At 66.0% G+C, this 57,245-nt stretch carries 52 protein-coding genes and 2 pseudogenes (1 of these 54 running past the window's edge); 32 read left to right on the top strand and 22 right to left on the bottom strand.

Annotated features, from left to right (window positions below):
* Positions 1-1,927, top strand: partial view of an MMPL family transporter gene (locus ABZ293_RS35530; RefSeq protein WP_355187995.1) — the 3' portion only. 167 nt of this gene lie to the left of the window's left edge; only the last 1,927 of its 2,094 coding nucleotides appear in the window; its start codon lies off the left edge, out of view; the stop codon is at positions 1,925-1,927.
* A 51-nt stretch (positions 1,928-1,978) separates the two neighbouring features.
* Positions 1,979-2,278, top strand: a pseudogene (locus tag ABZ293_RS35525) (YrdB family protein); the annotation flags it as partial.
* A 69-nt stretch (positions 2,279-2,347) separates the two neighbouring features.
* Here the strand turns inward: ABZ293_RS35525 and ABZ293_RS35520 are convergent.
* The 5 genes from ABZ293_RS35520 to ABZ293_RS35500 all read right to left on the bottom strand — a co-directional run bounded on the left by ABZ293_RS35520 (position 2,348) and on the right by ABZ293_RS35500 (position 6,727).
* A complete protein-coding gene (locus tag ABZ293_RS35520; RefSeq protein ID WP_355188022.1) occupies positions 2,348-3,202 on the bottom strand; it encodes a heme ABC transporter ATP-binding protein in 855 nt (284 codons plus the stop codon).
* A 112-nt stretch (positions 3,203-3,314) separates the two neighbouring features.
* Positions 3,315-4,331: an iron ABC transporter permease gene (locus ABZ293_RS35515; RefSeq protein ID WP_355188020.1), complete on the bottom strand. Its 1,017-nt coding sequence runs from the start codon at positions 4,329-4,331 to the stop codon at positions 3,315-3,317.
* Between the two features lie 95 nt (positions 4,332-4,426).
* Positions 4,427-4,612 (bottom strand): hypothetical protein, encoded by a 186-nt coding sequence (locus tag ABZ293_RS35510; protein ID WP_355187993.1) that lies wholly within the window; start codon positions 4,610-4,612, stop codon positions 4,427-4,429.
* A 79-nt stretch (positions 4,613-4,691) separates the two neighbouring features.
* Positions 4,692-5,732 (bottom strand): ABC transporter substrate-binding protein, encoded by a 1,041-nt coding sequence (locus ABZ293_RS35505; RefSeq protein WP_355187991.1) that lies wholly within the window; start codon positions 5,730-5,732, stop codon positions 4,692-4,694.
* A 20-nt stretch (positions 5,733-5,752) separates the two neighbouring features.
* Positions 5,753-6,727 carry an aldo/keto reductase gene (locus ABZ293_RS35500; protein ID WP_355187990.1) on the bottom strand — a complete coding sequence of 325 codons (975 nt, stop codon included), beginning with the start codon at positions 6,725-6,727 and terminating at the stop codon, positions 5,753-5,755.
* Between the two features lie 338 nt (positions 6,728-7,065).
* Here ABZ293_RS35500 and ABZ293_RS35495 point away from each other — a divergent pair, with 338 nt between their 5' ends.
* The 4 genes from ABZ293_RS35495 (at position 7,066) to ABZ293_RS35480 (ending at position 10,239) form a co-directional block, all read left to right on the top strand.
* The gene (locus ABZ293_RS35495; protein WP_354955302.1) at positions 7,066-7,995 is read left to right on the top strand and encodes an undecaprenyl-diphosphate phosphatase; all 930 of its coding nucleotides are present in this window, start codon (positions 7,066-7,068) and stop codon (positions 7,993-7,995) included.
* Between the two features lie 16 nt (positions 7,996-8,011).
* Positions 8,012-8,770 (top strand): histidine phosphatase family protein, encoded by a 759-nt coding sequence (locus ABZ293_RS35490; RefSeq protein WP_354955216.1) that lies wholly within the window; start codon positions 8,012-8,014, stop codon positions 8,768-8,770.
* 83 nt (positions 8,771-8,853) lie between these two features.
* On the top strand, positions 8,854-9,438 hold the full coding sequence (locus tag ABZ293_RS35485; RefSeq protein ID WP_355187989.1) for a DUF3090 domain-containing protein: 585 nt from the start codon (positions 8,854-8,856) through the stop codon (positions 9,436-9,438).
* A 3-nt stretch (positions 9,439-9,441) separates the two neighbouring features.
* Entirely contained in the window at positions 9,442-10,239 is a 798-nt protein-coding gene (locus ABZ293_RS35480; RefSeq protein WP_355187987.1) for an SCO1664 family protein, read from the top strand.
* 476 nt (positions 10,240-10,715) lie between these two features.
* Here ABZ293_RS35480 and ABZ293_RS35475 read toward each other — a convergent pair whose 3' ends face one another.
* The gene (locus ABZ293_RS35475) at positions 10,716-11,588 is read right to left on the bottom strand and encodes an LLM class flavin-dependent oxidoreductase (protein WP_355187985.1); all 873 of its coding nucleotides are present in this window, start codon (positions 11,586-11,588) and stop codon (positions 10,716-10,718) included.
* A 511-nt stretch (positions 11,589-12,099) separates the two neighbouring features.
* Here ABZ293_RS35475 and mshC point away from each other — a divergent pair.
* Together mshC and ABZ293_RS35465 are read left to right on the top strand one after the other, a co-directional pair.
* A complete protein-coding gene (gene mshC, locus ABZ293_RS35470; RefSeq protein ID WP_355187984.1) occupies positions 12,100-13,338 on the top strand; it encodes a cysteine--1-D-myo-inosityl 2-amino-2-deoxy-alpha-D-glucopyranoside ligase in 1,239 nt (412 codons plus the stop codon).
* 397 nt (positions 13,339-13,735) lie between these two features.
* On the top strand, positions 13,736-14,809 hold the full coding sequence (locus ABZ293_RS35465; protein ID WP_355187982.1) for an MBL fold metallo-hydrolase: 1,074 nt from the start codon (positions 13,736-13,738) through the stop codon (positions 14,807-14,809).
* 6 nt (positions 14,810-14,815) lie between these two features.
* Here ABZ293_RS35465 and ABZ293_RS35460 read toward each other — a convergent pair whose 3' ends face one another.
* Positions 14,816-15,478, bottom strand: coding sequence for a TetR/AcrR family transcriptional regulator (locus ABZ293_RS35460; protein ID WP_355187980.1), 663 nt, complete (start codon positions 15,476-15,478; stop codon positions 14,816-14,818).
* 109 nt (positions 15,479-15,587) lie between these two features.
* Between ABZ293_RS35460 and ABZ293_RS35455 the strand changes: the two genes are divergently transcribed.
* Together ABZ293_RS35455 and ABZ293_RS35450 are read left to right on the top strand one after the other, a co-directional pair.
* On the top strand, positions 15,588-17,018 hold the full coding sequence (locus ABZ293_RS35455; protein ID WP_355187978.1) for a cytochrome P450: 1,431 nt from the start codon (positions 15,588-15,590) through the stop codon (positions 17,016-17,018).
* Positions 17,015-17,209, top strand: a complete 195-nt coding sequence (locus ABZ293_RS35450; RefSeq protein WP_355187976.1) for a ferredoxin — start codon at positions 17,015-17,017, stop codon at positions 17,207-17,209. Before ABZ293_RS35455 ends, ABZ293_RS35450 begins: the two co-directional genes overlap by 4 nt.
* A gap of 101 nt (positions 17,210-17,310) precedes the next feature.
* On the opposite strand, the gene fadD11 is transcribed toward ABZ293_RS35450, so the two are convergent.
* Entirely contained in the window at positions 17,311-19,107 is a 1,797-nt protein-coding gene (fadD11, locus tag ABZ293_RS35445; RefSeq protein ID WP_355187974.1) for a fatty acid--CoA ligase FadD11, read from the bottom strand.
* Positions 19,108-19,443: 336 nt separating this feature from the next.
* Between fadD11 and ABZ293_RS35440 the strand changes: the two genes are divergently transcribed.
* Positions 19,444-20,157, top strand: coding sequence for a dienelactone hydrolase family protein (locus ABZ293_RS35440; protein ID WP_355187972.1), 714 nt, complete (start codon positions 19,444-19,446; stop codon positions 20,155-20,157).
* Between the two features lie 13 nt (positions 20,158-20,170).
* Here the strand turns inward: ABZ293_RS35440 and ABZ293_RS35435 are convergent, their stop codons facing one another.
* Genes ABZ293_RS35435 through ABZ293_RS35425 form a run of 3 tightly spaced genes read right to left on the bottom strand, consistent with a single transcriptional unit; the run spans position 20,171 to position 22,347 of the window.
* Complete coding sequence (locus tag ABZ293_RS35435; RefSeq protein WP_355187970.1) at positions 20,171-20,953, bottom strand: crotonase/enoyl-CoA hydratase family protein; 783 nt, start codon at positions 20,951-20,953, stop codon at positions 20,171-20,173.
* A gap of 48 nt (positions 20,954-21,001) precedes the next feature.
* Positions 21,002-21,661 carry an enoyl-CoA hydratase-related protein gene (locus ABZ293_RS35430; protein ID WP_355187968.1) on the bottom strand — a complete coding sequence of 220 codons (660 nt, stop codon included), beginning with the start codon at positions 21,659-21,661 and terminating at the stop codon, positions 21,002-21,004.
* Positions 21,658-22,347, bottom strand: coding sequence for a helix-turn-helix domain-containing protein (locus ABZ293_RS35425; protein ID WP_355187966.1), 690 nt, complete (start codon positions 22,345-22,347; stop codon positions 21,658-21,660). Before ABZ293_RS35425 ends, ABZ293_RS35430 begins: the two co-directional genes overlap by 4 nt.
* A gap of 229 nt (positions 22,348-22,576) precedes the next feature.
* Here ABZ293_RS35425 and ABZ293_RS35420 point away from each other — a divergent pair, with 229 nt between their 5' ends.
* On the top strand, positions 22,577-23,125 hold the full coding sequence (locus ABZ293_RS35420; protein ID WP_354955246.1) for a TetR/AcrR family transcriptional regulator: 549 nt from the start codon (positions 22,577-22,579) through the stop codon (positions 23,123-23,125).
* Between the two features lie 15 nt (positions 23,126-23,140).
* Here the strand turns inward: ABZ293_RS35420 and ABZ293_RS35415 are convergent, their stop codons facing one another.
* The gene (locus tag ABZ293_RS35415) at positions 23,141-25,000 is read right to left on the bottom strand and encodes a Na+/H+ antiporter (RefSeq protein ID WP_355187964.1); all 1,860 of its coding nucleotides are present in this window, start codon (positions 24,998-25,000) and stop codon (positions 23,141-23,143) included.
* A 136-nt stretch (positions 25,001-25,136) separates the two neighbouring features.
* Between ABZ293_RS35415 and ABZ293_RS35410 the strand changes: the two genes are divergently transcribed.
* The 8 genes from ABZ293_RS35410 to ABZ293_RS35375 all read left to right on the top strand — a co-directional run bounded on the left by ABZ293_RS35410 (position 25,137) and on the right by ABZ293_RS35375 (position 32,583).
* Positions 25,137-26,027, top strand: a complete 891-nt coding sequence (locus ABZ293_RS35410; protein ID WP_355187962.1) for an alpha/beta hydrolase — start codon at positions 25,137-25,139, stop codon at positions 26,025-26,027.
* Between the two features lie 15 nt (positions 26,028-26,042).
* Positions 26,043-26,897 carry a TetR/AcrR family transcriptional regulator gene (locus tag ABZ293_RS35405; RefSeq protein ID WP_355187960.1) on the top strand — a complete coding sequence of 285 codons (855 nt, stop codon included), beginning with the start codon at positions 26,043-26,045 and terminating at the stop codon, positions 26,895-26,897.
* Positions 26,898-27,293: 396 nt separating this feature from the next.
* Positions 27,294-27,668 (top strand): CrcB family protein, encoded by a 375-nt coding sequence (locus ABZ293_RS35400; RefSeq protein WP_355187958.1) that lies wholly within the window; start codon positions 27,294-27,296, stop codon positions 27,666-27,668.
* On the top strand, positions 27,665-28,012 hold the full coding sequence (locus tag ABZ293_RS35395; protein ID WP_355187956.1) for a DUF190 domain-containing protein: 348 nt from the start codon (positions 27,665-27,667) through the stop codon (positions 28,010-28,012). The genes ABZ293_RS35400 and ABZ293_RS35395 overlap by 4 nt, the downstream gene beginning before the upstream one ends.
* Positions 28,009-28,383, top strand: a complete 375-nt coding sequence (crcB, locus tag ABZ293_RS35390) for a fluoride efflux transporter CrcB (RefSeq protein ID WP_355187954.1) — start codon at positions 28,009-28,011, stop codon at positions 28,381-28,383. Before ABZ293_RS35395 ends, crcB begins: the two co-directional genes overlap by 4 nt.
* A gap of 287 nt (positions 28,384-28,670) precedes the next feature.
* Complete coding sequence (locus ABZ293_RS35385; RefSeq protein ID WP_355187952.1) at positions 28,671-29,642, top strand: enoyl-CoA hydratase/isomerase family protein; 972 nt, start codon at positions 28,671-28,673, stop codon at positions 29,640-29,642.
* A gap of 42 nt (positions 29,643-29,684) precedes the next feature.
* Positions 29,685-32,000 (top strand): molybdopterin-dependent oxidoreductase, encoded by a 2,316-nt coding sequence (locus ABZ293_RS35380; protein ID WP_355187951.1) that lies wholly within the window; start codon positions 29,685-29,687, stop codon positions 31,998-32,000.
* A 196-nt stretch (positions 32,001-32,196) separates the two neighbouring features.
* Positions 32,197-32,583 carry a hypothetical protein gene (locus ABZ293_RS35375; protein ID WP_355187949.1) on the top strand — a complete coding sequence of 129 codons (387 nt, stop codon included), beginning with the start codon at positions 32,197-32,199 and terminating at the stop codon, positions 32,581-32,583.
* A gap of 177 nt (positions 32,584-32,760) precedes the next feature.
* On the opposite strand, the pseudogene ABZ293_RS35370 reads toward ABZ293_RS35375, so the two are convergent.
* A pseudogene (locus tag ABZ293_RS35370) lies at positions 32,761-33,000 on the bottom strand (glycosyltransferase); the annotation flags it as partial.
* Positions 33,001-33,174: 174 nt separating this feature from the next.
* Here ABZ293_RS35370 and ABZ293_RS35365 point away from each other — a divergent pair.
* The 5 genes from ABZ293_RS35365 (at position 33,175) to ABZ293_RS35345 (ending at position 40,761) form a co-directional block, all read left to right on the top strand.
* Entirely contained in the window at positions 33,175-34,284 is a 1,110-nt protein-coding gene (locus ABZ293_RS35365; protein ID WP_355187947.1) for a hypothetical protein, read from the top strand.
* A 785-nt stretch (positions 34,285-35,069) separates the two neighbouring features.
* A complete protein-coding gene (locus ABZ293_RS35360; protein WP_355187945.1) occupies positions 35,070-36,566 on the top strand; it encodes an NAD(P)/FAD-dependent oxidoreductase in 1,497 nt (498 codons plus the stop codon).
* A gap of 47 nt (positions 36,567-36,613) precedes the next feature.
* Complete coding sequence (locus ABZ293_RS35355; RefSeq protein ID WP_355187943.1) at positions 36,614-37,195, top strand: hypothetical protein; 582 nt, start codon at positions 36,614-36,616, stop codon at positions 37,193-37,195.
* A gap of 116 nt (positions 37,196-37,311) precedes the next feature.
* Positions 37,312-38,724, top strand: a complete 1,413-nt coding sequence (locus tag ABZ293_RS35350) for a cation:proton antiporter (RefSeq protein ID WP_355187942.1) — start codon at positions 37,312-37,314, stop codon at positions 38,722-38,724.
* An 849-nt stretch (positions 38,725-39,573) separates the two neighbouring features.
* On the top strand, positions 39,574-40,761 hold the full coding sequence (locus tag ABZ293_RS35345; RefSeq protein WP_355187940.1) for a cytochrome P450: 1,188 nt from the start codon (positions 39,574-39,576) through the stop codon (positions 40,759-40,761).
* Between the two features lie 519 nt (positions 40,762-41,280).
* Here ABZ293_RS35345 and ABZ293_RS35340 read toward each other — a convergent pair.
* Together ABZ293_RS35340 and ABZ293_RS35335 are read right to left on the bottom strand one after the other, a co-directional pair.
* Positions 41,281-42,900 (bottom strand): alkaline phosphatase family protein, encoded by a 1,620-nt coding sequence (locus ABZ293_RS35340; protein WP_355187939.1) that lies wholly within the window; start codon positions 42,898-42,900, stop codon positions 41,281-41,283.
* Between the two features lie 80 nt (positions 42,901-42,980).
* Entirely contained in the window at positions 42,981-43,232 is a 252-nt protein-coding gene (locus ABZ293_RS35335) for a hypothetical protein (protein ID WP_355187937.1), read from the bottom strand.
* 87 nt (positions 43,233-43,319) lie between these two features.
* Here ABZ293_RS35335 and ABZ293_RS35330 point away from each other — a divergent pair, with 87 nt between their 5' ends.
* The 4 genes from ABZ293_RS35330 to ABZ293_RS35315 all read left to right on the top strand — a co-directional run bounded on the left by ABZ293_RS35330 (position 43,320) and on the right by ABZ293_RS35315 (position 46,199).
* Positions 43,320-43,946: a class I SAM-dependent methyltransferase gene (locus ABZ293_RS35330; RefSeq protein WP_355187935.1), complete on the top strand. Its 627-nt coding sequence runs from the start codon at positions 43,320-43,322 to the stop codon at positions 43,944-43,946.
* Positions 43,947-43,969: 23 nt separating this feature from the next.
* Positions 43,970-44,470 carry a DinB family protein gene (locus ABZ293_RS35325; RefSeq protein WP_355187933.1) on the top strand — a complete coding sequence of 167 codons (501 nt, stop codon included), beginning with the start codon at positions 43,970-43,972 and terminating at the stop codon, positions 44,468-44,470.
* 30 nt (positions 44,471-44,500) lie between these two features.
* On the top strand, positions 44,501-45,526 hold the full coding sequence (locus ABZ293_RS35320; RefSeq protein ID WP_355187931.1) for an alpha/beta hydrolase: 1,026 nt from the start codon (positions 44,501-44,503) through the stop codon (positions 45,524-45,526).
* Between the two features lie 208 nt (positions 45,527-45,734).
* Positions 45,735-46,199, top strand: a complete 465-nt coding sequence (locus ABZ293_RS35315) for an SRPBCC family protein (protein ID WP_355187929.1) — start codon at positions 45,735-45,737, stop codon at positions 46,197-46,199.
* 79 nt (positions 46,200-46,278) lie between these two features.
* Here the strand turns inward: ABZ293_RS35315 and ABZ293_RS35310 are convergent, their stop codons facing one another.
* The 7 genes from ABZ293_RS35310 to ABZ293_RS35280 form a co-directional block, all read right to left on the bottom strand.
* Positions 46,279-46,728, bottom strand: a complete 450-nt coding sequence (locus ABZ293_RS35310; protein WP_355187927.1) for a hypothetical protein — start codon at positions 46,726-46,728, stop codon at positions 46,279-46,281.
* 294 nt (positions 46,729-47,022) lie between these two features.
* Positions 47,023-48,498 (bottom strand): NAD(P)/FAD-dependent oxidoreductase, encoded by a 1,476-nt coding sequence (locus tag ABZ293_RS35305; protein WP_355187925.1) that lies wholly within the window; start codon positions 48,496-48,498, stop codon positions 47,023-47,025.
* 166 nt (positions 48,499-48,664) lie between these two features.
* On the bottom strand, positions 48,665-49,297 hold the full coding sequence (locus ABZ293_RS35300; protein ID WP_354955290.1) for a hypothetical protein: 633 nt from the start codon (positions 49,295-49,297) through the stop codon (positions 48,665-48,667).
* A gap of 122 nt (positions 49,298-49,419) precedes the next feature.
* Positions 49,420-49,551 carry a hypothetical protein gene (locus tag ABZ293_RS35295; protein WP_355187923.1) on the bottom strand — a complete coding sequence of 44 codons (132 nt, stop codon included), beginning with the start codon at positions 49,549-49,551 and terminating at the stop codon, positions 49,420-49,422.
* A gap of 257 nt (positions 49,552-49,808) precedes the next feature.
* Entirely contained in the window at positions 49,809-50,750 is a 942-nt protein-coding gene (locus tag ABZ293_RS35290; protein WP_355187921.1) for a formylglycine-generating enzyme family protein, read from the bottom strand.
* Between the two features lie 12 nt (positions 50,751-50,762).
* Positions 50,763-53,114 (bottom strand): arylsulfatase, encoded by a 2,352-nt coding sequence (locus ABZ293_RS35285; RefSeq protein ID WP_355187919.1) that lies wholly within the window; start codon positions 53,112-53,114, stop codon positions 50,763-50,765.
* 13 nt (positions 53,115-53,127) lie between these two features.
* On the bottom strand, positions 53,128-53,289 hold the full coding sequence (locus tag ABZ293_RS35280) for a hypothetical protein (RefSeq protein WP_355187917.1): 162 nt from the start codon (positions 53,287-53,289) through the stop codon (positions 53,128-53,130).
* Positions 53,290-53,832: 543 nt separating this feature from the next.
* On the opposite strand from ABZ293_RS35280, the gene ABZ293_RS35275 reads away from it, so the two are divergent.
* The 3 genes from ABZ293_RS35275 (at position 53,833) to katG (ending at position 57,189) form a co-directional block, all read left to right on the top strand.
* Positions 53,833-54,348: an endonuclease VII domain-containing protein gene (locus ABZ293_RS35275; RefSeq protein WP_355187915.1), complete on the top strand. Its 516-nt coding sequence runs from the start codon at positions 53,833-53,835 to the stop codon at positions 54,346-54,348.
* Between the two features lie 120 nt (positions 54,349-54,468).
* A complete protein-coding gene (locus tag ABZ293_RS35270) occupies positions 54,469-54,918 on the top strand; it encodes a Fur family transcriptional regulator (protein ID WP_354957851.1) in 450 nt (149 codons plus the stop codon).
* Between the two features lie 39 nt (positions 54,919-54,957).
* The gene (gene katG, locus ABZ293_RS35265) at positions 54,958-57,189 is read left to right on the top strand and encodes a catalase/peroxidase HPI (RefSeq protein WP_355187913.1); all 2,232 of its coding nucleotides are present in this window, start codon (positions 54,958-54,960) and stop codon (positions 57,187-57,189) included.
* Positions 57,190-57,245 lie beyond the last annotated feature (56 nt).

The raw sequence follows: 57,245 nt of genomic DNA, 5'->3' as shown, positions 1-57,245 counted from the left end.
CGCGTCCAAGCTCGCCGACGCCACCTTCGGCCGCGATACCGACAGCGACATCATCCTGCTCTACACCGCGCCCGAGGGGATGACCGTCGACGACCCGACCGTGCGCAATGCGGTGACGACGGCGCTGAAGCAACTGCTCGCCCGCCACCCCGACCGGGTTCTGAAGGTCGACAGTTATTGGGACAGTCCCTTTGCCGCCCAGGCCGCCGACGCCTCGCACACCCATGCCTTCGCCAGCGTCGGACTGCGCGGGGAGGGCACCGCGACAGTCGATAACTACTCCGCGATCAAGGGGGAGCTGGGCGCCGGGCGTGCGGGGGGCGGGCCGGGCGGCACCACGGTGCAGTTGGCCGGGCTGCAGCCGATCGTCGAGGGCATCAATCAGGGCATGCAGGACGATATCCGCCGCGCCGAGATCATCGCGCTGCCGATCGTGGCGATCCTGCTGTATTTCGTCTTCGGCGGGGTGATCGGGGCGCTGCTGCCGGTGCTGATCGGTGGGATGACGGTGCTGGGCACCCAGGGCACCATCCGAGTGCTCACCGATCACATCGCTGTGAACGTCTTCGCCAGTGCGGTGGTCACTTTGGTGAGCCTGGGGTTGGCGATCGACTACGGGCTGTTCACCGTGACCCGGTTCCGGGAGGAGCTGGCGGCCGGGCACAGCGTGGAGGACGCGACGGCACGCACCGTCGCCACCGCCGGGCGCACCGTACTGTTCTCGGCCGCGATCATCGCGATCAGCTTGGCCGCATTGTTCATCTTCCCGAACGGGGTGCTGCGGTCGGTGCCCTATGGCGGCATCAGCTCGGTGCTGCTGGCCGCGGTGCTGTCGGTGACGGCACTGCCAGCGGTATTGAGCATCGTCGGGCGCCGGATCGATCTGTGGGGCTGGCATCGCTTCTCGCGCACCAGGACCGAGGCGCAGATCGACGCCGGATTCTTCTCGCGGCTGGCGCAGCGGGCGATGCGGCGGCCGTGGGCGGTGGTGGTGCCGATCGTGCTCGGACTGCTCGCGTTGATCATCCCGATCCGCAATATCGAATTCGGTGGGATCAGCGAACGGTATCTGTCCCAGGACAATCCGGCGCGGGTCGCCCAGGAACGGTTCGACCAGCTGTTCCCGAGCTTCCGCACCGAACCGATAAAACTCGTCGTGGTGGGTGCGAATCCGCAGCAGCTCAGCGATATTCGCTACGAGGCGAGCCGAGTTCCCGGTCTGACGGGACGTTTCGAACCGGGTGCGCCGACCAAGGACGGGATCAATGTGCTCAACGCCGGTCTCGCCGATAAACGCGACGCGGACACGGTGATCGACACGCTGCGGGCGATTCCGGAACCGGCCGGGGTCGAGATCATGGTGGCCGGAGTGCCCGCGCTCGAGCGCGACAGCATCAATGGGCTGCTGGTGCGGCTGCCGCTGCTGGTCGCGATCCTGGCGGTGGCAGCATTGGGCATGCTGTATCTGGCGTTTCGTTCGATTGTGCTGGCGCTCAAGGCCGTTGTGATGAGCGCATTGAGCCTGGCCTCCACGCTCGGCGTGCTCACCTGGGTGTTCGTCGAGGGACACGGAGCCGGAGTTTTCGACTTCACACCGGGGCCGCTGATGTTCGCGGTGCTGGCACTCATTGTGACGGTGGTGTTCGGGCTGTCCACCGACTACGAGGTATTCCTGCTGTCCCGCATAGCCGAGGCGCGCGCCGACGGTGCGTCGCCGCCAGCGGCCATCCGCTACGGCATCGCCCATACCGGTGCCGTGATCACCTCCGCAGCAGCGATTCTCATCGTGGTGACCGGTGCGTTCGGCTTCTCCGATCTGGTGTTGATGAAGTACATCGCCTACGGCATGATCGCGGCGCTGATCCTGGACGCGTCGGTGGTCCGCATGCTGTTGACACCCGCTGTGTTGAAGCTGATCTGGCGTTGAAGCTGATCTGGCGTTGAGTTCGGGTGCCCCGAGTGGGCGAGAGGATCGAGAATGACCGTGGTCAAGGGCGCGAATCTGGCCCTGATGTTTCTGCTGGAGCTGGGCGTACTCGCCGGAGCGGCGATCTGGGGATTCACCCTGGACGCGAACCCGATCGTGCGCGTTATCGCCGGAATCGGCGCACCCGCGGTGTTCATCGTGGTGTGGGCGCTGTTCGCGGCGGGCGGCGGCAAGAACGCGCGATTCCCTATCACCGGCCGCTGGCGCGTGGCACTGGAGATCGCGTGGTTCGGCGGTGCCGCGGTGCTGATCGGACTCACATTCACGGCGGTGGCCGGGATCGCGTTCTTTGTGGTGTGGGCCGTAAACGGCGCGCTGCGGTTGCTGTGGCGGCAGGCCCGAGATCTCGTTGCCGACGGGTCAGCGGCGAACCGGGAGGACCAGCTGGGCACCCGTTATCGGGTGATCGAGGACCTCGACCGGATGCTGGTAGACGCGGGTGAGCAGTTCGGTGGTGAGGACCTTGCGGGGTGGCCCGTCGGCGGCGATGCGGCCGGATTCCAGGACGGCGACGCGGTCGGCATAGGCGGCCGCGATGCCGAGGTCGTGCAGGACGACGACGACGGCGGCGCCCGCGGCCGCGCGGGCGGTGGCCAGCCTCAGCACCGCTTCCTGGTGGCCGAGGTCGAGGGCGGCAGTGGGTTCGTCCAGTAGCAGGGTTCCGGTGTCCTGGGCGAGCACGCGAGCCAGCGCGACGCGCGCGCGTTCGCCACCGGAGAGCGTCGGAAATGCCCGTGCCGCAAGGTGTTCCACATCGGCGGCGGTCATGGCGGCGGCGATCCGCTCATCATCGAGCTCGCGCCGCTCGGTACGCACCCATGGCGCCCGGCCCATCGCCACCACCTCGCGGACGGTGAACGGAAACCCGACGGTATGGCTCTGCGGCAGCACCGCCCGACGGCGCGCCATATCCAGATGCGACCAGTGCGCCAGCGCCCGCCCGTCGAGTTCGATCGAGCCCTCACTCGGTTCGAGCTCACCGGCGAGCGCCGCCAACAGCGTCGACTTTCCAGCACCGTTCGGACCGACCAGCGCCACGATTTCACCCGCGACCACCTCGAAGTCGACCCCCTCGAGCACCCGCCGCGTATGCGCCCCCGAAGCCCCCCGCCGATCCACACTCACCCCCCGCGCGCGCAACGTCACCGCACCCCGCTCCGGCGCCACCGGCAGCTCATGCGTCCGCACGAATACCGAACTCAACCCCTCCAACACACCACTCACCACTCCACCTCCCCGCTCTCGCACTCGGGCAGGCACCCGCGGCGCTCCGCCCGGCCATCACGTTCGGTGCATCCTGTCGTGCGCCATCGACCAGCTGATCGGGTCATGCCCAACCTCCGGCGCGGGCGCGGGTGCGACGGAGGAGCCAGAAGAAGAACGGGCCGCCGATGAGGGAGGTGAGCATGCCGAGAGGGAGGTCGGCATTGTGGACCAGGGAGCGGGCGGCGACGTCGGCGGCGAGCAGGACGACGGCGCCGACAATGGCGCTCAATGGGATCAGCACGCGGTGGGCGGGTCCGACGAGCATCCGCACCACATGCGGCACGATCAGGCCGACGAACAGCACGATGCCGGTGAACGCCACACCCGCCGTGGCGAGCACGGCCACCACCACAATGACATTGCGCCGCAGCCGTTCCACATCGACACCCAGGTGGCGGGCCGCGGATTCACCGAGGGCGAGCAGGTCGAGGCGGGGCGCGATGAGGACCGCGGCGAAAATTCCGATCGCGGTGAGCGGGGCGACGACGCGCACCGCCTCCCAGGTGGCGCCGTTGAGACTGCCCAACTGCCAGAACACGATCTGGTCCCGGGCAGCGGGGGAGGCGACGAACAGCAGAAACGCGATCAACCCACCTGCGAAGGCATTGATCGCGACACCGGTGAGCACGAGCGTGACCACCTCGGTGCGCCCATTCGAACGCGACAGCAGATATACCAGCAGCGTTGTCAGCAACCCCGCCACGAATGCGGCCGTCGCCACCGACCATGCCGCCACGAACGTGCCGCCCACCACGATCACCGTGCCCGCACCGACCGCGGCCCCCGCCGAAACCCCGATCACACCCGGTTCGGCGAGCGGATTGGCGAACACCCCCTGCAGCAATGCACCCGCTGTCGCCAAGGCCGCCCCGACCAGCATCGCCAGCACCACCCGCGGGAACCGCACCTGCCACAACGTCACCTCACCCGACGGATGCGCGGGCATCGGCCCCCAATTCAGCCCGATCCGATGCAGCACACTGCCCGCCACCTCGGCAGGCGTCGTCGGCACCTGCCCGATCGCCGCCGACGCCAAAGCCAGCAACACCAGCGCGGCCACCGCCACGGCGAACACCATCGTCGTCCGCGACCGCCCGCGCGACTTCGGCGCGACCGGCCGCGGACGGTGCGGCATTGCCGAATCGGCCGCCGTTGTCCCCGTAGCCTTTTCGTTCACACCAGTACCTCGCCGACGCGACCGCTGATCCGAGCTGCCGGTTGAGCGCACGATGCGCGCACAAAATCCATGACACCGCACCGAGTTTCCGGCGCGCCGGGCTCACCGATCGACGAATCCTGCCAGCGTTTCTGCCCGCGCCGCTGCGAGCGTTCCAACGCGGCGATCACACCGGCGGTCATTGCCCGACCTCGCGCACCATCGGTCGCCCGGGTGCGAGCCGATCGCCGCAGTCCCGCACGCGATGTCGTGGCGCGTCGTTCATGCGGGCTTGGTGCCGTACACGGCCGCGCTGAGGGCGGCGATCACTCGGCCGGTATTCGGGCCGAAGCTCAGGACCACCGCGTCGGACATGTCGACGATGCGCTTGTTGCGACCGCCCGGGGTCTGCGCGATGCCGGGCACCTTCTCCAGTCCGTCGACGCCACCGACCGACTTCAGCCCATCCGACATCACCAGCAGCACATCCGGTGCGGCCGCGATCATGCCCTCGCTGGTGATCGCGACAAACGGCTCGGTCAATCCGGCCGCGGTGCCCGCGTCGCGCGCGCCCAGAGCGGTGATGAGGGCGTCCGCGCCGGACCCGGGTCCGGCGAGCATGGTGATGGCGGTGCTGCGCAGATAGAGGAAGGCGATGGTGAGGGGCTTATCGAGTTTGGGCACCGCGGCACTGGCGGCGGCGATTTCGTCGCGGGTGCGCTGGGCCAGGGCCTGCCCGCGATCGGGAATGCCGAGCGCGGCGGCGACCGCCTCGATCTGCGGCACCACCCCGTCCATGGTGCGCTGCGGATCGAAGTAGACGACGGTGACCCCGGCGGCGCGCAACTGCTCACGCACTTGCGCCGCGGCGCTGGTGCTGTCGGTCAGGAAGACCGAAGGACGCAGCGCCAGAATCGATTCCACGTTCAGCGAGCCGCTGCCGCCGGTCACGTTCGGCACATTCGCGACCGCGGGGAACGCGGCCGCAGTACTGCGCCCGACGAGTTTGGCGCCCATACCCAACGCCCAAACCGTTTGGGCGAGCGTGCCGTAGCGGTCGGCGGCAATGATGCGGCTGGCATCGGACACCGTTACCTCGGCCCCGTCGAAGGAGCGAACGGTCACCGGTAGCGTGGGGGTGGGTTCGGGCCCGATCGGGACCGGATCCAGATTCTCCAGTTTCGCGGTGACCGGCCCGCGCCCACCCGCGGTCGTGGCGTCGCTGCCGGTACCACAGGCAGCCGAACCGAGCAGCAGGGCCAGCGCCAGCGCGGCCAGGAGGCAACGAGCCCCGCCGGATCGGACTCGGTCGAGATACCTCATGCAGGCAAGGCTAGCCTCCGTCATTCTGTCCGTGCACTCACGTCGTCGAGTGCCGCCGCGATGGCGCGCGGGAGTTCCAGCGTCTCGGCCGCCAGCACCCCGGTGAGCTGCCCGATATCGCGGGCCCCGACGATCATGCTCGCGATGCCGGGACGATCCCGGATCCAGGCCAGCGCGACGGCCAGCGGTGAGGTAGCCAATCCATCGGCGGCGGTCACCAAGGCATCAACGACCCGGGTGGCGCGATCGTCGAGCCGATGCCGGATCTCGGCGGCGGTCGCCTCATCCGCACCACGCGAATCGGCGGGCACCCCATCGCGATATTTGCCGGTGAGAATTCCCCCGGCCAGCGGCGCGGTGGCGATCAGCCCCACCCCGTGATGCCGGGTGGCCGGCACGAAATCGGTTTCGGTATCACGGGCCAGCAGCGAGTACGGGGTCTGCGCGACCGTGACCGGCGCCACAGCGGCCAGGCTGGCGACCTGCCAGGCATTGAAACCACGCACCCCGGCGTAGCGAACCTTCCCGGAGCGGACCGCGAATTCGAGGGTGGCGGCGACCTCATCGAGCGGAGTCGCCGGATCCCAGGCCGCGACATGCCAGATATCGAGATAGTCGGTGCCCAATTCGAGCAGCGTGCGATCGAGCTGACGCAGCAGCGCGCGGCGCGAGGTGTCCACGGCCGCGCGTACGGGTTCCGGCGTGGGCACGGTCGGTCCCACCGGTGCCGGCGTGGTCCGCGGTGCGACACCCGCGCAGCCGCTGAGCACCAGATCGTCGCGCGAGACCAGATCGCCGAGCAGTTCGGCCAGGATCCGTTGTGCCGCACCGCCCGCGTAGGCGGGGGAGGTGTCGACCAGGGTGCCGCCTGCCTCGGCGAATGCCACCAACTGCCCCGCCGCGTCGTCGGTGTCGGTATGCGTGCCCCAGGTGTGGGTCGCCAGTCCGATCCGGGACACCCGTAGGCCGCTGCGGCCGACCGTCCGCTGTTCCATCACCGTGTCCGCGCATTCGTCACGGCGCCAAGCCTAGAGTGTGGATACGCAACGCGACGCCCACCAGCACAGTGGGTCGCACCGGCGCGCTGTCGAGGCGGCGGCCGCGACAGCGAATTCGGTCCTGGCGGACCCAGTTCGAGCGGGAAATCCGCACCCCATCGGTGCGGACCGGCATGCGGCGGAACAGCCGGGCACGCCGTCGCAACATCGACACTGTACTGTCGCTGCGTGATTGCGGCGATGGTCACAGTGCGGTGCTCGGCCGCCGGACCAATTGCCCAGTAGGAAAAGGTTTTTCGGGCGGAAGTGGAGGCGGATTCGTGGTCGGCGAGTCGATGACCTGGGTACAGGCCTTGGTACTCGGACTGGTGCAGGGGCTCACCGAGTTTCTGCCGATCTCCTCCTCGGCGCATCTGCGCATCGTGTCGGGAGTGTTCTTCGGCGATGACGCGGGCGCCTCGTTCACCGCGGTGACCCAGCTGGGCACCGAGGCCGCGGTGCTGGTGTATTTCGCCAAGGACATCTGGCGGATCATCGTCGCGTGGTTCGCCGGCCTGCGCGACAGGCTGACCAGCCGCAGTCGGCAGGACCTGCCGCTGCACGACCAGCCGACCACGAAACTGCCGGTCATCACCGCCGACTACAAGCGCGTCCTCGACGAACAGGCCCAGCGCGAACTCGATTACCGCATCGGCTGGTATGTGATCATCGCGACCATTCCGATCGGCGTACTGGGCTTCCTGCTCAAGGATCAGATCCGCACCGGCGCGCGTAATCTGTGGCTGATTTCGTTCATGCTGGTCGCCTTCGCGCTGGTCATTGCCGCCGGTGAGTACTACGGACGCAAGATCCGCCCGATCGAGCAGCTGACCACCCGCGACGGGCTGATCATGGGCTTCGCCCAATGTCTTGCGCTGATCCCGGGCGTATCACGATCCGGTGCGACTGCGACGGCGGGTCTGTTCCTCGGACTGGAGCGCGAAGCCGCGGTGCGATTCTCGTTCCTGCTGGCCATTCCCGCGGTGACCGCATCGGGATTGTTCAGCCTGCCCGATGCGTTCGAACCGGCGGGTGAGGGTCTCAATGCCAGCGGCCCGCAGCTGTTGGTCGCGACGATTCTCGCGTTCGCCGTCGGCTATGCCTCGGTCGCGTGGCTGTTGAAGTTCGTCGGCAAACATTCGCTGGACTGGTTCGTCGGCTACCGCATCGTGCTCGGCCTGACCGTGATGGGTCTGCTCGCGAGCGGAGTGGTGTCGGCGACATGATCGTTAGGCTGGTGCTATGACGGTGATCCTGCTGCGGCACGGTGTCTCGACCTCGAACACCGCCCGCACCCTGGCCGGGCGCAGTGCAGGTGTCGATTTGACCGAACTCGGCAACACCCAGGCCAGCGCCGTCGCCGATCGACTCGCCGTGCTGCCGATCGAGCACATCGTGCACTCACCGCTGCTGCGCTGTCAGCGAACGGTCGCGCCGCTGGCGGAAAAGCTGGGTCTGGAACCGGAGTACGACGATCGGCTGATCGAGGTCGACTACGGCGACTGGACCGGCAAGGCGATCGCGGATCTGGTCACCGAACCACTGTGGAAGGTGGTGCAGCGACACGCCTCCGGCGCGGTCTTCCCGAGCGGGGAGGGCTTGGCGCAGGTGCAGGTGCGCGCCGTCGCCGCGGTCCGCGAGCACGATCGCAGATTCGCCGAGAAGGCCGGTCACGATGTGCTCTGGGTGGCGTGCACCCACGGTGACGTGATCAAATCCGTACTCGCCGACGCACTCGGCATCCATCTCGACGGTTTCCAGCGCATCGTGGTCGAGCCCGCCTCGATCAGTATCGTGCGCTACACCCCGACCGCGCCGTATGTAGTGCGGCTCAACGATACGGGCACCGATCTGTCGGGCTTGGCGGCAACCAAACCGCAACGGCCCGCATCGGATTCCCGGACGCCGCCGGACGCCGAACCGGTCGATACCTCGGGCCCGGTTCCCGGTGGCGAGCTGGGTGGTACCCCGAGTGCGGATAATGGGAATGCGGAGCTTTGAAATTCCTTGTAAACGAGTAGGTGGCGTGTTGCGGAGTCCAGCGCCGCGGGTAGTCGATCAGGGTCACGTATCAGGAGGTGCAGATGTCTCGCGCAATCCATGTATTTCGCACCCCCGATCGTTTTGTCGCCGGGACTGTCGGTGAGCCGGGCGATCGCTCGTTCTATTTGCAGGCCGTGCAGGAACCACGGGTGGTCAGCGTGCTGCTGGAGAAGCAGCAGGTAAAGGTGCTCGCCGACCGCATGGGGCTGCTACTGGACGAGGTCGCGCGTCGATTCGGCGCCGAGGTACCGCCGCAGGCCGAGGACATCGCCGACAGCGACCCGCTGGTGACCCCGATCGACGCCGAATTCCGGGTCGGCACCATGGGCCTGGGTTGGGATGCGGACGCGGGTGCGGTGGTCGTGGAACTGCTGGCGATCACCGAGACCGAGGTCGACGAATCGGTGGTGCTCGACGACACCGAGGAAGGTCCGGACGCGGTGCGGGTATTCCTGACCCCGATCCAGGCGCGGGAGTTCGCGTTGCGCTCGACGCGGGTGATCGCGGCGGGGCGGCCGCCGTGTCCGCTGTGCGGGGAGCCGCTGTCGGCGCGTGGGCATATGTGTGTGCGAACCAACGGATACAAGCGCGGGGATATTTTCGGCGCGGCCGAGCTAGAGGAGTAGTCCGTGGCCGAGCCTCGATGGCACACCGCGGAATTGTCGGTGATCGGGCGGGTGACGACCGCGAGCAACGTCACGCTGGTCTGCGATGCGGACAGTTCCGATGGCGTGCCCGTTCGCGTGGTCTACAAGCCGGTGCGCGGTGAGCGGCCGCTGTGGGATTTCCCGGACGGCACCCTCGCCGGGCGTGAGGTCGCCTCGTATCGGGTGTCGGATGCACTCGGCTGGGGTGTCATTCCGGAGACGATCCTGCGCGATGGTCCGTACGGGCCCGGCATGGTGCAGCGGTGGGTGGAGTCGGTGGACAACCACACCGACCAGGGCAACCGGCTCGATCTGGTCGATCTGGTGCCGTTGGGCGCGGTTCCGGACGGATTCTGCGAGGTGCTGCGCGCCCAGGACCCGGCGGGCAACGAGGTCTCGCTGATCCATGCCGACGACCCTCGCCTGCAGCGAATCGCGGTGCTCGACGTGCTGCTCAACAATGCCGACCGCAAGGGCGGGCATGCCCTGGAAGGTGTCGACGGTCAGGTCTACGGCGTCGACCACGGCATCTGCCTGCACAGCGAGCACAAACTGCGCACGGTGCTATGGGGTTGGGCGGGCAAACCCATCTGCGATGGACTGATGGCCGATATCGCCGCCTTCGCCAAGGCCCTGCCCGGCGCGGTCGCCGATGATCTCGCGTCGCATCTCACCGATGCCGAGATCGAAGCACTTGCCGACCGCACGCGCGAACTGCTGGACAACCCGGTAATGCCATTGCCGCGAACGTCGCGACCGATTCCGTGGCCTGCGTTCTGAACTGGGCTCGGGACTACCGCCGTCGACGGCTTTGCGATATGCAGTAGGTGCCACATTTCATCGACTGCATCGGTGCACGAACTGTCCAATGTGACAACGGTTTCTGCATCGACCGAGAAGAGTCCACCCAACTCGGGATAGTTCACCCACCTTGGCAGCAACGAATCCCGACACCCCCACCTTCGTCTCGAAACGCGCATGATCACCTGGTCACCCCCTGGCGGAGGACCGCCGGACCGCGCCTGGCAAGTTCCGGGCGAGCGAGGCGCTGCCGATGCAGTGGATGCCAGCGCCGACGGCCACGAGGTGGTCCTGGATCCGGGACACGCTCGACCAGGCGCCCGGCGATGGTCACCGCGATTCGCGCCCAGCGCTCTGCGCCGGTCGTGGTCGCGGAATTGGGCTGATATCGATCGTGCAGCCGCCTGGCGTGCGAGCCGCAGAACCCACTCGGCAGAGCCGAGGGGCTTGCGGTGTCAGCTCAGCAGTGGGCGGACCTCGGTGCCGACGAAGTGGACGAAGTCGATCAGGTTTGGGTCGTCGTCGGTGGGTTCGAGGACGACGGTGTCGGCGCCCGCATCGGCGTAGTGGCGGATGGCGTTCGCAATGGTTTGTGCATCGCCCGCGACGCCTGCCTCGGCCGGGTGGTCACCGCTGTTGCGTTGCTGGGCGGCGGTCAGGCGCTCGGATGCATCCGGGCCGGTGGCGGTGAGCAGGTTGACGATCAACCGGTGTGTTCCGGTGCGTCCGGCTTTCGAGCGGCCTTCTTCGATGAGCGAGCGGGCGGCGCGGACGCCGTCGGGGGTGGTCCGTGCGGTGAGGATGGTGGCGTCGGCGAGTTCGCCGGACAGCCGCAGTGTCTGCGGGCCGGTCGCGGCGGCGGCGATCGCTGGGGGTGTGGTCGGCGGCCAATCCAGGGCGACATTGTCGAGCTGCACGTAGCGGCCCGCAGTGCTGACCTTCTCGCCGTTCAGCAGGCCGCGTAGCGCGCCCAACTGTTCGCGCAACAGCGTCATCGGCGACTCGACGCGAGCACCGACCTGTCCCATCCAGTCCTGCACCCCGTGCCCGAATCCCGGAACCACCCGCCCCGGATGCAATCGCAGCAGCGCCGCCACTTCCATCGCGGCAAGTGCCACATTCCGCAGCGGCACCGGCATCACCCCGATGCCGACCCGCACCCGTTCGGTTCGCGCCAATACCGTTGCGGCACTGGCGATCCCGCCGCCCCAGAAGCAGTCCTCCCACAGCCACAACTCTTCCAGCCCGCTGTCCTCCGCCGCGGCCGCCACCGCGACCAAACGTTCGGGAGAGATCTGAGGCAACGACACCGCACCGAGAACAGTCATCCGTCCAACCTAGCGTGATCCCCTTCGGCCCCGGCGGGATTCGGCTCCGTCCCTGGCCGCGGAGCCCCATCGAAACTTTTCGCTGGGCCAGCGCTGCTGATGGCAATCCGCGTGGCCGCGGGGACCGAATTCGATAGCCGAAACCTTCGATGTCGACGCACTCGTTCACTTGGCTTGCATAAGTCCCCTGTGCCGGTCGCACCCAGATCGGCGGCGATGGCCACGGCGGCATCTCGAATCCGCTGTCCGGTCCGCCACGTGGATTCCCGATCGACCGCATCATTGAATGCGGTGTCCGACCGTTCGTCTACGGTGTAGCCGCAAGAAAGCCAGCCCGGCCGTATCGGAGTGACCTGCGTCACTCGCAGCAATTCGATCCGCGAGCGCGGAAACATTGACTTCCGATTTTCACTACATCGGGGCAGGTCAGATCCGGGGTGTTCGCCGCCGACGGTACCGCTCGGGGCAGGGCGCGGCGCAATGGCCGCCACCACACCTTTACTCTCGAATCATGCAGTCCTGGTCCGATACCGCCCTACCGACAATTCCCGGAGCAGGGCCTCCGTTGCGGTTGTACGACACCGCCGACCGCCAGGTTCGCCCGGTGACCCCGGGCGCCACGGCCACCATGTACGTCTGCGGGATCACCCCCTACGACGCCACCCATCTCGGGCACGCCGCCACCTACCTGACCTTCGATCTGGTCAACCGGCTCTGGCGTGACGCGGGCCACGATGTGCACTACGTGCAGAACGTGACCGATGTCGACGACCCGCTGTTCGAGCGCGCGGCCCGCGACGGTCTGGACTGGCGTGATCTGGGCACCCGCGAGATCGATCTATTCCGCGAGGATATGTCCGCGTTGCGGATCGTGCCGCCGCGCGACTACATCGGCGCGATCGAATCCGTCGACGAGGTCGTCGAATTCGTAGAGAAGCTGCTGGCCTCGGGTGCGGCGTACACGGTCGACGATGCCGAGTTCCCCGATATCTACTTCCGCGCCGACGCCACCGAACAATTCGGCTACGAATCCGGCTACGACCGGGCGACCATGGATCGCCTGTTCGCCGAGCGCGGCGGCGACCCGGATCGTCCCGGCAAACGCGACACCATCGATGCGCTGCTGTGGCGCGCCGCCCGTCCCGACGAGCCGTCCTGGCCCGCCCCGTTCGGTGCCGGCCGCCCCGGTTGGCATATCGAGTGTGCGGCGATCGCGCTCAACCGCGTCGGCCCGGAATTCGATATCCAGGGCGGCGGCAGCGATCTGATCTACCCGCACCACGAATATTCGGCCGCGCACGCCGAGGCGCTCATCGCGGGCCGCCGCTTCGCCCGCCACTATGTGCACGCCGGTCTGATCGGCCTGGACGGCGAGAAGATGTCGAAGTCCAGGGGCAATCTGGTGCTGGTCTCCAAGCTGCGCCGCGCCGGAGTCGACCCGGCCGCCATCCGCCTCGGCCTGCTGGCCGGTCACTACCGCCAGGACCGGATGTGGACCGACACCGTCCTCGCCGAGGCCACCGGCCGCCTGGACCTGTGGCGCCGCGCCACCGCACTCGCCTCCGGCCCCGCCGCCGTGGACACCATTGCCCGTCTGCGCCAACATCTCGCCGACGACCTCGACACCCCGAAAGCCCTTGCCGCCCTGGACAACTGGGCCACTCAGGCCCTGGACTACGGCGGCCAGGACAGCGCGGCCCCAGCTCTCGTCGCCACCGCTGTGGACGGTCTACTCGGCGTGCGGCTGTAGCTCAGAGCCGGCCCCACCGGGTCACTGCGGCAGACAGCACCGCAAGGGCCTCGACCGCAGTCGATGCGCAGCCATCCGTGCCGCACCGACTGCGGTCCCCAGGTCACCGCCTCGACCGCCACATCACGACAGCAAAACCATAGGCAGCGCCGCCGAAATCCGCGACGGGCAGATGACCCCGGCGCTGCCATGCGCCGCCCAGCTCGGCAACCTGGACCTGCGCTTGGTCACCGAGGTTCAAACCAGCTCGACCGCAGGTGCGGCGGGAAGGCGTGTGTGCCGTGGCGGGTTGATCGAGCGGATTCGGGTGGGATCGCTGGCGGGTGGCGGATGGGTTGTTCAGCGGGGCGATCCGTGGTGTTGTACACGGGTGTGCGGTATTCATCCTCGCGGATTGATGGGTTGGCGGAACCGGATCGGTGGGGTGATCGAGGCGGGGGGTGTGCTTGCGGCGGGGCGGTTGGCAGGCTCGGGCGGGCAGGGGGATGCGCGGACTGTTGCGGCACGCACGCGGTTTTTCGGGGCGGATGTGGTGGATCCGGATACCGGTGCGGTGCGTGCGGATCGGGTGGTGCTGTCCTGGGTGGGGTGCACGACCTATGCGTTCGCCCTGGCCGGTTCGGTGTTTCTGTTGGATGCGTGGGTGCCGCGGTTGACGAGTACTGGCTATCTGCCCGCGACCGCGCAGGATCTAGCGGATCTGGCGCCGGAGGCGATCTTCATCGGGCACGGGCATTTCGATCACGCCGGTGACGCGGGGCGGATCGCGCAGGCCTGCGGAGCTGTCGTGTACGGAACCGCCGAGCATGGCGCGAATATCCGTGCGCAAGTGGCGGATCCGACGTTCGAAACGGTCGCGCTCGGGGACGCGAGTTCGCGGCCGGGAGAGCGGCACGACTTCACCGTCGGCCCGGTCGAGGTGATCGCGGTCCGCCACGTGCACTCCGCACCGACCGCACCCGAGCGGCCGGGCGGATCCGCACCGTTCTTCCCGAGGCCGGAACTGCACGCGCTCGTGCGTCATCCACCCACGTTGGCAGGTGTGCTGCAGAGCGCGCCGCGCCTCAAGGATCCAGAGGGCGGCAGCCTGCTCTATCAATTCCGCGTACCCGGATTCTCCTTGCTCTGGCACGACTCCTCGGGTCCGCTCACCGAAAGAGCCCCGCAGGTCTTCGACGTCTTCGCTGAGCTACCGTCCACCAACGTGCAGATCGGCGCGGTCCAGGGCTTCAACCAGATCGTGAACGGCCTGCGCGACCCCCGCCGCTACATCGAGGCGATCCGCCCCGAACTGTTCGTGCCCAGCCACCACGACAATTGGCTGCCCGGTCTGACCGCCTCAGCCGCCACCTACGATGCACCCCTGCGCGGCGAACTGGCCCGCATCGCCGCCGACCGCCGCCCGCAGCTGCGCCCCATGCACGACCCCTTCGACTACCTCAGCCCCCACCGCCTGACCTTTCCCCTGTAAAACGCGTCAGTGAGCCGGTCTGGGCGGCAGACGCGCGGCCATCGTGGCGAGGTTGTCGGCGAAGGTGAGGACGAATTCGGCACAGAGGTCGATGAGTTCGTCGCGGCTGATGTCGATGCCGCCATCGAGCCAGACCAGCACCAGTTCGGCGGCGCCACCGGTGATCATCAGCGAGACCGCGCGCACCAGGATGTCGCTGCCCGGTGGCGGGTCCAGCAGCGCGCGTTCCTGATCGGCGACGACATCGGCGATGGTACGCATGGCGGCGGCGCGGCGGCGCATCAGTGTTTCACTGCCGTGCGCCTCGGCGAAGGCGACCCGGGCTCGGCGCGGGTCATCGATGACGGAGGTGAGGATGGCGGTGACCGCGGCTCGCGTTTTGGCCGCAATGCCGTCGGGTGCCGCGGCCAGGGCGTCCAGAGAACTGCGGATAGCGGTGTCGATGATCTCGTCGTGCACGGCCGCGGCCAGGGCATCGAGGTCGGAGAAGCTCTCGTAGAAGAAGCGCGGGCCCACCTTGGCCTGTTCGCAGACTCCGCGCACCGTGGTGGTCGCCCAGCCCTGGGTGCCGATGATGTCGAGTGCGGCGTCCATGAGGCGACGCCGGCGTTCCTCGCGCCGCTGTTCGGCGGAGGTACCACGATAGATCCCGGTCGCTGCCCGTGTCACAGGGTCAGTATGCCGCAGCACAATCAGGAAACAAGCGTTTACGGAAACTAGCGATTCCGGTATGGTCTGGGTCACAGAAGTTTCGCAAAGGTGCGAGAGGATCACGACCATGGCGACCATTGCCCTTCGGGCAAAGTACGCGGCGGCCGCACTGGCCGAGCGCTATCCCACTCGGACCCGAACCCTCGCCGAACCGCCCGCGGGCAGCGAATTACGGCCGGTGCTCGGTGATTACGGATTGCCGGTGATCGGGCACGCGCTCCCGGCCATGACCGACAATCTCGACTTCGCCCGGCGCCGCTTCGAAAAGTACGGTCCGGTCCAGTGGTCCGGCATGCTCGGACGCCGCGTCGTCATGGTGGTGAGCCCGGAGGCGATCGAGGAAGTTCTCTCCGACCGCGACAAGGTGTATTCCGCGCGGCGTGGCTACGACTTCTTCATCGGACCGTTCTTCCACGGCGGGATCCTGTTGCGCGACTTCGACGAGCACCGCTACCACCGGCGCATCCTGCAGCAGGCCTTCACCCGGCAGCGGCTGGTCGGCTATCTCGACATCACCACTCCCGCGATCGCCCGCGGCATGGGTGACTGGTTGCCCGGCAATGACTTTCAGTTGTTCCCCGCGACCAAGGACCTGCTGCTGCGGATGGCGTCGGAGGTGTTCATGGGCGCACGCCTCGGCCCCGAGGCCGCCCGGCTCGAGCGGGCGTTCATCGATGCGGTGCGCGGTGGACAGGCGCTGGTCCGAACCAATCTGCCCGGGGGTCTGTGGGCGAAAGGATTGCGCGGGCGCAAGGTGCTCGAGGACTACTGTCGCGCGGAAATGCCCGCAAGACGTACGTGCAGCGGCGATGACCTGTTCAGTGTGCTGTGCCATACCGCGAGCGATGAGGGCCATACCTTCACCGATCAGGACATCGTCGACCATTTGATCTTCGTATTGATGGCCGCGCACGACACCAGCACCATCGCGCTGTCGATGATGGGCTATCAGCTGGGCCTGCACCCCGAATGGCAGGACCGGCTGCGCGCGGAATCACAAGCGCTGGGCAAGGATTCGCTGGACTACGACGATCTCGACCGGCTACCCGCCCTGGATCTGGTGTTCAAGGAGATCCTGCGGATGTACTCCCCGGTCGGCCAGCAGATCCGGGAGACGGTGCGCGACACCGCACTTCAGGGCCATTTCGTCCCCGCGGGCACCATAGTCGTCATCGGCTCGCATTCCGCGATGCGCATCGACCGCTGGTGGCACGACCCGGATGTCTTCGATCCGGAGCGTTTCACCGCCCAGCGCCACGAGGACAAATCGCACCGCTATGTCTGGGCCCCCTTCGGCGGCGGCGCACACAAGTGCATCGGCCTGTACTTCGGCGGCATGACCGTCAAGGCGATCATGCACCGCATGCTGCTGCACTACCAATGGTCGGTACCCACCGACTACGTCCCCCCAATGGGCTGGGCAACCGGCCCCACCCCCCTCGACGGCCTCCCCATCCGCCTGCAAACCACCCACGTCGAATCCCGGCGCCCCGCATGAAAATCACCGCCGACCGCTCCCGCTGCCAAGGCCACGGCATGTGCGAAGCCCTACTACCGAACGTCTTCCAGATCGACAAATCCGGCAAAGTCCAAATCCTGGTCGACCAGATCCCCGCCCCCGACCACCCCGACGCCGAACTAGCAATCGAATCCTGCCCCGTCCAAGCCCTCCACCACCCACCCCCCTGACCCGCCCCAGGCACATGCAGCGGGTGAGAATGCGCTGACGCAGGGGCGCTCTCGGCGTTTGCCTGCACCAGCGCATGGTGATCGTATGTCCAGCTTGGGGGTTAGGGGGCGGGGGTGTGGACTGTGGTGGGTGGGGTTGGGGTGTAGAGGGTTTCGATTTCGGGGGCGTATTTGGTTGCGATCGGTTTGCGGCGCAGTTTCATGGTGAGGGTGATTTCGTCGCCGCCGGGCTCCCAGAATGTGGGGAGGATGGTGAAGCGTTTGATCTGTTCTACTCGGGATAGTTTCGCGTTGCCTGCCGCGACACCTTGGGCGATGTCGGCGATGACGCCGGGGTCGGTGGCGAGTGCGGCGGCGGAGGGGTCGGGGAGACCGTGTTGGGCCGCATAGGGTGTTGCGGATTCGGCGTCCAGCACGATCAGGGCGGTGTTGTAGGGGCGCGCGTCGCCGATGGTGACGATCGAACCCACGAGCGGGGTGGCGGCTTTGATGGTGTTCTCGATATTGGCGGGGGACATATTCTTTCCGGCCGCGTTGATGATGAGTTCCTTCTTTCGGTCGACGACCCGCAGGTAGCCGTCGGCGTCGCGGGTGAGGATATCGCCGGTGTGCAGCCAGCCGTCGGCGTCGACGGCTTCGGCGGTCTTACCCGGTTCCTTGCGGTAGCACTTCATCACCAGCGGTCCGCGGACCAGGAATTCGCCGTCCTCGGCGATTTTGGCTTCCGAGCCGGGCAGCATCCGTCCGACGGTGCCCAGGCGTGCCTCGGCAGGCGGGCTGGCGCTGGCCACGCAGGTGAGTTCGGACATGCCCCAGATCTCGCTGATCGGGATGCCGAGGCCGCAGAAGAAGCCGAGAGTTTCCGGTGGGATCGGCGCGGCGCCCGACATCGCCCACTTCACTTGATCCAGGCCGAGTCCGGTGCGCAGCTTCGACAGCACCAGCTCGTCCGCCTTGGCCCATTCGGCGGCCAGTTCCGCATCGACGGTGCGCCCGTCGAGCAGCACGGCGGCCTTGCGCGCGGCCACGCCGAGCGCCCATTGCAGTGCGGCCCTGGTGGTCTCGTCGGGTTCATTGGCGACGGAGAATTCGACCGCCGCCTTGAACTTCTCCCACACTCGCGGCACCGCACCCCAGATCGTGGGCCGGGCGTCCACCAGTGCCGCAGGCAACTGGGTTCGGTCCGGTACCACGGTGATCTGGGTACCGTAGTACTCCTGCAGATATAGGCCGGTGAACCGGTCGGCCATATGCGCGGTCGGCAAGTAGGAGGTTTGCCGGTCGCCGAATTCGACGGGAAGCACCGCGTTGAACGCATGCGCCTCGGCGGTCACATTGGCGTGCGTGATCTCGACGCCCTTCGGATTCCCGGTGGTACCCGAGGTGTAGACCAGCGTCGCGATATCGTCGGGGCGCACCGCCCGCCAGGTCGCCTCGAAGTCGAAATCATTGCGGCCCTTGGCCTTCAGTTCGGCGAGGCTGATCGTTCCGGCCCGCTCGGCATCCATGCAGACGATGGTTTCGATCTGCGCACCGCATGTGCGGACCCGCTCGACATACTGCTCCTCGCAGATCACCACGCGGTTGCCCGCATTACCGAAGACATGGTTCAACTGCTCGGGCGCGAGGGTGTTGTATACCGAGAACGAGGTCGCGCCGGTGTGCTGCGTGCCCACCTCGATCGGATAGAACTCGACCCGATTGGCCATCATCAGCGCGACCGTATCGCCGCGCCCGATCCCCAGCCCGTGCAGTCCCGCCGCGATCGCCCGGACCTGTTCGGCGTACTCGCGCCAGGTCAGTGCTTGCCCGCCACCGATGGAGCGCACCGCGATCGCATCGGGTTCGATTGCGGCAACGCGCTGGAACGCGGCACAGGAGGTATTCGGTTCGGTCATCACACCCATCACAATCACTTCGGCGGAATTTCTTCCCGACCGTAGGTCGCGACATGGTGCGCGCGTGCCGTTTTCGCTCGATTCCGCTGCGTCGCCGCATCATCGACCACATCGGGGGACCAGCCGCCACAGCGAGGTAACTTCCGAGTCGCGGGCGGCATGGAGCGGATCGCTGATGTCCTTCGGGCGGGCGTGCCTCGGCCTGGTGTCGATCCGATCCACCACGCGGGCGTGCCACCGGCGGCGGCGCCGAGACTCACGCCGCGCGTTCGAGCGCGCCACGCGATAGCCACCGCTTGGCTGTACACGTCTGAGACAGTGACATACATTCTGGTCATGAACACCATCGAGCTGGACGCGCCGGACGGCACCCTCGAGGCGATCCTGGCCCGGCCGACGGGGAGCGGGCCGTGGCCCGGTGTCGTGGTGATCCACGACGCCATTGGCTTCGGCCCCGATCTGCGCGCCAATGTCGAAATGCTTGCCGACTACGGCTATCTCACCATCGCCCCGAACCTGTTCGCCAACGGCCGGGTGCGCTGCATCCGCGCGGTAATGCGCTCGCTGATCCTGACCGGTGCGAGCCCGGCGATCCGGGAGATCCTGGCCGCCCGGGACCGGCTCGTCGCCGAGCCCGACTGCACCGGTAAGACCGCGGTCATCGGCTTCTGCATGGGTGGCGGTTTCGCATTGCTCACCGCGCCTATGGGTTTCGATGCGTCCGCGCCGTTTTATCCGGGTCTCTACGGCGACTACCGCGCCCAGCTCGAGGGCGCGTGTCCGGTGGTGGCCAGCTACGCGCAACTCGATCCCTCGCTCATCGGCGCGGGCCGCAAACTCGACCGCGCGCTCACCGAACTCGGTGTCGAACACGACATCAAGACCTATCCGGGCACCATGCACGGTTTCGCGAATGTGTTCGCCATCGACCCCGTGCTGCGGGTCACCGGCCTCGGCTACGACGCCGACGCCACCCGCGATGCCTGGCTTCGCATTTTCGCCTTCTTCGACAGGCACCTCACCGACGGCGCTGCGGACGGCTCCGGGTAGGCGGGCAATCCCATCATTCACCGCGCCATTGCGGCGCACGCTTCTCGGCGAAGGCGCGCGGACCTTCGAGCGCGTCCTTGCTGGTGAAGATCGGGGCCGCCTCGTGGAAGCTCATCTCCCAGATCGGGTTGTCCCATTCGGAGCCGAACTCGTTGACGCGGTGCATGATTCGCTTGGAGGCGCGCACCGACAGCGGTGCGTTGGCGGCGATCGTCTCGGCGAGTTCCATTGCGGCGGGCAGTACCTGCTGGGCCGGGACTACCCGGTTGACCAGTCCCCAGTGCGCGGCCGCGGCGGCATCGATCGGGGTTCCGGTGAGCACCATCTCATGGGCGATCTTGGGCGGGATCTGGCGTGGCAGCCGCAGCACCCCGCCCGCGGCGGCGAACAGGCCGCGGGTGACCTCGGGCAGTCCGAGGTGGGCGTCGGCGCTCATCACCGCCAGATCGCAGGCCAGTACGATCTCGGTGCCGCCGCCGAGGGCGAATCCGTTGACGGCGGCGATGAGCGGTTTATCGACGAAATGCTGGACCAGACCGGCGAATCCGTATTCCGGGTGCTGCGGATCGTGAATGCCGTTGCCGCGCGCCAATTCCTTGAGGTCGGCGCCCGCGCAGAACGCGCGACCGGCACCGGTGATCACCCCGACCCGCAGTTCCTGATCGGCCGCCAACTCTTCGAGGGCCGCGCCGACGGCAGTCGAGAGCGCGGCGTTTACCGCGTTCATCGCCTCGGGCCGGTTCAGGGTGATGATCGCAATGTGGCCCTCGCGGTGCAGGGTGGCGGCGTCGGTCATAGCGGGCTCCTGGGTCGACTGCTTGGCAACCTACCGGGGCGCAGCGGTTTACGAGCCGGTCTCGGTCAGCTTGGTGACGACCGGGCCGAACATGGTGTTCTTGATCGCGCCGAGCGTCCCGGGGTCCTTGGCGCCGAGCGGGGCGAGCAGCGCGAGGGCCTCGGTGGTGACCGTACCTTCGCCCGCGGTCGCATCGACGATATCGAGTGCCCTGGCGTCGACGCCGCTGAAGCGGCGACCGGTGGTCATCGAGGCGACTGCGGCCTTGGGCGTCAGCTTGGACTGGATCAGCGCGGCCATACCCGGGGTGAACGGAATGCGGATATCGACCTCGGGCAGGCAAAAGTAGCCCCGGTCGCCGCGCATTACGCGGTAGTCATGGGCCAGGGCGAGCATGGCGCCGGCACCGAAGGCATGGCCGGGCAGTGCGGCGGCGGTCGGGATGGGCAGGGTCAGCACCCGGGCGAACAGCGCCTGCACCTGGCCGATGTACCACTGGGTGCGCTCGCCGTTGGCGACCAGCCAGTCCAGGTCGAGGCCGTTGGAGTAGAACTTTCCGCTCCCGGTGGTCACCAGCGCATCGGCGCCCTCGGCGAGCACGGCGTCGAGGTGGGCGTTGACGGTCTCGAGAAAGGCTGGGGTGAAACGGTTTTCGTCCACACCCAGGTCCAGGACGGCAATCTTCTCGTGGTAGCTCAGTGTGCTCATGGTGTTCCTTTGTCGGGGTTGGGTTTCGAGGTTCGGTCGGGTGGGCCCACGTCGAGCACCGCGCGCACGGCGGCTCGCAGGTGTTCGCGGGCAATGGGTTCGGTGATCCGGTCCCGGCGCAGCAGAATGGCGGTCGGCAGATCGACGACGCAGGTGGTGATCACATCGACCGCGGCGCCGTCGCCCCGGCCCCACAGCGCGCGGGACAGGCGGATGATCAGCGCCACCAGCGCGTCATCGGTTCCGGCGAGTTCGGTCGCGACCTGGTCGGGCAGTTCGTCGCCGAGCAGTTCGTCGCGCGAGACGGTCAGCAGCAATTTCGACGAATCCGGGAACTGGCGCGCGAATTCGACCGGCGTCTCGGCCGCGGCGAGTACCGCCGCGACGACCTCCGGCGAATGCGTGGCACCCCGGCCGTTCGATGAACTCGGGGCAACCACCACGGAGGCCCCGAGATGCGCCTCGACCAGGTCCATCTGCATGGTCAGATATCGCCGTGCGGCCCGTAACCAGCTGCGGCCCAACAGTTCCGCGCGCGAACCGAAGGTGTGATAGATCGCGCCGTTGGAGACTCCGGTCGCGGCGGCGACGGCACGAATGGTGACCGCCGCCGGACCCGAGCGCACGGCCAGCGACTCCGCGGCATCGAGCACGGCGTCGGGATCATGGGTCCGGGGGCGAGGCATGCCACGACTATAACAGAGCGTTTGCTCTGTAATGAAATCGCAGGGTTCCGCATCGCGCCGGCAAACTCTGTTCGACTACGCCACTGCATGTTTCGACCGGTCACGGGTACCTTCACGACGTGGCGATGCTATTTCGTAGACTTCGCTACGTTCCAGCGCGACGGCAATACGATGAGGTACTGTCTGGTCCTCCCACCCCTGCCCGCACGAACAGAAACGGCGTCTGCGAATGTCACGAGTGGTCACCAAGGAGCAGTATTTCGACACCGCTCTGGAGGTCCTCTCCGAACTCGGCTTCAAAGGCCTCAATATCGGCGTGCTGTGCCGCCGTCTCGGGGTCACCAGCGGCTCGTTCTACCATCACTTCGGCAGCTGGCAGGGCTTCGTGGACGCATTGCTCGAGCACTGGGAGAACCGCCAGGTCGTCATCCTGCGCACGCTGAACTTCAACCAGGGCAACCCCGATGACGATATCCGCGCCATGTCCGACCTCGCCTCGGGTCTGCACCACGCCGCCGAGGCCGCGATCCGCGCCTGGGCCGCCAATGACGAATCGGTGAATCTCGCGCTCAAGCGGGTCGACGAATCGCGTCGCCGCACCGTGCACAAGGCGATCAAAGGCGTTGTGGGCGATGATGAGACCACCGCGGTGGTCACCGCGCTCGGTATGTCGATGCTGATCGGCTACCAGCAGATCGCCGCGGGCGGTGAGGACATTTCGCTGGACCAGCTGCTGGCCGAGTACGCGCGGTTGATCTATTCGCACGCCCGCCGGTGAGCTAGCGTTTCGACGCTAGCCGAGCAGTTCGTCCACATAGCACCACCGCCACGCCTCACCCGGCTCGACGCTGCGCATCACCGGATGCCCGGTGCTGCCGTAGTGCTTGGTCGCGTGATTGCCCACCGAGGAGTCGCAGCAGGCAATGTGCCCGCAGGACAGGCACATTCGCAGATGCACCCAGGTCAGTCCCTCGGCCAGGCATTCCTTGCATTCATCGGGTTCGTTCGGCTCGAGCAGCAGCGGCGCGGCCTGCAGATGTTCGCACGAGTCGGCGGCCGCGGGCGCGGCCAGCGGTTCGACGCGCTCCTCCTCGGTTTCGTCGAAGCGGTCGATCATTGATTCCTCGAGGTCGAGCCGGGACAGCACATACTGCAGGATCTCGTAGTCCGCGCCGCCGGAATCCCGCACGCGCAGTACCGTTTCCCGTTCCGCGCGCAGCATCTCGAGTCGCAGCCGCCGATATTCCGCGGTCGGTGTCGCCAATTCCGATTCCGAGCGGCCGAGCCGCTCCCAGTACGCGTTGGTCCTGCCCGTGACCCGATCACGCAGGCTCTCGACAACCCCCGGCGGCGTATCCGGGGTGATGTGTTTTTCCAGTTCGGCGAGTCCGGCCGCGGTGGCCTGTTGCAACAGATTCGCCTTCTGCAGCGCGTTTTCCGCGCGACTGGGTCCGCGCACATGCAGCCGTCGCACCACCCACGGCAGCGAAGTCCCTTGCAGCAGTAGCGTTCCCGCGACGACGACGAGCGCGAGCAACTTGAGTACCGCAAGCTGCGGGGTATCGGCTGGCAGCAGCAGCACCGCGGCCAGGGTGACCACCCCACGCATCCCCGCCCATGACACCACCAGCGGATGGGTCAGCGGCACATCGGCATTCGACAGGCCGAGTTTGCGCGAGAGCAGCGCTACCGGGAATACCCACAGCGGCCGCGACAGCATTGCCGTCAGCATGACCGCCACCGCCGCCACGATCAGGGTGCGGTGATCGAGTCCGCTGCCCCACGCGCCCTCGATGATTGCACGCATCTGCAATCCGATGATCAGAAAGACGACGCTCTCCAGAATGAACTGGATGGTGCGCCAGTTGGTGCGCTCGGCGATTCGGGAGGCGGCGCTCTGCCATACCGGCGCACCGTGGCCGAGGACCATGCCGCAGGTCACCACCGCGATCACACCGGAGGCCTTGATGCCTTCGGCGGGCAGGTAGGCGACGAAGGGCGCCAGAAACGACAGCGTGGTGTCCAGCACCGGATCGTTGATCCGTCGCCGCAGCATCGCCAGCAGATAGGCGACCACGATGCCGACCGCGGCACCGCCGCCCGCCGCGAGCAGGAAGTCACCACCGGCCTTCCACACCGACACCGTTCCGGCGGCCGCCGCGATCGCGGTGCGCACCGTCACCAGCGCGGTCGCGTCGTTGAACATCGACTCGTCCTCGAGGATGGTGACGATCCGGCGCGGCATGCCGATGCGCCGCGCGATCCCGGTCGCGGCCACCGCGTCCGTCGGCGCGACCACCGCGCCCAAGGCGACCGCCACCGCGAACGGCACCGGCAGCAGCCACCACACCACCCCCGCGACCGCGAACGTGCTGAACAGCACCAGTCCCACCGACAGCAGCGCGATCGTGCGCGCATTGGCCCGGAAATCGACCAGCGAGGTGCGGATCGCGGAGGTGTAGAGCAGCGGCGGCAGGAATCCGAGCAGAATTATCTCCGGATCCGGATGCACCTCGGGCACGTGCGGCAGGTACGACCCGACCACCCCGGCCAGCGTCAATACCAGCGGTTCGGATATCCCGAACCGTCGCGCGAGCGCCGCAAGCGACGCCGCCGAGGCGACTAGAACAACCAGGCCGATCGCGAGATGCACGTTGGCATTCTCGCAGAGCAAATACCCGGCTCAAATAGACCGCACGGTATGTGACACGGACAGTCAGGTCGGTTCCCCGGAATGGCTGTGGCGGTAGCGTTCGCGCGCAATAGTTGTCGGCACGAAGGAGGTAGACATGGAAGAGTTTGCGTCCTGGCGGGCGAGCGGGCGACGCCACACCCACCGCGGCCACCAGATCTTCTGGCAGGACAGCAGCGGTAGGGGCGACGGAAATCTGCTCTGCATCCACGGATTTCCCACCGCGTCCTGGGATTGGCATGCGGTGTGGCCGGGTCTGCGCGAGCGCTTCGCCCGGGTGATCGCGCCGGATATGATCGGCTTCGGCTGGTCGGCCAAACCCCGCAACTACGACTACCGGATCGCCGATCAGGCCGATATCCACGAGAACCTGCTGCGCGAGCAGCGGATCTCACGCGTGCACATCCTGGCCCACGACTATGGCGATACCGTCGCCCAGGAGTTGCTGGCCCGCGATGCGCAACGCCGCGCCGACGGCGACGACTCGCTGGTGATCGAATCGCTATGCCTGCTCAACGGCGGGCTGTTCCCCGAGACCCACCGGGCGCGGATGGTGCAGAAGCTGCTGGCCGGTCCGCTCGGACCACTGGTCGGGGTATTCGGCACCGAACGGGTCTTCCGCAGCAACCTCGCCGCGGTCTTCGGACCCGACACCCGCCCGAGCACCGAAGAACTGGACCAGTTCTGGATCCTGTGGTGCAGCAAGCATGGGAAGAGCAATGGGCACAAGCTCATTCGGTATATGGGCGAGCGCAAGACGAACCGCGAACGGTGGGTGGGCGCGCTGCGCGATACGCCGGTTCCGGTCCGGCTGATCGACGGGCTGCTCGACCCGGTCTCCGGTGCGCATATGGTCCGTCGCTACCGCGAGCTGATTCCGAATCCGGATGTGGTGGAGTTGCCGAAGATCGGTCACTATCCGCAGCTCGAAGCCCCCGACGAGACCCTGGCGGCGGTGCTGGAGTTCCACGCGAGCCGCGTGCGGTAGGACGTCAACGGCCAGGTGCGAGAGGACAGCTCCGGCCAGGTGACTCAGGGCATCGTCGCTCCCGCCCGCCTGCGCACCGAAGGATGGCCCGGGGTCGTTCCGGTCTGTCCGCGGGCCGATCGCATCCAGCTGCGCGCCATTGTCGGCGTGCGCTGGTGCGTCGTCTACGGCGTCGGTGGGCTCGACCAGGCTCGACCAGGCTCGACCGTCCCGCGATTATGGGGAGTCCCATACCATGGCTATATGGCAGCGACACGCCGATCGAATAAGGATGCTCCGGCGCGCCCACGGGTGCGGGACGCGCGACGGCGGATGATCGAGGGCACGATCGAATCCCTGCGTATCCACGGCGCGAGCGCTACCAGTGTGGACCGGGTGCTGGCCAATACCGGCGCACCGCGCGGTTCGGTCTATCACCACTTTCCGGGCGGTCGCACCCAGCTGATCTCCGATGCCCTGGCCGCGGCCGGTGGCTCGATGTCGGAATTCATCGACACGATCACCCGCGATAACGATCCGATAGTCGCCCTGGACATGTTCGTGGCGCTGTGGCGGCGGACCCTTATCGACAGCGATTACCGCGCGGGCTGCCCGATCTTCGCCGTCGCCGTCGAAACCAATGACGACGCACCGGAATTCGCCATGACTGCCGCCGCGATCTTCGCCCGCTGGAATACCGCCCTGACCGACCTGCTGATCCGCCACGGCTTGCACCCGGCGCGCTCGCGCCGCATGGCCACCCTGACGGTCGCCGCCGTCGAGGGCGCGATCGCGCTGTGTCGAGTCGAACGCGATACGGCCCCGCTCGAGGACACCGTCGGCGAACTCCAGTCGCACCTCGCCGCCACCATCGGCACTCCCGGCGATTAGCCGCAGGTCGCGGCGGCCCACCGCGCCGATCGTCTGCGTTGCGGCTGGCGTTGGCGACTGGCGGGCTCGTCATGCTGGGGTTCGCCAGCAGTGGTGGACTTTTCTACGCAATGTTGTTCAGCTGCCGTAGCGACTTGCGGAGCAGCGGCATGGGCTAGGCTCAGCAGTCTGCGGAACCCATCGCCTGATCGGAACCGCGCGGCGGTGGGGCTCGCCGGACCCGAACCGCGGTCACGCACCGCCAACGGTCCCTACTTGTGACGACCAGCGCCCACTGGGCGCGCCACGAGTAGGAGAAACGTGCCCACACCATCACCTGCCACCACAGCCGGATCAGATCCGTTCGCTGCCCGACCGCGTCGTGCACGGCTGCGCGAGCACGCTCCCGTCCTTGCTGTGATCGCCCTGGGCGGCGCGATCGGCGCCACCGCCCGCTACGCCGCTGCACTGCGGTGGCCAACCGCGCCCGGCGCGTTTCCCTGGACCGTGCTGCTGGTCAACATCACCGGCTGCGCCGTGATGGGCGCTCTCATGGTCCTGATCGCCGAAGTCTGGACCGGGCAACGGTTGCTGCGCCCGTTCCTGGGCACCGGTGTCCTCGGCGGCTACACCACCTTCTCCACCTACGCCGCCGACTTCCACCGCCTCGTCGACACTCGTCACGCCGCCGCCGGGTTGATCTACCTCGCCGCCACACCGATCCTCGCGCTGACTGCTACCTGGATCGCCGCCACCCTCACCCACACCTTCATCGACCGGAGGACACGATGACCCGCCTCACCGGAGATGCGCTACGCCTGACGGTGTTCATCGGCGAAAGCGACACCTGGCACCACAAACCATTGTTCAGCGAGATCGTCCACCGCGCCCACCACGCCGGACTGGCCGGGGCCAGCGTGTTCCGCGGCGTGGAGGGCTTCGGCGCATCCTCTCGCGTCCACACCACCCGGCTGCTGTCGCTGAGCGAGGATCTGCCGGTCGCCATCATCATCATCGATTCCGCCGACCGCGTCCGCGCATTCCTGCCCCAGCTCGATGAACTCGTCACCGAAGGGCTCGTCATCCTCGACCCCGTCGAAGTCATCCGCTACGTCGGCCGCACCGAACAATCATGACCTGGCTGCTCGTCATTGCCGGGGCCGCGATCGGCGCTCCCGCGCGCTACCTCACCGACCGACTCGTCCAGGCCCGCCACGACACCGTCTTCCCGTGGGGCACCTTCACCGTCAACATCGTGGGCAGCTTTACTCTCGGGTTTCTCACCGGCGCGGTCACCGCGGCAGCCGTAGGCCCCAACGTGCAATTGCTGATAGGCACCGGCTTCTGCGGTGCCCTGACCACCTACTCGACTCTGTCCTACGAAACCCTGCGCCTAACCCAAACCGGCGCACGCTTCCACGCGATCGCCAACCTCGCCGCCACGATCATCGCGGGGATCGGCGCCTTCTACACCAGCACCGCACTTACCCAAGCCATCTGGCACTGAACCAACCACCGCGCGAGCCGCACCGACCCTCGAGTCACACCACGCCCCAGCCACGGCACCCGCCGCGGCCATGGGGCAGGTCGGTGAACAGAACCCGGCATCGAGCACGGCACACACACCACTGCCCGCCACCTAGCCCTGAACCTCGCCATCTACCCCGAACACGACCGATCGGTCGGCAGTGCATCTTGACATCCGGATTATGGTGGGGACCATAATCAGTACCGGGTACGCACGAGAAGGTTTCACCGCGCCCGTCGCCGATGCGCCGACCCGAGGAGACGCCGATGTCGCGAGCAACCGAGCTCGACCTGGAGACGATCGACCTGGCCCGCAACGGGAGAGTGCTCACCGCGACCGTTGTCGCGCCACCGCTGAACTTCGTCACCCCTGCCGTCGTGCGCGATCTGGATCTGCTCACCGCGGCCGCCGATACCGATGACACGGTGGGTGCGATCGTGCTCACCGGCGGGCTCCCGGGGCGCTTCCTCACCCATGCGGATCCGAACGCGCTGACCGGCATGCTCGCGATGCCGCATCCGTTCCTCCCGGCCCGCGCGATCGCGCCGCTGATTCCGGTGCTCAATACCGGTCTGCGGGTGCCGGGCGCGGCGCGGGTGCTCGAGCGTTTCGGCGGCGGCCTCGGCACCGGCATGGTGTGGGGCTATCGCTGGAAGCGAACGACCATGCGGATGAACCGATCACGCGTGGTCTACCTCGCCGCCATCAACGGTCCCGCCCTCGGCGGCGGCCATGAGATCGCGCTGGCCTGCGATATCCGCTATGCCGCCGACGCCGACCACGTCAAACTCGGCCAGATCGAGTCCATCGCCGATCTGATTCCCGGCGGCGGTGGCACCCAGCGCCTGCCGCGGCTGATCGGTGCGGCCAAAGCGATCGAGCTCACCCTGGAAGGCACACCGCTCAGCGCGCAGGAGGGGCTGCGTCTGGGTCTGGTGCACCGGCTGATCGCCGAAGACGATCTGCTCGCCGAAACCAGGGCCACCGCCGCCCGGCTGGCCGCGCGCAATCCGGTCGTCATCAAGGAACTCAAACGCGCGATCTACTTCGGCACCGAAAAGTCGCTGTCGCGTGGTCTGAACCACGAACTGGCCGCGTTCCTGTCCACCGGCAGCAGTAAGGCCGCCACCCGCACCCAGGACGCCTTCTTCGACGATCTCGCCCGGCTCGGCGATACCCCGTTCCTCGCCGACCCCAAGGCGTGGATCGACGGCACACGCGTCGACCAGACCAGTTGACGTGCGCTACGGCGCCGACCCACATCGATCTACAGGAGCAGTATGAGCACCGCCACGCCGCAAGGCAGCCGAGTCCAACCAGCCGATCCGGTCGGCAATGTCGAGCGGTCGAACCGCGAGCAAGCCAATGCTGCTGCCGCACAAGGAGAATGGCACAAGACCGCCTGCATCCTGTGCGAGAACAACTGTGGGCTGCTGATCCAACTCGACGGTCGCAGCTTCGCCAAGATCCGTGGCGATAAGGACCACGTCGCCTCGGCCGGATACACCTGCAACAAGGCGTTGCGCCTGGACCACTATCAGAACGGCGGCACCCGCCTGACCGCTCCGCTGCGCCGCGAGGCGGACGGCAGTTTCATCGAAATCGATTGGGATACTGCGATTTCCGAGGTCGCCGCACGACTGTCGAAGGTCAAGGAAACGCACGGCGGCGAGAAGATCTTCTTCTACGGCGGCGGGGGACAGGGTAACCACCTCGGCGGCGCGTACAGCGGCGCCCTGCGGCGCGCACTGGGCAGCCGCTACCGCTCCACCGCGCTCGCGCAGGAGAAGACCGGCGAGGGCTGGGTCGACGCGCATCTGACCGGCGGCCACACCACCGGCGACTTCGAACATGCCGAGGTGTCGGTATTCCTGGGCAAGAACCCCTGGCAGTCGCACGGTGTGCCACGCGCGCGCACGGTACTGCAGCAGATCGCCAAGGATCCGGCCCGCACCATGATCGTGCTCGATCCGGTGCGCACCGAAACCGCAGATCTGGCCGATATCCACCTGCAGGTCCGTCCCGGCACCGACGCGTGGTGCCTAGCCGCGCTGCTGGCGATCCTGGTCCAGGACGATCTGCTCGACCACACCTTCATCGCCGAACACCTCGACCAGGTCGACACCGTCACCGCCGCACTCCGCGATATCGACGTCGCAGCCTACGCCGAAACCTGCGGTGTTCCGGTCGAACTGCTGCGCACTGCTGCGCACCGGATCGGTACCGCGGGCAGTGTCGCCACCTACGAGGATCTGGGCGTCCAGCAGAGCCCCAACAGCACGCTGATCTCCTATCTGAACAAGCTGCTCTGGCTGCTGACCGGAAATTTCGCCAAACCCGGTGCCATGCAACCACATTCGTGGATGGTCCCGCTGGCGGGCTATAGCCGCGACATCAAACGCAGCCCGGTCACCGCCGCACCCATCCTCGGGGGCATGGTCCCGTGCAACTCGATCGCCGAGGAGATCCTCACCGACCACCCCGACCGGTTCCGGGCAATGATCATCGAATCCGCCAATCCCGCACATTCGCTGGCCGACTCGACCAGCTTCCGCGCCGCACTCGACGCACTGGATCTGGTCGTGGTCATCGATGTCGCGCTCACCGAAACCGCACGTCACGCCGATTATGTGCTGCCCGCGGCCAGCCAGTTCGAGAAATGGGAGGCCACCTTCTTCAATCTGGAGTTCCCGCACAACACCTTTCATCTGCGCGCGCCGGTGCTCGACCCGCTGCCGGGCACCCTGCCAGAACCCGAGATCTATGCCCGCCTGATCCGGGAGCTGGGCACCGTCGGCCGCACCCGGCTGGCCGTGCTGCGCACCGCCGCCGAACTCGGCCGCCGCCCCTACGCCCTGGCCTTTGCCGCATTACTCGCCCTGGACAAGAAGATCGGCGCGCTCGCCCCCTACCTGCTCTATGAAACGCTCGGTCCCACCCTGCCCGACGGGGCGCGCTCCGCCGCGGTTCTGTGGGCGCTCGCGCAGCGGGTCGCCAAGGTGCATCCGGCCGCCATGCGCCGCGCAGGCCACGCCGACGCCGACGCCCTCTTCGATGCCATCCTCGCGGGCCGCTCCGGGGTCACCTTCACCGTCGACGATTATCCGGACGCCTGGGACTACCTGCCGCAGCCGCGAATCTCCCCGGCGATCCCGGAATTACTGCACGCCCTGCGCGAACTTCCCAGCACCCCGGCCACCCACACCACCGCAGAATTCCCGTTCGTCCTGGCCGCCGGTGAACGTCGTTCCTTCACCGCCAATACCATCTTCCGCGACAACACCTGGCGCCGCCGCGATCCCGAAGGCGCTCTGCGCCTCAACCCCACCGACGCCGACGCCCTCGGCCTCACCACCGGCGACCACGCCCGCATTACCACCCGCCGCGGCAGCGCCGTCGCCGCCGTCGAAATCAACGACCGCATGCAACCCGGTCACGCGTCACTGCCCAACGGCCTCGGCCTCGACCTGCCCGACGGCACCCGCACCGGAGTGGCCGCCAACGAACTCACCGATGCCGCCTGGCGCGATGCGATTGCCGGAACGCCGTGGCATAAGCACGTTCCGGCGCGCATCGAACCACTGCAAGACGCATAGCCGCCAGTCCGCGGGCACCGGTGGTTCAGTGTTCGACCTACCTGCCGATGATGTCGGTCGGCGCGACTGGTGGTCGGGTTCGTGGCAACGCGGGTGTTCGCAGTCGATCGGGCGCCGCGGCCGTCTGTCCGCACTGCGCAGTCCCTTGCTGTGCTCCAATGCTTTCGCACATATGACGACACCGTAGAGTCGGCGCATGGTTTTTCAGCTCGAGCTGCAGCCTGCCCCACCCCTGCACCTGACGCCGCAATGCGTGGTGCATACCGGAACCGTGCGATTATTCGAGACCGGGACGCTCATCCACACCTCCGGCGCACCCGCCGAGCGGTTCGGCTTCTTCCTTCCGAACACCCACCCCCTGCCCGAGGACGCGCCCGAACCCCAACTCTGGGCGGAGATGCATCTGATGACCGCGACCGCTGCCTCCGTATCCGGAGACTTCCCCTTCGGCGTCGCCCACGCACACGCGGCCTACGTCCCCGATCCTCGCCACGCCTTGCACCGCTGGCTGCATCTGACCGCCGCCGCCCACCCCGCCCGCCAGGTCCGCCTCGGCTACCGCATCACCGTCCAATCGCCCTAGCCGCCGCATCGGATACAGAACGGCATCACCTGACGCCGTGTCGATACGGGGGAGTGTTGACGTCGGTCGTTGTACACGGCGGCCTTCACCTTCGCCGGTGTCTTGATCGGAGCCGTGTCAGGGCACCAGAAACCTTCTACGGTTTTCGAGTGGCGGTGGTGCGGGAACCGTCACGTTCGCGATGAGCGAGGGCAGTTCGGCATGCAGGACAGTCCCGAGGACGGTGACATCGACGTCGAGTTCCGTCGCGCGGATGTCGCACCGGGCCCGATAGTCGCGGTGGTCGAACAGTGTTTCACCGCCAGCGATGACGAGCCGCAGTTCGGGATGATCGCGAGCCAGCAGCGCGAACGCCTCCAGGAGGTCGAGGCTGCTCTTGCGGGGTTCGATGCCGCCGATAGCGAGAACGCAACCGAGCCGCTCTCACCACCCGGATCGGCCTGCGATGGCCGTGGGATCCGTGGCAGCGGCGGCTGACGTTTGCTGGATGCGCTGCTGAGGTAATCGCTCATGGCGACATGGGTCGATACCAGTGGGACACAATGGGATCGATCAACCTTTGTACATGTGTGGGATGTAGGGGAGCTCGGTATGGCTAGAAAATTGCACTACGTCGGAACGCTGCCCGCGGAGTTGGTGACGAGTGATCGCGTTGTCATGGAGTGGGTCCTCGACCACAGCAAGGGGCACTCGGTGACCGCGGTCCCCCGAGATCTGGATCCGGACTGGATCATGGACTACCTGCGGACCCGCAAGGACCAGGATGTGTTCGAGGTCAGGCGGGAGGGGGAGTACGCCGACTACAGCGACTTCCCGTCCTACGGTCTGCGCTCGGGACATACGCTGCAGCGGCAGCACGTCAGCATGGATCGGATCGACCGGATCGGTGAGGTCGTCGACGCATTCAACGCGATGCAGGGCGACCGCGGGGAGCTCGGTGCCACGAAAGTACAGATCAGCCAACCCAATCCGCTGGATCTGGCCATGTTCGTATTCGCAGGTGCGGCGGTTTCGAACGGCTTTCCCGTCGGGAGAGCACTGCGCCGCTCGAGTCTGTTGGTCGCGGCGCTTCGACATCTGCCGGTGTTCGCTGACGCGGTGCTCGAGGAGATGAGCACGGTCATCGCACAGCACGGCGACCGTGTCGTGTTCCAACTCGAATCCCCTCTAGCGCTGCTGAGCATGGTGAAAGCCCAGCAGTTGCACTCGCAGTGGGCGATCGCCCCGCTGGTCGCGCGGCAGCTCGCGGGCGTGATCGGGCAGATGCATGAGATCGCTGCCGACATTGTGGTGCACCTGTGTTACGGCGACTACAACCACAAAAGCTTGCTGTCACCGCGCGATCTGGCCCCAGCGGTGAACCTGCTCAATAAGACTGCGCGACAGCTGAACAGGCGCGACGTTCCGCTGCCTCCAGTGCATATTCCATGTGCCTACGGGGCCGAGCCGGCACCGCAGGATCCCGAATTCTATGCGCCGTTGCGCAGGCTCGATCCGGGCTGGCGGCTGATCGCCGGTGTCGTTTCGCCGGACTCCGCCGAGGACAGCGCCCGCGCGCTGACGCATTTCGAACAGGCCTCCGGCCGAACCGCCTACGGAGTCGGCACCGCGTGCGGGCTCGGCCGATGCAGTGCCGAGGAAGCGGCACTGGCGGCCGCGAACATGGTCGCGGTAGCGGTCACCGACGAAACGCACGGCTAGGGCTTCGGCTGAGCACGGATCGCGCGGTCCGGGCGCTGGCGGTGTACGCCAGCGAGCCCGGGCGGCGCGATCGCGCACATCCTCTGCTGCGCTGTCGGACAACAGGATTGGCATCCGCTCGGTTCGAGCCGCGGGTGCAGCCGGTCGATCCAGCTGTCGCGCTGGACGATCCGAGGCAGGCGCAAGCGGTGACCCTCGCGTAGCTGGACGACCGCCCGGTAACGGGCTCTGCCGCATGGCTATCCGCGCGCGAAGGGTCCTCACCCAGAGCTGCCGAATTCTGAGATGAAGTTCACCACCCGAACGATTCTGGATGGAACGAGCCGTGTGCCGCGCGGGTCGGCCGTAGTCTGAATACCGTAGGGAGAGTGAGGTGATGACCTACGACATCGATGATCACCACCTGGCCGAGCCATTCCATCCCCAGCTGCAACACCGCCTAGCTGGCTGAATACCCTTCCCCCGCATCGGTTTCTGCGCCGACTTCGCCATCTTGTTCGGCGCGTCGCCCGTCACGTCGAGTGACGACGGTTCAGCGTGAAAGTCTCGTTCGGGGATTTCAGCGACTCCTCAGTCACCGCGAATTCGCGATCAGCTGCGTGCCGAATTGCGTTCTCCTAGTTGAGAACTCGTCATTGCTTGCTACAATCAGTGACGTGCGTCGTTACTGTGGCTAACCAATGGCAATGCTTAGCTCGGGCGTGTCTGCGGCCGTGGACAACCGGGAGTTGGTTCGGTCGCAGGTGTCGACGCACGATCCTTGTCGGCAGATCCAGGGAGTTCGCATGAACATTCCGCACGTTCTGGTCATCGGTGGCGGCCCAGCCGGTTCCACCACCGCAGCCACGCTGGCTCGGGCAGGAGGTTTCCGAGTAACAGTCCTGGAACACGACGAGCATCCGCGCTATCACATCGGGGAGTCACTGCTGGCGTCGTGTTTGTCGACGTTGCGCGTGTCCGGCGCCTACGACGCGGTTGCCGAACACGGCTTCCAGGTGAAGCGGGGCGGCTATTTCCAGTGGCAGAGCGACCACTGGCTGCTGGACTGGTCCCGATTGGTCGACGAGGACGCGTGGTCGTGGCAGGTCGATCGCGCCGACTTCGACCACATCCTGTTGAAAAACGCCCGCGAACAGGGCGCGGAGGTGATCGAGCGAGCCACCGTCACGAATGTGATCATGGACGGTGACCGTCCGACGGCCGTCGAATGGACCGTCCACGGTGACGACACGATTCACACAACCGAGTTCGACTTCCTTGTCGACGCGTCGGGCCGTGCCGGTGTGCTGGCCAAGAAGGGACTGCTTCAGCGCGAACAACTTCCGGGATTCCGCAATATCGCCGTCTGGTCGTACTGGGAGGGTTCAACCCTTCATCCGGATAGTCCAGAGGGCGCGATCAATGTGGTCTCCACCCCCGAAGGCGGTTGGTTCTGGCACATTCCGCTGGCAGGCGGCCGCAACAGCGTCGGCTATGTCGTCGCCACCCGAAAGGCCACGGACAAGATTCGGGAGCGTGGACTCGAGCAGTACTACCTCGACACCATCGGCGACAGCGCACCCATGGGTGAAATGCTCGCCGGTGCAACCAGGGTCGCGGAGGTAAAGGCCGAGACCGACTACTCCTACACTTCGGACAGGTTCTGCGGCCCGGGGTGGGCGGTCGTCGGTGACGCGGCAGCATTCCTGGATCCGCTGCTATCCACCGGTGTACACCTAGGTACCTACGGCGGGCTGATCGCTGCGGCGTCGATCGCGAGCATTCTGCGAGGCGATCTGGAGGAGGACGAAGCCCTCGGCTTCTACCAGCACACCATCCGACGGGCGTATACGCGATTCTTCGTGTTGGTCTCGCGAATGTATGAACAATACATCGGTGCCGACGAGTACTTCGGACACGCCAGCAAACTCACCGAGGCGCAAGCAGGCGACACACCGGAGACGTCGTTCACCAAGATCATGTCCGGGCTGACCGACATGCGCGAATCATCGGGCGAACAGCAGCTCACCGGATCCGACACCATCATGTCCGAGGTCGGCACGCTGTACGACGAATCAGCGAACCTCAACTACATGGGCGGCGACAGCAAGCACAGCACTGGTCTGGATATGTCGCCTGTCTGGGATGTCTGGCGTCGCCCGTTCTCCGGAATGGCCGACGGTGAATTGCGCGTCACTGACGCGCCTCTGGGACTGACCAAACAGCCGCTCACCACTGAAGAAGTCCAGCGGTGGACGCGGCCGGTCCGCCCGCCGAAGCCCGCCAGCGAGCCGGTGCATTAGGCAGCGGCCCTACAGATTCTCGTGAGAACTGTTGTGCGGAGCTGGCTGTGACGGTCATGCACTCCGGCCCCGAGCTACCGGGCGATTCCGCGCCCGGTAGCTCGGATGTCCGGATGGTCTCAGATGCGATCGGGCGATTCGGTCACCCGGTCACCCGGATGCTGCTGGGCAGTACAGGTTTCACCATGCCGGCTCTCGAGGCGATCGTCGGCGCGCAGCTCCACGTCCAGGTGTTGCGCCAAGGCGATGTCGAGGCCAGGCAGATACCGGCCACGGTCACCGTGCCATTGGAGGTGTCCGGCATCGATCGTGTTCTCGTGCGCCGATCCTGTTTGATCACTGCTGACATGGTGACCGCATCGGTCAATGACGTCGTCGCTGTGCGGGAACTCGCGGCCGCGTCCGGAATCGACGATCTGCACGTTCCAATCGGATCGGGGCTGATCTCTCGTGGTGTATCCCAGCGGCGCCGTATGCTGCGGGCAGGACTCATGAGTTGGCCGGATGGTCGACCGTGCGCGATGCGGGCCTACGTCATGTGGCTCGAAGACCGGCCGGTCTGCTATGTCCGCGAGGCCTTCAACCCCGATGTCATCCCAGCAGACCGCAGCCCGCTATCCGGCCAATGATCTCCGACCGCGCTCGGCCGGGTGGGCGGCAGATCAACGATTCCGCGGTTCACCGCACTTGTAGTGGGCCGCAAGCCGTTTCATCCATTCCGGTCACGTTGACGTAGGGAGCTGCGATGCCGTCGCTGCTGGAAATCACCACACATCTGTTCCTGCAACTCGCGGTCATCCTGGTGACCTATCGGCTGCTGTGGCCACTTTTGCGGCGGTTGGGGCAGGTGCAGGTGGTGGTCATCATGGTCGCCGGATTCCTGTTGGGGCCTTCGGTTCTCGGCTGGGTGTGGCCGCAGGCGCAACACTGGTTGTTCCCGACTCAACTGAAAGTCGGTGACGCCAGCATCATGCATCCGAATCTGACCGCAATCTATGTGGTCGGACAACTCGGACTGATCTTCTACATGTTCATGGTCGGGTCCTCGTTCAAACTCGATATCCTCGGCTCGCATCTGCGCCAAGCCGGTGCCACCTCAGCGGTCGGTGTCGCCGTGCCGATGGTCCTCGGCGCCGGGGTCGGCTGGTGGCTGGTCGGGCAGGGGCGGTATTTCACCGACAAGATAGCGAATTGGCAAGGCGCACTGTTTCTTGCGGCCGCGGTCGCGGTGACCGCGTTCCCGATCCTGGCTTGGATCATCTACGACTCGGGGTTGTTGAAGACGCGGTTGGGCACGATGTCGCTGGCGTGCGCGGCTGTCGATGACGCGTGCGCGTGGATCCTGCTCGCTGTGGTGGTCGCCACCGCGAAGGACAGCCTGGGTGGTGCGTTCCTCGCGGCCGGTGGCGGAGCGGCGTATGTGCTGTTCATGAGCCTGATCGGGCGCCGGCTACTGGCTCGTCTCAATACCTGGACTCCACGCGCGGGGGATAACGAACGCGCGGGTGGTCTGCCGGTCGGGCCGCTGGTAGTGGTGCTGGTGGTGGTGCTGTTGGCCGCGAGTTTCACCGATTATGTCGGTATCCACTCGGTACTCGGCGCATTCGTCGCCGGACTGTGCATGCCGCGCGGGGAGCTGATCGACCGCATCCGCGAACGACTCGAACCACTGATCAGCTATCTGCTACTGCCTGCGTATTTCATCTACACCGGACTCAACACCAAGCTGAGCCTGGTCTTCGACCCGGCGGTGCTCGCGGTCACCGCGCTGGTGTTGGTGGTGTCGTTCGCCAGCAAGTTCGGCGCCATCGGCTTGGTCGCCCGGGCGCAGGGGATGGGTTGGCGGGAAGCGGGCGCGATGGGTGCCCTCGCCAATGCCCGCGGGTTGATGGAACTGGTGCTGTTGAACATCGGACTCTCGTCCGGGCTGATCACCGCCGAGCTCTACACGATCCTTGCCCTCATGACGCTGGTGACCACCTTCGTCGCGACCCCACTACAGCGGATGTTCGAACGCAGCGCATGGAAGGACGGAATGGTCTTCGGGCCGAATGGCGAGCAGCGCAAGGAAACCGACGCGTTGACTGGGCGGCGAGATCATTGTGAGACAGCGATCGAGCGCAGGGACGAACGCGAGCGCAGCGGTGAGGCCACCTAGCCCGCCACACCGCGAAGCATCGAAATACCTTGTGCCCATTGCGGCAACTCCACCCCTGCGCCTCTGGGCCACCGGCGTCGAGGCGATCCGGTTCAGCGACCCGTCGGAGTCGTTGAGGCCCCTTGCGGGTCAATAAGGGCTCGGACGCGCCAATGCGGCGGAGTGCATCGGCGGCACAGGTGGCGGCCGTCGAAAAGTGGTGCCAGCAGCGCGATCTCGTGGTAATCGCAGGTCCGATGGCGATCTGACCGATCACGCCGCAGTGCGCTGCCCCAACTGGACCAGCTGCACAATGCGGCTTCCTTCGCCACCGAAACAGGCCACCCAGCTTCTGCGGATCATGTTGGTGCGCAGTCATATCCATGTGCCGACACATCGGACTGGTCGATGCCGATCTCGCTGCCCCCACGGGCCGATCGCCGAATCCGACAGCACCGCAACCGGTTCGACACTCTACCCACCCACCGCCGCCCAGGACGCCGGCAGTCCAATAGACGATCGCGCAGGGGTGACCCGAACGAGATTGACGCTACAACGTTCGTCAGCACTACTGGCCTCTCGTTGCTATGTTGCTAGCGTGGGCGAGTCGCCGGGTTCAGCACAGGTCTGGAAGGCTGTCTGTGCGAACGCTCAACGACCCGACACACCGCCGCCCTCGTTCGAGGCACATGATCGAGGGACGTATACGCGCTCAATGATGAAGTCTTGCTTGTCCAATCGCTGTTCTCGTCTGGAGTCATGTCTTTGACCACACCACAGTCCCCAACGTCCGCGCCCGACACCATCACTGCGCCCGGAGTCTGCCCCGTCCAGCACGATTCGCTGGGCGACACCGACGTCCGAGTACCGTTGTACACGCCGGATTTCGTCGCTGACCCACATCACACCTACGACGAGATGCGCAGCAAATACGGAACGATTGTTCCGGTCCTTTTGGCACCCGGTGTAAAAGCGACCCTTGTGATCGGCCACTCCACCGCGGTCAGAATCCTCAACGACCCCGACCACTTTCCGGCTGATCCGCGAACATGGCAGAAGACCATTCCTGATGACTGCCCGGTCCGGCCGATGATGGCGTGGCTGCCCGCGGCGCGCAACAGCGACGGCTTTGAACACAAACGCTTCAGGGATGCATCCGTTGCGGGCATCGACGGGATCGCCACGGACACTTTGCCTTCCCTTGTCGAGAAGGCCGCTGTCCCGGTGATCAACACCTTCTGTCGGGCAGGCAACGCTGACCTGGTGAGACAGTATGCCTTTCCGCTTGTCCTGGAGGTACTGAACCAGCTGGTCGGCTGCCCGGCCGACATCGGGCAGCGGGTCGCGGCCGGAATGGCCGCGAGATTCGACACGGTCAAGAGCCGCGAAGGCATGATGATGCTCAAACAGGCACTGATGGAGCTGATTCGACTCAAGCGCGAACAGCCCGGCGATGACGTCACCTCGCGGATGACGAACCATGCCGCCGGGCTCAACGACGACGAGATATTCGCCCAGCTGATGTCCTTCTATGGTGCCGGTTTCGAAGCACAGCGCAATCTGATCACGAATGCACTTCTGCTGATGATCACCGACGACCGATTCGCATTCGGCAATGTGCTCGGTAGGAACCTGTCGACGATCAACGCCCTCGACGAGATTCTGTTCAACGACCCGCCCATGGCGAACTTCTGCACGACGTACCCGCGGCAGCCGGTCATGGTCGACGATATCTGGTTGCCCGCGGACCAGCCGGTCGTCATCAGTCTTACCGCCTGCAATAACGATCCCAAGATCCGCAGGAACAACGACGCGGAGGAGAGCAGTCTCGGCAATCGCTCACATCTGGCCTGGAGCGCTGGGCCACACGCCTGCCCCGCCAAAGACGTTGCCTACCTTACCGTCCAGTTCGCCATTGATCTGCTGTTCGATGCCCTCCCCGACATCGAACTGATCGGCCGTGTGGACGACCTGGTCTGGCGGCCGGGCCCGTTCCACCGCGCTATGACGGCACTTCCGGTCACTTTCTCACCGTCCCCGCCGATGAATATCGTCTAGATCGATTCTGGTTGGTCCACGGCCCAGCATCAGGACAGCCGGGCCGTTCTGCCGGGTGCCGTCGCAGAACGTAGGCACTCGCTGCGCACGTCCGAACGGACATGCCGCACGGCTCAATGTCGCCCCGTCGACGCAGGGGTGATCGTGTGCCGGGGTGCCGGCCGCGCCAGAAGCGTACGGTTCCAACGGACTTGGGCGACCTCGCCCTCTCCGACGATGAGATGGGTTGCCCGAAACTGCTGGCAGGCTGGATGCGCCCGTCCTCACCCGTATCGAAGCCATTGGTTGATCGCGGCGATACGGATTGCGGCCAGGTAGCCGACGGCGAGTTCAGTGTGATGGCACATCACGCCGCGGGCAACCGAGCCGCATCCACCACCGGATCCCATCGATGAGCCGCCGCTTGGTCAAGCACGGGGACGGCCCGCCTTCTTGCCGCGAGGCAGTAACCGCGCCCACGAGCCGCCCGGCCCGACATCCCTTTTCGGAGACGGGACCGGGCGACCGGTGCTATCGGATTCAGTTCGCGTTTCCGGACTTCGGGTCGAGTGCCAGCGTCGGCCGTGCTGTCGCCTTGAAGTCGAACATCGCATCGAGCACTCCGGCGCGCTCGTCGTAGGAGTCGTCGCCGATCCGCCCGGTCTTCCAGTTGTCCTCGATGAACCGCAGGATCGAGGTCTGGTCGGTCAGGGTGTGATCGACGAAGTTCGCCTTGGCGTAGGGCGAGATCGCCAGCAGCGGCAGCCGCGGACCGTAGCCGCAGCGGCCCCGGTACTTGGCGGGTTTGCCGGTCGGGTCACCGCAGGCGCCGGCCCCGGTGAGCGTGTCTTCCGCAGAACCGGAGGACATAGCGATCGGCGCGGACTTGTGGTCGTACCAGCCGTCGGAGTCGTCGTAGGCGATGACGACGGCGGTGTCCTTCCAGTCCGGCAGCTTCTGCAGGTGGTTGATGCTTTCCACGAGGAACTGCTGCTCGTCCAGCGGATCCGAGTACGCGGCATGACCGTCCTGGTAGCCCGGCGCCTTCAGGTAGCTCACTGCCGGCAGGTGGCCAGCGTCGGCGGCGGCCCAGAAGTCCGACAGGTCGTACTGGTGATTGGCCTGATCGGTCTGGCCGATCTTGTCCACCGAACTCGGCGGCAGGTGATGCGGGTTCGCCGTCGACGGGTAGTACTGGAACGGCTCGTGGTGCGGGATGTAGTCGGCTTTGGTGTCGAACGCCTTGTCACCGGTCTTACCGGTGCCGCCGAGTGCGACGCCGACGTTGTGGGTGGCGCCGCAGACAGCCTTGCCGTCCTTGGTCTCGGTCGGTTTGAACCCACCCTGGAAGAAGCCCCAGCTGATGTTCTTCTTGTTGAGCAGGTCACCGATGTTGGTGCCGCTGAGCTGGATCTGATCGCGGGTCGAGCAGTCGTCGCCGAACGGCTGCGGGTCGTCGATGACGGTGCCCTGGTTGTTGCCGGCGTTCTCGACCACGTAGTGCTCCGGGAACGGCTTACCGTCCGGCATGAATTCCTTTGTCACACCGTGGGTCTGGCCGGACACCAGGTTGATCGCGCCGGGCGTCGACGGGCCGAAGGTGGTGTTGTAGGAGTTGTCGCTCATCGAGAAGTGCTGGGCGTAGTTCCACAGTGCCGTCACCGAATTGCCGTCGTAGTAGTCCATCACCAGGCCGGGCGCGCCGAAGGTCGGCGGCTTGCAGGCGGCAACCTCGGTGTGCTCGACGAACTGGTCCATCTTGCCGCCGTCGAATGCAGCCTGCTCGTCCTTGTACTCATGGTCCTGATCGCAGGTCACCTGCTGGTTCGGGCCACCGAGCCGGGTCGGCTGGAACTTGTTCGGATTATGCGACAACAGATCCGGGGTGAGCCCGTCCACCTTCGGGGTATCCGGCGAGGCGGTGAACTTCGAACCGTCGGTGTTCGCCGCGTTCGGGTAGGTGCCGAAGTAGTGATCGAAGGAGACGTTCTCCTGGAAGATCACCACCACATGCTTGATCGGCGTCGCGGTGTCGGTGTCGGGCGAGGACACCTTGTCCGACGAGCTGGAACATGATGTGGCAGCGAGCGCCAGCAGCGCGGCGAACGCGGCGGCACCGCGACGTCGTCGGCCGAGACAGCGGCGAGCCGAGGCGGACATGGAACCTCCTGGTCGATCCGGATCGCGGCAAGCGATCACGGGGGCGGCGGTCGACTCCGACCGTACCGATCGTGACCATTTCAGCGCACCGTGGTGTGCGCGAAAGTGAACGGAAATCGAAACTCCGGTGAATCAAGGCTCTCGATCAACCGCCAGGCCAGATCCACCCACAACCAGCCGGATCGCCCGCCTGCGGCGCAATCCTCTCCACCCGGAACAGGGGTGCTCTCCGACACACTGGTCGCCGCCGCGCGGTTGGCGCAGGTGATGCCGCGGTCACGGCGCAGCCGCGGCTCCACCGCATCGAGTACCTCGTCGGTATCACCGTCCACGAGCCCATCTTGCTGAAACAGCAAGATAGCGTGCCAGCTCGCGGTGCGCCTGGCCAGACTGAGCGCATTCCGACACAAGGAGTCTCGATGAGCACCACCGATGCGGTCAGATTCTGGGACGGCGTCTACGCGGACCGCCCCCGGGTCATCGACCCGCAGCCGAATGTTCTTCTCGCCGAAATAGTTTCGATCCTGCCGCCCGGCGACGCACTGGATCTCGGGTGCGGCGACGGCGGGGACGCGCTGTGGCTCGCCCGTCGGGGATGGCAGGTCACCGCCGTCGATATCTCCGTCGTGGCGGTCGAGCGGCTCGCCGGCCTCGCCCGCTCCCACGGTCTGGGCGACCGGGTTGTCGCTGAGCGGCACGACTTGCGACAGTCCTTCCCGCCGGGCCGATTCGACCTGATCTGCGCCCACTATCTGCACACCCCCTTCGACCTGGACCGGGAATCCGTGCTGCGCCGCGCCGCACACGCGCTGCGCCCGGGCGGGCGGCTGCTGGTCGTCGACCACGGTTCAACCGCGCCATGGTCGTGGAACCAGGACCCCGACCCTCGGTACCCGACCCCGAGCGAGGTCGCCGCGGGTATGAACCTGAATCCGGTGACATGGACGGTCGAGCGCGCCGACGCACCCCATCGGATCGCGACCGGGCCGGGCGGGCGCACCGCCGAGGTCACCGACCATGTCCTACTCATCCGCCGTACCGCCTGACGCTCGCGACAAGGGAGACCACCATGCCCAGCACGCCGGGCCGCATCCGCCGCCGCGACACCCCGCCGCCGCGGACCGGAAACGACGAGACCGGGACCCTGCGCGGATTCCTCGACTATCTCCGTACCTCGATCGCGGCGAAGGTCGAGGGTGCCCCCGAACCGCAAGCACGAACTTCCGCAGTACCGTCGGGCACCAATCTGCTCGGCCTGCTCGAGCACCTGACTCACGTCGAACGCTCGATGTTCCTCGGGGACAACGTCACCGACTGGCAGGCGACGTTCCAGGCCGCACCATCTGACAGTGTCGCCGATGTCGTCGCCCGCTACCGCGACGCGGTCGAGCGTGCCAACGAAATGCTCGACGGCTGTACCGATCTCGGCGCACCCGTGCCACTGCCGCGACCGGGCCGTCCCGCTCCCAGCGTCCGCTGGGCGCTCACCCACATGATCGAAGAGACCGGCCGCCACGCCGGTCACGCCGACATCCTGCGCGAACTCATCGACGGCACGGCCGGACGCTGAGCCCATCCGCCTTCCCCCGGAAAGGAATTCATGATCATCGCAGCCCGGCTGTCGTCGCGCCGCTTCCTCCGATCTGCCGGTGCGCTGGCGGCCGTCGCGTTCGTCCTCCTGCTCACGATGGGGACCGCGGCCTGCTCCACGACAACCCCCGCCGTCGCCCCTTACGCCGCCGCCACGCACGGGGATCCCCAGTTCGAGAACGCTTTCCGGCACGAGTTCGCCGACGTCGATGGTGTCCGTATGCACTATGTGACCGGCGGTAACGGCACACCGGTGGTGCTGATCCACGGTTGGCCCCAGACCTGGTACGGCTGGTGGCCGATCATGCCCGCGCTCGCCGAACATCACACCGTTTATGCCGTCGACCTGCCTGGGCTGGGCGACAGCACCGGTTCACCGACCGGCTATGACAAGGCCACCCTGGCGCGGTACGTGCATGCCCTGATCGCTGACCGGCTCGGGGTGCGGGACGCGCGGGTCGTCGGGCATGACTTCGGCGCCGCGGTCGCGTTCGAGTATGCCGCCCAGTTCCCTGCCGATACCGCGCGTCTGGGCTACCTCGACCTGCCGCTGCCCGGGCCGGCGATCGATGCACGTACCTACCGCTCGCTGAGTTGGCATATCGCCTTCCATTCCCAGCGGCGGGTCCCCGAAGCGGTCGTCGGTGACCATGTCCGCGAGTACCTGGGCATGTTCTATCCTCAGGTTTCCTTCGGCGGCACGGCATTCGGTGGCACCTCGGATCGGTCCCCGTTCACCGACACCGACATCGACGAATTCGCACGTACTTACAGCCGGCCCGAGGTCCTGGCGGGCGGCTTCGAGCTCTACCGCGCTCTGGACACCGACGTCCGCGACACCATAGCCGCAGCACCGACACCTGTCCCGACCCTGGTCATGAGCGCCCAAGGGCAACTCGACGCGATCCGAGGCACTGTCTCTCCACGCCTGACCAACATCGTGCGAGCCGTGGACGTCCCGCACGCGGGGCACTGGCTCGTCGAGGAGAATCCCCAGTTCGTCACGGCGGAACTCGAGCACTTCCTCGACGGATGACCGCTGGCTCGCTCGGTGTTGAATCGGACTGGGCCTCAGTGATCGAATTCGCCTCCGCCGCAGCGGTAGCCGTTCCCCGAGGCCCAGTCGGCTCGGCGCCCAGAGCGTCCGGCCGAAGCCGCCGAAGACTAGGAAACATCTTGTCCCCCGACGCATCTCGGTCTCACTGTGCAGATCGCGTCGACCGAATACGCAGGAAGGATACGACGTGCCGCATTACCGAGTACGTTCCACAACCTCGGCTCCCGTCAGCGCGGTGTGGGGTTTGCTGATCGATGGCCGCAGCTGGCCCCGGTGGTCCTCCGGGCTGGACGAACTGGTCGAGGAACGCTCCAGCGGCCTCGATTCACGCGGCCACGACGGCATCGGCGCGGTTCGAGCGTTCCGCACCGGCCGGGTCGTCACCGGTGAGCGACTGACAGAACTCGCGCAGGATCGGCTCCTCGCGTACGAGGACGCCTTCAACTTCGCCATGAAGGACTACCGCGCCGTCGTCGAACTGGAACCGACTCCCACGGACGGAACGACCATCATCTGGCGCGGCACCTGGCGTATGCGACCCGGGATCGGCTGGACCATGCCCTTCGTCCTTCCCCGGGTGATGCAGCGCATGGCCGACGACCTCGCCGACTACGCAGCCACCGCGGCGGGGCCGCACACCCCCCGACCGTGACCAGCGTCGCCCGGGCGACAGGTCCAGCCGGGAAACCGGCCGTGCGAACCCCAGCGACCGGCTGGCACGGTGCGGTGGATCAGTCCTTGCCCTGCCGGAAACTGAGTCGGGATCTGCGCAGACCGCTGAACGCATAGCCGGCCGCCCATACCGAAATCACAATCAGCACAACGAACATCGGTAGCCAGCTGTCCTTATGATGATCGACGCTCCACCACACCCCCGTAAACAGAATCGCGCAGATGAACAGCAGGATGTCGCGCAAGCTGCCGCGATAGGAGCCGGCCGCTCTGCGCAGCGGCCGGTATCGGTTGACGGTCGCAACCAGGTCGTCGATGCGACTATCAATGCTCTGTTGCAGTTCGGCTCGCCGCTGCACCTGCTCCGGAGGTAGGTGGTCCAACAGTTCCATATCCTGCTTGATCGCCTTGCGGATATCCGGGCCCCTCAGATATCCCGCCGCTGCACCGAGAGCCACTCCACCGGCGATGGGCGCAATCCCCACGGCAAGGTCGGCCAAAGCGGGCATGCTTACGTCTCCTTAGCCTCGATCCGTGCAGGTAATCTGGCTGTCGAGATGTCCTGAAAACGAGAAAGTGCCTTCTGAACTGGGATGATTGCTCACGCAAGAATCAAGACCAGGACAGGCGGACACTTTCGGTGCGATTGTTGCACAGGTCCGCCGGGCACTCGGCGAGGTTCGACGACGACAACCTCACGTCGGTAGCCGGGCTGGTCCCGGTGCCGAAATTGTCCGAGCAGACCGGCCTGACCAGCTGCGAGGTGACCACTGGCCATGCGGCAGCCGCGCCACACCGGTGCCTTACCCTCCGGTGCGCACCAGCTCGTAGTCACGGGCATCGAAATGGGTCCGCTTGTCGTACTCGCTCATCCGGCCCGGCCAGTTCGTCGTCACCCGTCCACTCGCCTCGCGATACCAGCTGGTGCACTTGGTCCACACCGTATGTTCGAGCCGCCCCTGGATCTCCTCGTCGAAGCGGGCCTCCACCTCCGGCCGCACCGACAGATAACCGCGCACACCACGCAGATGCTCGACCGCCTGGCGCACGTAACGCGCCTGCCGCTCGTGCATATAGATGATCGAACCCGCACCGAGATTGGTATTCGGCCCGTACATGATGAACATATTCGGGAAATCCGGCACGGTCAGTCCCTGGTAGGCGCGCGCACCACCCGACCACACCTCGCTCAGCTCCTTGCCGCCGATTCCGCGAATCGCCATGGGCGCCAAGAACTGCGTGGCATTGAAGCCGGTGCAGTAGACGATGACATCGACCTCGTAGAGCGCGCCGTCCTCGGTGCGCACACCGGTCGCGGTGATCTCGGCGATGCGCGAGGTCTCCACGTGCACATTCGGCTGCGCCACCGCCGGGTAGTAGTTGCTCGCCATCAGTCCGCGTTTGCACCCGGCCGCATAATCCGGTGTCATCTTGGCCAGCAGTTCGGGATCGGAGATCTGCGCCGCGCGATGCCGGTTCGCCCATCCGGAGATCACCTCCGCGATGCGTCCGTTGCCTTCCAACCCGGAGGTCACCAGCTCGTAGAACGCATACCAGCCCAACCGCTCGGCGCGCTGGATCACCGGGAACTTCTTGCCGATCGACAGTTTGTCCAGTGCATTGAGCTTCGGTGGCGCGTAATAGCTTTCGATCTTCGGGATGATCCACGGCGCCGACCGCTGGAATACCGTCAACTGGCCGACCATGGGCTGAATCGCCGGAATGATCTGAATGGCGCTGGCACCGGTGCCGATGATCGCGACCCGCTTGCCGGTCAGCTCGACATCGTGATCCCACCGCGCGGAATGGAACGCATCCCCACCGAAGGAATCCATGCCCGAAATGCTCGGCCACACCGGACGCGACAACTGACCGACCGCGGGCACGAACACATCCGCCTCGAGCACCTCACCGTCGGTCGTGCGCACCTGCCACACGCCACGATCGGCGTCGAAGTCGGCCGAGGCTACCTCCACACCGAAACGCATGTGCTTGTCCAGGTCGTAGCGCCGCGCGACATCACGCATATACGCAAGGATGTCGGGTTGTTCGGCGAACCGCTTGGGCCAGTGCGCATTCGGGGCGAAGGAGAACGAATACAGGTCCGACGGTGCGTCACAGGCCGCGCCCGGATAGGTATTGTCCCGCCAGACTCCGCCGAGTCCGTCGGCCTTATCGATGATGGTGTACGCGTCGTAACCGTGGCGCTCGAGCTCGAGCGCGGCCGCGAGACCGCCGAAGCCGGCGCCGACGATGAGCACAGACGGAGTGCTAGTCATGTCGATAACTGTATGAACGCCGACACAGTTGCCGAGAGAGCGCCGCGGCCACAAAATCGACATTTTCGGCCATAGCCGTCCCGCGCATCAGACGGACTTCGGCATCACGGCAGGGCAGGACCTCGGATTCCTGCGCGGCGATCACAAAGGGCCCGAAAGACCGCGGTCACGACGCGACCGGGACGACATCCGGCTCAACCTTTCGATCGGCATGGAATCCCGGAAGATACCGATCGACGAACGGTATCAACACCTGGATCAACGGCCCGATCCCGAACGCGTACACCACGGTCCCCACACCGACACTGCCACCCAATAGCCAGCCGGTCGCCAACACCGACACCTCGATCCCGGTCCGCACCAACCGAACCGACCATCCCGTCCGTCGAACCAGTCCGGTCATCAGTCCATCACGCGGTCCCGGCCCCATGCCCGCACCGATGTAGAGCACCGTAGCCACCGCATTCAAAACCACCGCGGCACCCATAGCGCCGATCCGCACCGGCAGCACATCCCACACCGGCAGCATCCACAACCCGATATCGACCGATACCCCGATGACCACGACATTGCTCACCGTCCCCAGACCGGGCCACTGCCGCAATGGAATCCACGCCAACAGCACCGCGACTCCGGTGACCGCGGTCACCGCACCGAAACTGATCGGCACATGCCCGGCCACCCCCTGGTGGAACACATCCCAGGGATCCAACCCGAGCCCAGCCCGAATCATCACCGCCATCGAAAACCCGTACAGCCACAACCCGACATAGAGCGCCACCAACCGCCGAACCAACATCAGCCCAGCATGCCGAGAACTGGCCTCTCGAAACAGAGCCAATTGCCGATCACTGGCCTCGCTACCGGCTCGCGTAAGAGAACCAATTCCGACCCGACCGCTACCCAGCGGGGCCTCGGCTTCTACACCGTGCGCGGCACGGAAATGGTCTCCCAGCGCATTTGCTCCATCGTCCAAGTGCCGCACAGGAACGCGGCGCCATCGACCGATACGATCCCCGACCCGTCGCGGAACTGCTTGCCCGGCTGGCGCATTCGGTGATGCTCACCCCACAGACCGGTATCGACTTCGTTTCAGCCGGTGACATTCGCTGCGATCGGCATGCGGGTCAGCAAGCCGGTGGCCTGCACCATCGAGTTCTCCAACCGGTGCGTCATGGAACACGCCGCCCAATTCATCTACAAGATCTGAGCCCCCGATCGGCCGCCTCAGGGCTCACCTTCGACGCTGAGGCCCAGCTCGGAGTCGCCGCGGCGCGAGCAGCTCCCGCCAGCGCGCAAGCACCGGCTTCTCACGAATCCCCGTCGCGCACCACGCAGCGGAACCCGAGATGGCAGGTGGCGGTGTCCTCGGCCTGGCCTTGCCGGGCGGCGGGCCGGTAGCGCAGACAGTAGTTGGCCGCACACAGAAAGGAGCCACCCTTGATGACGCGCCGCGGAAAGCGTTGGGCCGCTTCGGATTCAGGCGTGTCCACGCGCGGATTGCGCGGCGCACAGCAGGATGGGCCCGGGTGCTGTGCGCGGAAGTAGTCCACGGTCCACTCCCACACGTTGCCGGTCATGTCATAGAGACCGTGACCATTGGGGGAGTAGGTGCCGACCACCGTGGTGCCCGGTCTCGGTGTCTGTCCTCGGCCGGGAAAGAACTGCCATGGGAAGGCGCCCACCCAGATATTGGCCATGCGCCTGCCCGTGGGTTCGAACTCGTCACCCCAGGCAAAGGTGGCCCCGTCCAGCCCGCCCCGGGCGGCATACTCCCACTCGGCCTCGGTCGGTAGTTGTTTGCCCGCCCACGACGCGTAGGCCTCGGCATCCTCGTATGCGATCTGGGTGACCGGATGGCGATCGAGTCCATCCAACGTCCCGACGGGCCCGCGCGGGTGACGCCAATTCGCCCCCGGCGCATACCACCACCAGCGCCGCCAATCGTCCAACGGCACCGGATGCCCGGTGGGCCGGAACACCAGCCCACCGGGTACCAGATTCTGCGGCTCCGCATCCGGATAATCCTCGGCCGCCAGCGGACATTCAGCGACCGTGACATATCCGGTCTGCTTCACGAAGCGCCGGAACGCAGCATTGGTCACCGGATGCGGATCGATCCAGAACGAATCGACCCACACCCGATGCACCGGACGCTCCTCGGGGAAGAACTCCGCCGACCCCATCTCGAAGTCGCCACCCGATATCCGGACCATGCCACGCCGCACATCCGCGCGGCTCCCAGTAGCCATGGACACCTCGCCTCAGTCGCGCGAAAATGCTGCGGCCGCAGCCATTTCCAGATCCTCATACGGCTTTCCGGACACATCCGCGACCACCTGATGCATGGTTCCGCCGGTGAACGGGAACGGCGAGTGGTAGCGCGCGGAAACCGACTGACCGCTGTCTCGACCGACACAGACTCCTTCCCCCACACCGGAGAAGGTGATGGGCTGGGTGCGCATGTCATCGAGTGAGCCCACCGCGCTGTCGTCGATGTACAAGATGGCCTCACCGGTGGGCGTGAAGTTATCGGACCGGGTGCCGTGCCGTTCGTACCGAACCCCAAGGATGTGATCGCCGAGCGGTACCGGACGGTCGGAGACGATGATCTGCTCTTCGTCGCCGAGGAAGTTGTAGATGTAGTACAAGCGCCCGTCCTGCAGGAACAGCGTGTGCCCACCGAGACGCCCGCCATGGGCGAAGAGCACTCCCTGCGCATCGGGACTGGTGATCGTCGTCTCGGCGAGCAGCGCGAACGAGCGCCCATGGATCTCCAGCGCCGCACCCGGTCCCACCTCGGCGCTGCCCGGATAGTAGACGAAATTGTCCCTATCGGTGGCGTAGGTCGGACGGTAGCGGGTCAAGGCGGAGATGATGTCGAGGTCGTTGAGCGGCATTCCGTTGTACTTCGCGGCCTCGGAGAACCACAGCGCCTTCATCTCCTCCAGCTTCTCCGGATGAGCGTCGGCCAGGTCGTGCATCTGACTGCGGTCCTGCTCGATATGGAACAGTTCCCAGCGGTCCTTGTCGAAATGTCCCCAGCCGGACGGACAGGCCGCGTGAACGGTGTCGGCGAACCATCCGCGATGCCAGATGCCACGCGTGCCCAGCATCGAATAGAACTGCGTGTGCTTGCCGACATCGGCATTCGCGTCATCGAGCAGCGCCCGGAAACTCACGCCCTCCAAGGGACGCTGCGCCACATGCTTCACGGTGTCCGGGGGAGTGATGCCGAGCAGTTCATAGACGGTGGGGGTGATATCGCAGACATTGAGGTACTGGTTGCGCACCTCCCCGCGCGCCGCCATCCCGGCGGGCCAGCACATGATGCACGGGTCGGCGATGCCACCTTCGTGCGAGGCATACCGCTTGTACAGCTTGTACGGGGTGTTGAAGGCCATCGCCCAGCCGATGCTGTAGTGGTTGTAGGTGGTCGGTGAACCCAGCGCGTCGAGCTTCACCAAACTGTCCTCGATAGTGTCGATGTAGCCGTTGAAGAACTTCATCTCGTTCACCGAACCATTCGGACCGCCCTCGCCGCTGGCGCCGTTGTCGGAGAAGGTGACGATGATGGTGTTGTCCAGCTGGCCGCTTTCCTCGAGGTAATCCAGCAATCGACCGATCTGCGCATCGGTGTAGGACAGGAATCCGGCGAACACCTCCGCCTGCCGCCGGAACAGCCGCTTCTCATCCTCCGACAGCGAATCCCACGCGCGCACCGTGTCCTGCGCCGGCCACGGCTTGCCATCCGCGCTGGTGGCCGTCGAATACGGGTTCATCGGCGACAATTCGGTGTTCTCCGGTACCAGACCCATGCGCTTCTGGTTCTCCAGGACGATCTCGCGATACTTCTCATAGCCCATGTCGAACCGGCCGCGGTACTTATCGGCCCATTCCTGAGCGACGTGGTGCGGCGCATGCCCGCACCCCGGGCACAGGTACATGAACCAGGGCTTGTTGGGGGCGATCACCCTTGCGTCGCGAATGAACTCGATCGACTTGTCGGCCAGATCCTTCGACAGGTGATATCCGTCCTCCGGTGCGTACGGCTGCGAGATCGGATGGTTGTCGTACACCAGATTCGGATACCACTGGTCGGCCTCGCCGCCGAGGAAACCATAGAACCGATCGAACCCACGTCCCAGCGGCCAATGCCGCTTCGAGGCCGCCAGATTCTCCTCCTCCAGCGGAGTCATATGCCACTTGCCGACCGCGTACGTATTCCACCCGCGTTCGGCGAGAACCTCTGAGCACAGCGCGGTTTCAGCCGGTATGCGACCACACATGCCTGGGAAGCCATCGGTGAATTCCTCGATGGTCGCCATACCGACCGAGGTAGCATTCCGACCGGTCAGCAGGGAGGCACGACTCGGTGAACACAGCGCGGTGGTGTGGAACTGGGTGAACCGGACACCAAGATCGGCGATGCGCTTCATATTCGGCATATCGACCAGACCGCCATAGCAGTCCCAGGTACCGATCCCAATGTCGTCCCACACCAGATACAGCACATTCGGCGCACCCTGCGGTGCCGTCGGCTCCGCATAAGGCCCCCAGTCGGGCACCGAATCACGAATATCGAGCGCGATATGTCCGTCGAATTTCTTCGCCATCATCCACCTCCAGCTACCAGAGCTGTTCGTTCACCGTTGTCATCCTGTCGTCCGGGTTGCGGACCTCATGCCGTGCGCACGCCGACAACTGCGGCCGTCCGGCCGGAATGGACACTCCCACCTGCGGGGATACCGCGGCGAAGTTCAGGTGTTCGAGCCGACGCGCGATGGCCACACCACTACTGGACCAATGTTCAGAAAACCGCTGATCAGCACCTTTTGTACCCATAAAGAGTACCGACCGGAAGGGATTCCCAGAAGGAGTCGAATGGCAGGCTCCCGGCATCACAGGCGCACCGATCGACCGACGCGTCGCCGAATACCGAAGATCCGCCCGATAACCAGAAATCAACCGATTCCGACGCAATCCAGCCAACCCTCGACACCGCTTAAATCGTCACTGTGACGTTTGGGGGGGTCGTGCGGAGATTCAGGGGAGCAGGGCCAGAGCGCCTATACATCAAAGATTGAGCTGATTCGATATTTATCCGTCAAAATTCGAGTTTCGCCGGAATATTTACATTGGAGAGGTCGTGAACCTTACGCCGACTGCGCGAATGAAACGCACACTTCCGCACACAGCAGTCGGCAGGGCGGCCCGGCGCTCGGCGAGCTGAAGCCCGAAACGTGATACATACCAACGACATACAAGCAGAGCCCCCCACTCCCAGCACCCCCTTTACAACGCCGATAATCAACACTATGTCAAGTAAAGTCCATGTCGGTGGCTGCTGACAGACTCCGCGTTGTGACTCCAACTCCCGATTCGGAGTTGATCCGCTGCTCTCCCCTGATTGGGTGCGGTCAGCTCAAATCCCGCAAGCAGATGGCTCAGCCAGGTCCGAAATCCCCGCTGTGCAATACCTGCTACCAACGAGCTCGACGAGAGCGCCAAGGCCCGGCGGAGATTCGACGCGCCAATCTGTGGGCCAAATACCGGATCACACCGGAACAATATGACCGCTTCCGGGCTGACCAGCAGTTCCGCTGCGGCATATGCGGTGCCAAGGAAGCCGACATCGACCTATCGAAGGTTGGCGGCCGTCCCTGCAAGGATGGTCGAACACTGTTCAAGGTCCCCCTTGCCGTCGACCACGATCACACCACCGGCGCGGTACGCGGACTCCTGTGCCCACCATGCAATGCGGGTCTCGGTGCGTTCGGCGATGATCCGGATCGGCTTCGTTCTGCAATCGCTTACCTCACGGCAATCGTCAGATCTCCCGGTGGCTGATCGGTGGATTTGTTGGTTCGACAGAGTCGGTGTGGGTGGTGGGGGCGGGTGGTTGTGGGATCGTCTCGAGGTTTTGCGAAAGCCTCCCGACGGAGACTTGAATGAGTCATACTTCTGAATGTGTCCACGACTTCGGAATTCGAGCGGATGTTGCGTGGAGCCGCGCTACGCGTGACGGCGCCGCGGGTGGCCGTGCTGACCGCCGTGCACGAGCATCCGCACTCCGATACGGACTCGATCCTCGGCCGCGTGCGCGACACCCTCGGCGCGGTATCTCATCAGGCCGTATACGACGTACTGCGCGCACTCACCGCCGCGGGGCTGATCCGGCGCATCCAACCGATGGGGTCGGTCGCGCGTTACGAGACACGGGTCGGCGATAACCACCACCACGTCGTCTGCCGATCATGCGGCGTCATCGCCGATGTCGATTGCGCTGTCGGCGAGGCGCCGTGCCTGACCGCCTCGCACGACAACGGTTTCGTTCTCGATGAGGCCGAGGTCATCTACTGGGGTCTGTGCCCCGACTGCAAGACCAAGACACCACCCCTGTCCGGATCACAGCCGTGATCACAGCCCGTTTCACTCACTCCCCCGAAAGGAATTGCCGTGCCTGAGGAACATCCGCCCATCGGAGAAGCTAATACGGAACCCACCGCCGGTGGTTGCCCCGTTATGTCCGGTCGGCTCAAGTCCCCGGCCGAGGGCGGAAGCAGCAACCGTGAATGGTGGCCGAACCAGCTCAATCTCAAAATCCTGCAGAAGAATCCGGCCGTAGCCAACCCCATGGGCGCGGACTTCGACTACGCCGCGGAATTCAAAACCCTCGATCTGGCTGCCGTGAAGGCCGACATCGTGGAGGTGATGACCACCTCGCAGGACTGGTGGCCCGCCGACTACGGCCACTACGGACCGTTGTTCATCCGGATGGCCTGGCATGCCGCGGGCACCTACCGCATCAACGACGGCCGCGGCGGTGCCGGTGCCGGCATGCAGCGGTTCGCGCCGCTGAACAGTTGGCCCGATAACGCCAGCCTGGACAAGGCACGTCGCCTGCTGTGGCCGGTCAAGCAGAAGTACGGCAAGAAGTTGTCCTGGGCCGACCTGATCGTCTACGCGGGCAATGTGGCCCTGGAGGACATGGGCTTCGAAACCTTCGGCTTCGGCGGTGGCCGCGTCGACCAGTGGGAGCCCGAGGAGGACGTCTACTGGGGTCCCGAGCACACCTGGCTCGGCGACGAACGCTACACCGGCACAAGGGATCTCGAGAATCCGCTGGCCGCGGTCCAGATGGGTCTGATCTACGTGAATCCGGAAGGCCCCAACGGCAATCCGGATCCCCAACTGGCGGCCATCGACATCCGTGAGACGTTCCGCCGCATGGCCATGAACGATGTCGAGACCGCGGCACTCATCGTCGGCGGCCACACCTTCGGCAAGACCCACGGCGCGGGCGACGCCGACCTCGTCGGCCCCGAGCCCGAGGCCGCGCCGCTCGAAGAGCAGGGCCTCGGCTGGAAGAGCGCCTTCGGCACCGGTGTCGGCAAGGACGCGATCACCAGTGGCCTGGAGGGTACCTGGACGCCCACCCCGACCAAGTGGGACAACAGCTTCCTCGAGACCCTGTACGGCTACGAGTGGGAGAAGACCAAGTCCCCCGCCGGTGCCTGGCAGTACATCCCCAAGGATGGCGCAGGAGCGGGCACCGTGGCCGACGCCCACGACCCGTCGAAGTCGCATCCCCCGGTGATGCTGACGACGGACCTCTCGCTGCGAGTCGATCCCGTCTACGAGCAGATCACCCGCCGCTGGCTCGACCACCCCGAAGAGCTCACCGAGGAATTCTCCAAGGCGTGGTACAAGCTGACCCACCGCGACATGGGTCCCAAGGTCCGTTACCTCGGACCGGAGGTTCCGGAGCAGACCCTGCTGTGGCAGGACCCCGTCCCCGCCGCTGACTACGACCTCATCGGAGCGGCCGATATCGCCGCGCTGAAGAGCCAGATCCTGGCCTCGGGTCTGACTGTCGCCCAACTCGTTTCGACCACATGGGCGGCGGCCGCGTCGTTCCGCGGCAGCGATAAGCGCGGCGGCGCCAACGGCGGACGCATCCGTCTGCAGCCGCAGAGCGGGTGGGAGGCCAACAACCCCGACGAACTCGCACAGATGGTGCGCACCCTGGAGGGCATCCAAGAGTCCTTCAACTCCGCACAGACCGGCAACACCCGGGTGTCGTTCGCCGATCTCGTGGTGCTCGGCGGCGCCGCGGCCATCGAGCAGGCCGCCAAGAACGCCGGATACGACATCGAGGTGGCGTTCACACCGGGACGTACCGATGCCACCCAGGAGCAGACCGATGTGGAGTCCTTCTCCGCACTCGAGCCCACGGCCGATGGCTTCCGCAACTACCTGGGCAAGGGCAGCCGCGTCCCGGCCGAATACCTGCTCATCGACCGGGCGAACCTGCTGACCCTCAGCGCTCCGGAGCTGACGGTCCTCATCGGTGGTCTGCGCGTGCTCGGCGCGAACCACAACCAGTCGCCGCTGGGCGTGTTCACCTCGACTCCCGGGGCGTTGACCAACGACTTCTTCGTGAACCTGCTGGACATGAACACGAAGTGGGAGCCGGCCTCGTCCGACGACGAGACCTACGAGGGTAAGGATCGCGCCACCGGTGCGGTCAAGTGGACCGGCAGCCGCGTCGACCTGGTCTTCGGGTCGAATTCGCAGCTGCGCGCACTCGCGGAGGTCTACGCGACCGACGACGCGAAGGAGAAGTTCGTCAAGGACTTCATCGCCGCATGGGTCAAGGGGCCGGAATCGAGGTCGGGGCGGATGTAGTCGGGGTTTTGGGGGTCTTCTACGGCGGCTGCTACGTCGAAGACGGCGTCGAAAAT

The organism is Nocardia sp. NPDC005998, from assembly GCF_040614395.1.
GTDB lineage: Bacteria > Actinomycetota > Actinomycetes > Mycobacteriales > Mycobacteriaceae > Nocardia.
Note: the sequence above shows the minus strand (reverse complement) of the source record. Positions and strands in the feature narration are given on the sequence as shown.

What these genes read in the sequence shown, in the direction of transcription:
- ABZ293_RS35435 (WP_355187970.1), bottom strand. Translation starts at nt 20,953, where the DNA reads ATGACCGACGCCGCCACCCTGCACCGCGAGGGCCACATTGCGATCATC.
- ABZ293_RS35275 (WP_355187915.1), top strand. Translation starts at nt 53,833, where the DNA reads ATGTCGGTGGCTGCTGACAGACTCCGCGTTGTGACTCCAACTCCCGAT.
- ABZ293_RS35310 (WP_355187927.1), bottom strand. Translation starts at nt 46,728, where the DNA reads ATGCCCGCTTTGGCCGACCTTGCCGTGGGGATTGCGCCCATCGCCGGT.
- ABZ293_RS35305 (WP_355187925.1), bottom strand. Translation starts at nt 48,498, where the DNA reads ATGACTAGCACTCCGTCTGTGCTCATCGTCGGCGCCGGCTTCGGCGGT.
- mshC (WP_355187984.1), top strand. Translation starts at nt 12,100, where the DNA reads ATGCAGTCCTGGTCCGATACCGCCCTACCGACAATTCCCGGAGCAGGG.
- ABZ293_RS35375 (WP_355187949.1), top strand. Translation starts at nt 32,197, where the DNA reads ATGGTTTTTCAGCTCGAGCTGCAGCCTGCCCCACCCCTGCACCTGACG.
- ABZ293_RS35490 (WP_354955216.1), top strand. Translation starts at nt 8,012, where the DNA reads ATGACGGTGATCCTGCTGCGGCACGGTGTCTCGACCTCGAACACCGCC.
- ABZ293_RS35455 (WP_355187978.1), top strand. Translation starts at nt 15,588, where the DNA reads ATGGCGACCATTGCCCTTCGGGCAAAGTACGCGGCGGCCGCACTGGCC.
- ABZ293_RS35410 (WP_355187962.1), top strand. Translation starts at nt 25,137, where the DNA reads ATGGAAGAGTTTGCGTCCTGGCGGGCGAGCGGGCGACGCCACACCCAC.
- ABZ293_RS35360 (WP_355187945.1), top strand. Translation starts at nt 35,070, where the DNA reads ATGAACATTCCGCACGTTCTGGTCATCGGTGGCGGCCCAGCCGGTTCC.
- ABZ293_RS35325 (WP_355187933.1), top strand. Translation starts at nt 43,970, where the DNA reads ATGCCCAGCACGCCGGGCCGCATCCGCCGCCGCGACACCCCGCCGCCG.
- ABZ293_RS35290 (WP_355187921.1), bottom strand. Translation starts at nt 50,750, where the DNA reads ATGGCTACTGGGAGCCGCGCGGATGTGCGGCGTGGCATGGTCCGGATA.
- ABZ293_RS35495 (WP_354955302.1), top strand. Translation starts at nt 7,066, where the DNA reads ATGACCTGGGTACAGGCCTTGGTACTCGGACTGGTGCAGGGGCTCACC.
- ABZ293_RS35510 (WP_355187993.1), bottom strand. Translation starts at nt 4,612, where the DNA reads ATGACCGCCGGTGTGATCGCCGCGTTGGAACGCTCGCAGCGGCGCGGG.
- ABZ293_RS35380 (WP_355187951.1), top strand. Translation starts at nt 29,685, where the DNA reads ATGAGCACCGCCACGCCGCAAGGCAGCCGAGTCCAACCAGCCGATCCG.
- ABZ293_RS35465 (WP_355187982.1), top strand. Translation starts at nt 13,736, where the DNA reads ATGGGTTGGCGGAACCGGATCGGTGGGGTGATCGAGGCGGGGGGTGTG.
- ABZ293_RS35420 (WP_354955246.1), top strand. Translation starts at nt 22,577, where the DNA reads ATGTCACGAGTGGTCACCAAGGAGCAGTATTTCGACACCGCTCTGGAG.
- ABZ293_RS35330 (WP_355187935.1), top strand. Translation starts at nt 43,320, where the DNA reads ATGAGCACCACCGATGCGGTCAGATTCTGGGACGGCGTCTACGCGGAC.
- ABZ293_RS35285 (WP_355187919.1), bottom strand. Translation starts at nt 53,114, where the DNA reads ATGGCGAAGAAATTCGACGGACATATCGCGCTCGATATTCGTGATTCG.
- ABZ293_RS35295 (WP_355187923.1), bottom strand. Translation starts at nt 49,551, where the DNA reads ATGCGCCAGCCGGGCAAGCAGTTCCGCGACGGGTCGGGGATCGTATCG.
- ABZ293_RS35425 (WP_355187966.1), bottom strand. Translation starts at nt 22,347, where the DNA reads ATGCCTCGCCCCCGGACCCATGATCCCGACGCCGTGCTCGATGCCGCG.
- ABZ293_RS35300 (WP_354955290.1), bottom strand. Translation starts at nt 49,297, where the DNA reads ATGTTGGTTCGGCGGTTGGTGGCGCTCTATGTCGGGTTGTGGCTGTAC.
- ABZ293_RS35440 (WP_355187972.1), top strand. Translation starts at nt 19,444, where the DNA reads ATGAACACCATCGAGCTGGACGCGCCGGACGGCACCCTCGAGGCGATC.
- crcB (WP_355187954.1), top strand. Translation starts at nt 28,009, where the DNA reads ATGACCTGGCTGCTCGTCATTGCCGGGGCCGCGATCGGCGCTCCCGCG.
- ABZ293_RS35320 (WP_355187931.1), top strand. Translation starts at nt 44,501, where the DNA reads ATGATCATCGCAGCCCGGCTGTCGTCGCGCCGCTTCCTCCGATCTGCC.
- ABZ293_RS35485 (WP_355187989.1), top strand. Translation starts at nt 8,854, where the DNA reads ATGTCTCGCGCAATCCATGTATTTCGCACCCCCGATCGTTTTGTCGCC.
- ABZ293_RS35500 (WP_355187990.1), bottom strand. Translation starts at nt 6,727, where the DNA reads ATGGAACAGCGGACGGTCGGCCGCAGCGGCCTACGGGTGTCCCGGATC.
- ABZ293_RS35505 (WP_355187991.1), bottom strand. Translation starts at nt 5,732, where the DNA reads ATGAGGTATCTCGACCGAGTCCGATCCGGCGGGGCTCGTTGCCTCCTG.
- ABZ293_RS35515 (WP_355188020.1), bottom strand. Translation starts at nt 4,331, where the DNA reads ATGGTGTTCGCCGTGGCGGTGGCCGCGCTGGTGTTGCTGGCTTTGGCG.
- ABZ293_RS35450 (WP_355187976.1), top strand. Translation starts at nt 17,015, where the DNA reads ATGAAAATCACCGCCGACCGCTCCCGCTGCCAAGGCCACGGCATGTGC.
- ABZ293_RS35340 (WP_355187939.1), bottom strand. Translation starts at nt 42,900, where the DNA reads ATGTCCGCCTCGGCTCGCCGCTGTCTCGGCCGACGACGTCGCGGTGCC.
- ABZ293_RS35430 (WP_355187968.1), bottom strand. Translation starts at nt 21,661, where the DNA reads ATGAGCACACTGAGCTACCACGAGAAGATTGCCGTCCTGGACCTGGGT.
- ABZ293_RS35350 (WP_355187942.1), top strand. Translation starts at nt 37,312, where the DNA reads ATGCCGTCGCTGCTGGAAATCACCACACATCTGTTCCTGCAACTCGCG.
- ABZ293_RS35395 (WP_355187956.1), top strand. Translation starts at nt 27,665, where the DNA reads ATGACCCGCCTCACCGGAGATGCGCTACGCCTGACGGTGTTCATCGGC.
- ABZ293_RS35475 (WP_355187985.1), bottom strand. Translation starts at nt 11,588, where the DNA reads ATGACTGTTCTCGGTGCGGTGTCGTTGCCTCAGATCTCTCCCGAACGT.
- fadD11 (WP_355187974.1), bottom strand. Translation starts at nt 19,107, where the DNA reads ATGACCGAACCGAATACCTCCTGTGCCGCGTTCCAGCGCGTTGCCGCA.
- ABZ293_RS35385 (WP_355187952.1), top strand. Translation starts at nt 28,671, where the DNA reads ATGTCGCGAGCAACCGAGCTCGACCTGGAGACGATCGACCTGGCCCGC.
- ABZ293_RS35365 (WP_355187947.1), top strand. Translation starts at nt 33,175, where the DNA reads ATGGCTAGAAAATTGCACTACGTCGGAACGCTGCCCGCGGAGTTGGTG.